This is a genomic window from Micrococcus sp. KRD096 (assembly GCF_017168495.1).
In the GTDB taxonomy this organism is placed as follows: Bacteria; Actinomycetota; Actinomycetes; order Actinomycetales; family Micrococcaceae; genus Micrococcus; species Micrococcus luteus.
Map to the genome: position 1 here is coordinate 4,212 of NZ_JABFAY010000022.1, position 48,957 is coordinate 53,168.

General features: G+C 70.3%; 51 protein-coding genes and 6 pseudogenes. 19 read left to right on the forward strand and 38 right to left on the reverse strand.

What is annotated here, in order from left to right; translation table 11 throughout:
• The coding region (locus tag J1M41_RS10820; protein ID WP_206451744.1) for a GNAT family N-acetyltransferase at nt 1–473 on the forward strand (473 nt) is incomplete at its 5' end.
• Nucleotides 474–525: 52 nt separating this feature from the next.
• On the opposite strand, the gene J1M41_RS12130 is transcribed toward J1M41_RS10820, so the two are convergent.
• The 9 genes and pseudogenes from J1M41_RS12130 to J1M41_RS10865 form a co-directional block, all read right to left on the reverse strand.
• Nucleotides 526–1,077 (reverse strand): hypothetical protein, encoded by a 552-nt coding sequence (locus tag J1M41_RS12130; protein WP_241247952.1) that lies wholly within the window; start codon nt 1,075–1,077, stop codon nt 526–528.
• Nucleotides 1,074–1,646, reverse strand: a complete 573-nt coding sequence (locus J1M41_RS10830; protein ID WP_206451745.1) for a DUF2812 domain-containing protein — start codon at nt 1,644–1,646, stop codon at nt 1,074–1,076. Before J1M41_RS10830 ends, J1M41_RS12130 begins: the two co-directional genes overlap by 4 nt.
• Before the next feature lie 61 nt (nt 1,647–1,707).
• Nucleotides 1,708–1,887 carry a hypothetical protein gene (locus tag J1M41_RS10835; protein WP_206451746.1) on the reverse strand — a complete coding sequence of 60 codons (180 nt, stop codon included), beginning with the start codon at nt 1,885–1,887 and terminating at the stop codon, nt 1,708–1,710.
• A gap of 121 nt (nt 1,888–2,008) precedes the next feature.
• Nucleotides 2,009–2,170 (reverse strand): hypothetical protein, encoded by a 162-nt coding sequence (locus tag J1M41_RS10840; protein ID WP_153239435.1) that lies wholly within the window; start codon nt 2,168–2,170, stop codon nt 2,009–2,011.
• A gap of 286 nt (nt 2,171–2,456) precedes the next feature.
• A pseudogene (locus tag J1M41_RS12270) lies at nt 2,457–2,591 on the reverse strand (GNAT family N-acetyltransferase); the annotation flags it as partial.
• A gap of 80 nt (nt 2,592–2,671) precedes the next feature.
• The gene (locus tag J1M41_RS10850; RefSeq protein WP_036314920.1) at nt 2,672–3,085 is read right to left on the reverse strand and encodes a VOC family protein; all 414 of its coding nucleotides are present in this window, start codon (nt 3,083–3,085) and stop codon (nt 2,672–2,674) included.
• Nucleotides 3,086–3,130: 45 nt separating this feature from the next.
• Nucleotides 3,131–3,313, reverse strand: coding sequence for a hypothetical protein (locus J1M41_RS10855; protein WP_020626556.1), 183 nt, complete (start codon nt 3,311–3,313; stop codon nt 3,131–3,133).
• Nucleotides 3,314–3,621: 308 nt separating this feature from the next.
• Nucleotides 3,622–5,121: an aldehyde dehydrogenase family protein gene (locus J1M41_RS10860; RefSeq protein WP_036314923.1), complete on the reverse strand. Its 1,500-nt coding sequence runs from the start codon at nt 5,119–5,121 to the stop codon at nt 3,622–3,624.
• Nucleotides 5,122–5,158: 37 nt separating this feature from the next.
• Complete coding sequence (locus tag J1M41_RS10865) at nt 5,159–6,253, reverse strand: alcohol dehydrogenase catalytic domain-containing protein (protein ID WP_020626558.1); 1,095 nt, start codon at nt 6,251–6,253, stop codon at nt 5,159–5,161.
• A gap of 559 nt (nt 6,254–6,812) precedes the next feature.
• Here J1M41_RS10865 and J1M41_RS10870 point away from each other — a divergent pair.
• The 4 genes from J1M41_RS10870 to J1M41_RS10885 all read left to right on the forward strand — a co-directional run bounded on the left by J1M41_RS10870 (nt 6,813) and on the right by J1M41_RS10885 (nt 10,015).
• On the forward strand, nt 6,813–7,859 hold the full coding sequence (locus J1M41_RS10870) for a putative oxygenase MesX (RefSeq protein ID WP_044659267.1): 1,047 nt from the start codon (nt 6,813–6,815) through the stop codon (nt 7,857–7,859).
• Nucleotides 7,856–8,887 carry a methionine synthase gene (locus tag J1M41_RS10875; RefSeq protein ID WP_036314939.1) on the forward strand — a complete coding sequence of 344 codons (1,032 nt, stop codon included), beginning with the start codon at nt 7,856–7,858 and terminating at the stop codon, nt 8,885–8,887. Before J1M41_RS10870 ends, J1M41_RS10875 begins: the two co-directional genes overlap by 4 nt.
• A gap of 198 nt (nt 8,888–9,085) precedes the next feature.
• Nucleotides 9,086–9,427, forward strand: coding sequence for a luciferase family protein (locus J1M41_RS10880; protein ID WP_036314941.1), 342 nt, complete (start codon nt 9,086–9,088; stop codon nt 9,425–9,427).
• A gap of 75 nt (nt 9,428–9,502) precedes the next feature.
• Nucleotides 9,503–10,015: a helix-turn-helix domain-containing protein gene (locus J1M41_RS10885; protein ID WP_044659266.1), complete on the forward strand. Its 513-nt coding sequence runs from the start codon at nt 9,503–9,505 to the stop codon at nt 10,013–10,015.
• A gap of 37 nt (nt 10,016–10,052) precedes the next feature.
• On the opposite strand, the gene lysE is transcribed toward J1M41_RS10885, so the two are convergent.
• Nucleotides 10,053–10,667: an L-lysine exporter gene (gene lysE, locus J1M41_RS10890; protein ID WP_036314948.1), complete on the reverse strand. Its 615-nt coding sequence runs from the start codon at nt 10,665–10,667 to the stop codon at nt 10,053–10,055.
• Nucleotides 10,668–10,738: 71 nt separating this feature from the next.
• Between lysE and J1M41_RS10895 the strand changes: the two genes are divergently transcribed.
• Nucleotides 10,739–11,359: a LysR family transcriptional regulator gene (locus tag J1M41_RS10895; protein WP_041103377.1), complete on the forward strand. Its 621-nt coding sequence runs from the start codon at nt 10,739–10,741 to the stop codon at nt 11,357–11,359.
• 24 nt (nt 11,360–11,383) lie between these two features.
• Here J1M41_RS10895 and J1M41_RS10900 read toward each other — a convergent pair whose 3' ends face one another.
• The 3 genes from J1M41_RS10900 to J1M41_RS10910 form a co-directional block, all read right to left on the reverse strand.
• Nucleotides 11,384–12,454 carry a GNAT family N-acetyltransferase gene (locus tag J1M41_RS10900; protein WP_206451747.1) on the reverse strand — a complete coding sequence of 357 codons (1,071 nt, stop codon included), beginning with the start codon at nt 12,452–12,454 and terminating at the stop codon, nt 11,384–11,386.
• A gap of 415 nt (nt 12,455–12,869) precedes the next feature.
• On the reverse strand, nt 12,870–13,367 hold the full coding sequence (locus J1M41_RS12330; protein ID WP_141844178.1) for a GNAT family N-acetyltransferase: 498 nt from the start codon (nt 13,365–13,367) through the stop codon (nt 12,870–12,872).
• Between the two features lie 213 nt (nt 13,368–13,580).
• A complete protein-coding gene (locus J1M41_RS10910; protein ID WP_141844180.1) occupies nt 13,581–14,003 on the reverse strand; it encodes an HIT family protein in 423 nt (140 codons plus the stop codon).
• A 765-nt stretch (nt 14,004–14,768) separates the two neighbouring features.
• On the opposite strand from J1M41_RS10910, the gene J1M41_RS10915 reads away from it, so the two are divergent.
• Both J1M41_RS10915 and J1M41_RS10920 read left to right on the forward strand, forming a co-directional pair.
• Entirely contained in the window at nt 14,769–15,611 is an 843-nt protein-coding gene (locus J1M41_RS10915) for a manganese catalase family protein (protein WP_206451748.1), read from the forward strand.
• 818 nt (nt 15,612–16,429) lie between these two features.
• The gene (locus tag J1M41_RS10920) at nt 16,430–16,897 is read left to right on the forward strand and encodes a helix-turn-helix domain-containing protein (RefSeq protein ID WP_170721099.1); all 468 of its coding nucleotides are present in this window, start codon (nt 16,430–16,432) and stop codon (nt 16,895–16,897) included.
• A gap of 121 nt (nt 16,898–17,018) precedes the next feature.
• On the opposite strand, the gene J1M41_RS10925 is transcribed toward J1M41_RS10920, so the two are convergent.
• Together J1M41_RS10925 and J1M41_RS10930 are read right to left on the reverse strand one after the other, a co-directional pair.
• A complete protein-coding gene (locus J1M41_RS10925; RefSeq protein WP_260855986.1) occupies nt 17,019–18,341 on the reverse strand; it encodes an MFS transporter in 1,323 nt (440 codons plus the stop codon).
• Entirely contained in the window at nt 18,338–19,066 is a 729-nt protein-coding gene (locus tag J1M41_RS10930; protein WP_044659273.1) for a class I SAM-dependent methyltransferase, read from the reverse strand. Before J1M41_RS10930 ends, J1M41_RS10925 begins: the two co-directional genes overlap by 4 nt.
• Before the next feature lie 295 nt (nt 19,067–19,361).
• On the opposite strand from J1M41_RS10930, the gene J1M41_RS10935 reads away from it, so the two are divergent.
• Both J1M41_RS10935 and J1M41_RS10940 read left to right on the forward strand, forming a co-directional pair.
• Nucleotides 19,362–20,711 carry an O-acetylhomoserine aminocarboxypropyltransferase/cysteine synthase family protein gene (locus J1M41_RS10935; protein ID WP_129867059.1) on the forward strand — a complete coding sequence of 450 codons (1,350 nt, stop codon included), beginning with the start codon at nt 19,362–19,364 and terminating at the stop codon, nt 20,709–20,711.
• Nucleotide 20,712: 1 nt separating this feature from the next.
• Nucleotides 20,713–21,972, forward strand: a pseudogene (locus J1M41_RS10940) (cystathionine gamma-synthase); the annotation flags it as partial.
• Here J1M41_RS10940 and J1M41_RS10945 read toward each other — a convergent pair.
• Both J1M41_RS10945 and J1M41_RS10950 read right to left on the reverse strand, forming a co-directional pair.
• A pseudogene (locus tag J1M41_RS10945) lies at nt 21,972–22,043 on the reverse strand (cadmium transporter); the annotation flags it as partial. The pseudogenes J1M41_RS10940 and J1M41_RS10945 sit on opposite strands and share 1 nt — an antisense overlap.
• A complete protein-coding gene (locus J1M41_RS10950; protein WP_017488126.1) occupies nt 22,040–22,399 on the reverse strand; it encodes a helix-turn-helix transcriptional regulator in 360 nt (119 codons plus the stop codon). The pseudogene J1M41_RS10945 and the gene J1M41_RS10950, both read right to left, overlap by 4 nt.
• Before the next feature lie 269 nt (nt 22,400–22,668).
• Between J1M41_RS10950 and J1M41_RS10955 the strand changes: the two are divergent.
• Together J1M41_RS10955 and J1M41_RS10960 are read left to right on the forward strand one after the other, a co-directional pair.
• Nucleotides 22,669–24,315, forward strand: a pseudogene (locus tag J1M41_RS10955) (DDE-type integrase/transposase/recombinase).
• Nucleotides 24,309–25,151 carry a TniB family NTP-binding protein gene (locus J1M41_RS10960; protein ID WP_342214107.1) on the forward strand — a complete coding sequence of 281 codons (843 nt, stop codon included), beginning with the start codon at nt 24,309–24,311 and terminating at the stop codon, nt 25,149–25,151. Before J1M41_RS10955 ends, J1M41_RS10960 begins: the two are co-directional and overlap by 7 nt.
• A 42-nt stretch (nt 25,152–25,193) precedes the next feature.
• Here the strand turns inward: J1M41_RS10960 and J1M41_RS10965 are convergent, their stop codons facing one another.
• The 7 genes from J1M41_RS10965 to J1M41_RS10995 all read right to left on the reverse strand — a co-directional run bounded on the left by J1M41_RS10965 (nt 25,194) and on the right by J1M41_RS10995 (nt 32,200).
• The gene (locus J1M41_RS10965; RefSeq protein WP_010078767.1) at nt 25,194–25,457 is read right to left on the reverse strand and encodes a phosphoribosyl-ATP diphosphatase; all 264 of its coding nucleotides are present in this window, start codon (nt 25,455–25,457) and stop codon (nt 25,194–25,196) included.
• Nucleotides 25,458–26,580: 1,123 nt separating this feature from the next.
• Complete coding sequence (locus tag J1M41_RS10970) at nt 26,581–27,387, reverse strand: AAA family ATPase (RefSeq protein ID WP_036313271.1); 807 nt, start codon at nt 27,385–27,387, stop codon at nt 26,581–26,583.
• On the reverse strand, nt 27,388–28,782 hold the full coding sequence (locus tag J1M41_RS10975; RefSeq protein ID WP_119217308.1) for a Mu transposase C-terminal domain-containing protein: 1,395 nt from the start codon (nt 28,780–28,782) through the stop codon (nt 27,388–27,390).
• A 1-nt stretch (nt 28,783) separates the two neighbouring features.
• Nucleotides 28,784–29,383 carry a recombinase family protein gene (locus J1M41_RS10980; protein WP_101963414.1) on the reverse strand — a complete coding sequence of 200 codons (600 nt, stop codon included), beginning with the start codon at nt 29,381–29,383 and terminating at the stop codon, nt 28,784–28,786.
• A 216-nt stretch (nt 29,384–29,599) separates the two neighbouring features.
• Complete coding sequence (locus tag J1M41_RS10985; RefSeq protein WP_080695846.1) at nt 29,600–30,448, reverse strand: SDR family NAD(P)-dependent oxidoreductase; 849 nt, start codon at nt 30,446–30,448, stop codon at nt 29,600–29,602.
• Between the two features lie 53 nt (nt 30,449–30,501).
• Nucleotides 30,502–31,095 (reverse strand): NADPH-dependent F420 reductase, encoded by a 594-nt coding sequence (locus J1M41_RS10990; protein WP_101963415.1) that lies wholly within the window; start codon nt 31,093–31,095, stop codon nt 30,502–30,504.
• 64 nt (nt 31,096–31,159) lie between these two features.
• Nucleotides 31,160–32,200 (reverse strand): hypothetical protein, encoded by a 1,041-nt coding sequence (locus J1M41_RS10995; RefSeq protein ID WP_119217310.1) that lies wholly within the window; start codon nt 32,198–32,200, stop codon nt 31,160–31,162.
• Between the two features lie 97 nt (nt 32,201–32,297).
• Here J1M41_RS10995 and J1M41_RS12275 point away from each other — a divergent pair, with 97 nt between their 5' ends.
• From J1M41_RS12275 to J1M41_RS11015, 4 genes are all read left to right on the forward strand, one after another.
• On the forward strand, nt 32,298–32,927 hold the full coding sequence (locus J1M41_RS12275; RefSeq protein WP_276319606.1) for a TetR family transcriptional regulator: 630 nt from the start codon (nt 32,298–32,300) through the stop codon (nt 32,925–32,927).
• A gap of 9 nt (nt 32,928–32,936) precedes the next feature.
• A complete protein-coding gene (locus tag J1M41_RS11005) occupies nt 32,937–33,317 on the forward strand; it encodes a hypothetical protein (protein WP_036313258.1) in 381 nt (126 codons plus the stop codon).
• 385 nt (nt 33,318–33,702) lie between these two features.
• Nucleotides 33,703–35,124, forward strand: a complete 1,422-nt coding sequence (locus tag J1M41_RS11010; protein ID WP_036337238.1) for a hemolysin family protein — start codon at nt 33,703–33,705, stop codon at nt 35,122–35,124.
• Complete coding sequence (locus tag J1M41_RS11015; RefSeq protein ID WP_036337237.1) at nt 35,124–36,140, forward strand: CNNM domain-containing protein; 1,017 nt, start codon at nt 35,124–35,126, stop codon at nt 36,138–36,140. Before J1M41_RS11010 ends, J1M41_RS11015 begins: the two co-directional genes overlap by 1 nt.
• Before the next feature lie 452 nt (nt 36,141–36,592).
• Here the strand turns inward: J1M41_RS11015 and J1M41_RS11020 are convergent, their stop codons facing one another.
• Nucleotides 36,593–36,982 (reverse strand): heavy metal-responsive transcriptional regulator, encoded by a 390-nt coding sequence (locus J1M41_RS11020; RefSeq protein ID WP_101966230.1) that lies wholly within the window; start codon nt 36,980–36,982, stop codon nt 36,593–36,595.
• 56 nt (nt 36,983–37,038) lie between these two features.
• Between J1M41_RS11020 and merA the strand changes: the two genes are divergently transcribed.
• On the forward strand, nt 37,039–38,502 hold the full coding sequence (merA, locus tag J1M41_RS11025; RefSeq protein ID WP_206451749.1) for a mercury(II) reductase: 1,464 nt from the start codon (nt 37,039–37,041) through the stop codon (nt 38,500–38,502).
• Between the two features lie 271 nt (nt 38,503–38,773).
• Here merA and J1M41_RS11030 read toward each other — a convergent pair whose 3' ends face one another.
• From J1M41_RS11030 to J1M41_RS11040, 3 genes are all read right to left on the reverse strand, one after another.
• On the reverse strand, nt 38,774–38,914 hold the full coding sequence (locus J1M41_RS11030; protein ID WP_002854087.1) for a hypothetical protein: 141 nt from the start codon (nt 38,912–38,914) through the stop codon (nt 38,774–38,776).
• A gap of 64 nt (nt 38,915–38,978) precedes the next feature.
• The gene (locus J1M41_RS11035; protein ID WP_095695675.1) at nt 38,979–39,890 is read right to left on the reverse strand and encodes a cation diffusion facilitator family transporter; all 912 of its coding nucleotides are present in this window, start codon (nt 39,888–39,890) and stop codon (nt 38,979–38,981) included.
• Complete coding sequence (locus tag J1M41_RS11040) at nt 39,890–40,264, reverse strand: helix-turn-helix transcriptional regulator (RefSeq protein ID WP_036341507.1); 375 nt, start codon at nt 40,262–40,264, stop codon at nt 39,890–39,892. Before J1M41_RS11040 ends, J1M41_RS11035 begins: the two co-directional genes overlap by 1 nt.
• A gap of 78 nt (nt 40,265–40,342) precedes the next feature.
• On the opposite strand from J1M41_RS11040, the pseudogene J1M41_RS11045 reads away from it, so the two are divergent.
• Nucleotides 40,343–40,477, forward strand: a pseudogene (locus tag J1M41_RS11045) (ArsR family transcriptional regulator); the annotation flags it as partial.
• 44 nt (nt 40,478–40,521) lie between these two features.
• Nucleotides 40,522–41,416 (forward strand): IS5 family transposase gene (locus tag J1M41_RS11050; RefSeq protein ID WP_206451750.1). Its coding sequence is split into 2 segments (ribosomal slippage): nt 40,522–40,878 and nt 40,880–41,416, totalling 894 coding nucleotides; the frame shifts between segments, so codons are not numbered across the junction.
• A 36-nt stretch (nt 41,417–41,452) separates the two neighbouring features.
• Here J1M41_RS11050 and J1M41_RS11055 read toward each other — a convergent pair.
• From J1M41_RS11055 to J1M41_RS11100, 10 genes and pseudogenes are all read right to left on the reverse strand, one after another.
• The gene (locus tag J1M41_RS11055) at nt 41,453–41,725 is read right to left on the reverse strand and encodes a hypothetical protein (protein WP_069941611.1); all 273 of its coding nucleotides are present in this window, start codon (nt 41,723–41,725) and stop codon (nt 41,453–41,455) included.
• Nucleotides 41,722–42,435 (reverse strand): DUF4145 domain-containing protein, encoded by a 714-nt coding sequence (locus J1M41_RS11060; RefSeq protein WP_069941612.1) that lies wholly within the window; start codon nt 42,433–42,435, stop codon nt 41,722–41,724. Before J1M41_RS11060 ends, J1M41_RS11055 begins: the two co-directional genes overlap by 4 nt.
• A 9-nt stretch (nt 42,436–42,444) precedes the next feature.
• Nucleotides 42,445–42,906 carry a hypothetical protein gene (locus J1M41_RS11065; RefSeq protein ID WP_069941613.1) on the reverse strand — a complete coding sequence of 154 codons (462 nt, stop codon included), beginning with the start codon at nt 42,904–42,906 and terminating at the stop codon, nt 42,445–42,447.
• Nucleotides 42,897–43,676, reverse strand: a complete 780-nt coding sequence (locus J1M41_RS12280; protein ID WP_031943847.1) for a hypothetical protein — start codon at nt 43,674–43,676, stop codon at nt 42,897–42,899. The genes J1M41_RS11065 and J1M41_RS12280 overlap by 10 nt, the downstream gene beginning before the upstream one ends.
• Nucleotides 43,669–45,438 (reverse strand): hypothetical protein, encoded by a 1,770-nt coding sequence (locus tag J1M41_RS11075; RefSeq protein ID WP_069941614.1) that lies wholly within the window; start codon nt 45,436–45,438, stop codon nt 43,669–43,671. The genes J1M41_RS12280 and J1M41_RS11075 overlap by 8 nt, the downstream gene beginning before the upstream one ends.
• Nucleotides 45,439–45,483: 45 nt before the next feature.
• On the reverse strand, nt 45,484–45,687 hold the full coding sequence (locus tag J1M41_RS11080) for a hypothetical protein (protein WP_206451751.1): 204 nt from the start codon (nt 45,685–45,687) through the stop codon (nt 45,484–45,486).
• Nucleotides 45,677–46,525: a glutaredoxin family protein gene (locus tag J1M41_RS11085; protein ID WP_069941615.1), complete on the reverse strand. Its 849-nt coding sequence runs from the start codon at nt 46,523–46,525 to the stop codon at nt 45,677–45,679. The genes J1M41_RS11080 and J1M41_RS11085 overlap by 11 nt, the downstream gene beginning before the upstream one ends.
• Nucleotides 46,526–46,619: 94 nt before the next feature.
• A complete protein-coding gene (locus tag J1M41_RS11090) occupies nt 46,620–47,174 on the reverse strand; it encodes a hypothetical protein (RefSeq protein ID WP_069941616.1) in 555 nt (184 codons plus the stop codon).
• A gap of 4 nt (nt 47,175–47,178) precedes the next feature.
• Nucleotides 47,179–47,814: an A24 family peptidase gene (locus J1M41_RS11095; RefSeq protein WP_141724186.1), complete on the reverse strand. Its 636-nt coding sequence runs from the start codon at nt 47,812–47,814 to the stop codon at nt 47,179–47,181.
• Nucleotides 47,795–48,957, reverse strand: a pseudogene (locus J1M41_RS11100) (hypothetical protein); the annotation flags it as partial. The gene J1M41_RS11095 and the pseudogene J1M41_RS11100, both read right to left, overlap by 20 nt.

The window sequence follows — 48,957 nt, forward strand, 5'->3', positions numbered from 1 at the left end:
GCCCCGCCCCTGCCGTCCATGCCGCGGGCTTCGACGAGCTCGACCGGACGACGGCCTACCGCCTCTGGCAGCTGCGGTCGCTGGTGTTCGTCGTCGAGCAGGACTGCCCCTACCTGGACCTGGACGGCCGCGACCTCGAGCCGGCCACCGTCCACCTGTGGGTCGAGGACGAGGCGGGCACGCCCGTCGCCACGCTGCGGCTGCTGGACGACGGCGACGTCGCCCGCATCGGTCGCGTCGTCACCCACCCCGACGCGCGGGGCCGGGCCCTGGCCGGGGCGCTGCTGGACGAGGCGGTCGCCCGGATCGGCGGGCGGCCGAGCGTGCTGGACGCCCAGGCCCACCTGGCGCACTGGTACGCCCGCTGGGGCTACGCGCCGGACGGGCCGGAGTTCCTCGAGGACGGCATCCCGCACGTGCCGATGCGGCGGGCGGGGGCGGGTGCGACGGACGGGCGTCGCGCGCACACCTGAGAATCGACTGCGGAAGTGACCCTTCTGGGGGTGTCAGCGGGCGTCAGAGGGGTCACTTCTGCAGTCGATTCCGGACGTCGCCGCCCGACGTCGCCTGGGTCACCGTCGCCTGCAGCTCCGCGGCGGTCTCTGGATCCGGGGTCACCACAGTGAACCGCTGTCCGTCGTGGGTGGTGAGGACCAGCCCGGCGGGGCCGCCGAGGTCCAGCCGCACGCCGCGGCGGGAGCGGGCCCGCCCCGTCACTGGCCAGTTGATGTAGGCGCCGCCCGGCCCGACGTCGTCCTGGACCTCCACCGTGGCCAGTGAGTCCAGGGGCAGCTCGCGGGAGTACAGCGGGGCCCGGAGGCGGAGTACGCCGGCGGCGGGGTCCGCCGCGAGCTCGATGCGGGCGCGTAGGAACGCCACCTGGCTCAGCCACACGACCAGCCCGAGGCTCACCGCGGCGATCACGAGGATGCCCGCCGACCGTAGGGCCGGATCCAGCACGAGCAAGAGGACCAAGGGGAGCGCCGTGACGAACACCAACGCCCACCCCAGCACCGCGTAGCCGGGCGGCGGCTCGACGACGGCGGTGCGCGTCGCCTCGGCCGGCGCGGTGGTCATCGGCGCCGGTCCGGGTCCGACGGGGGCTTCAGCCCGAACCGGACGATGTGGAACGCCAGACCCAGCAGCAAGAGCCCCCAGCCGATGAGTCCTCGCCATTCGAGGTCCGTGAAGGAGAGGACGTAGAGGCCCGCGACGGTGGCGAGCACCGCCGCAAGAGGCCAGTCGGCGGCCGCCATCGCCAGCACCACCAGGAGCGCGGCGGCGATCGTCACTGCGGTGTACCGCAGGAACAGGGCGCGATTGCCGAGCGCCTCCTCGAGTCGTGACTCCGTGCCGGTGTGGACGGGGGTGGTACCGGGGGCGGCATTGAAGAGGCGGATGTGGCCGTAGGTGAGCGCGGGCGTCCAGCCGGCGGCCCGGAAGAGGTCGAAGTGGTGGTCGTCGGGGTCGGTCTCGTAGGACATGTCGAAGACGACGTCCTCGGGCTCGGCATCCTCGAAGCGCCAGCCGTGGGCGGCCAGGGAGAACCCGGTCAGCCGCTGGCCGCGGCGGGCCGTGTCTTCGAACCTCGCGAGGTCCTTCTCCGGGGTGAAGGCCGGCCCACTGCTCATGCGTGTGGTGCTCATGTCTTCTCCATGATCTGGTCGGCCATCGCCAGGATTCCGCGCCGGCGCTCGATGTCGCTCATCAGGACGCCGCGTCCCCGGGGGTGAGGCGATGGACGCGTCGGGCGTCGTCGCCGTCGAACTCCTCGATGAACCCGGCATCCCTGAGCTTCTTCAACGTGGTGTGGAGATGCGGATCATCGGGGTCCCGCCACTCCCCGAGAATCATTGAGGGATATACCTCTGAGTGACACTCAGTCATCGACTGCCGGCGGGTGCAAGGGGATGGGGCATCGGATGCCGACCTTGACGCCCCCCCGGGCGCGACGACGCCCCGGATGCGCGCGGCACCCGGGGCGTCGTCGGTGGGACGAGGTGGTCGGTCAGTGGCCGTAGCCGCCCTCGTCGTTCTCCTCGGTCTCCTTCTCGGACTGCTCGGCCTTGGCCGCGAGGCCGTCGACCTCGGCGGGCGCCTGCTGCGCGGCCTGGTCCTGGTCGCCGGGGGCGTCGGAGTTCTTCGTCTCGGGGATCTGCTGATCAGCCATGGGTGCCCTCCTCAGGCGTGGTGGGAGGGGCGCCGGGTGAGCGCCCCCTGTCCGACGGCGCCCGGGGTGGGGTGGGCCGACGTCGTCGCAAGTCAACCAAGGGTCAGGCCGACACGGCCACCCCTGGTCCTCCTGCCGGAGGCCCCCGGGTCAGTCCTTGCCGGGCAGCAGGTCGCGGGCGGTCTCGGCGGCGCGCTGGAGCAGGGAGTCGTCCCCGCCGCCGGCCCAGGAGGGGTCGTGGGGCATCGGGCCCATCGGATCGGCCGCGTCCGGGTCGGGTCCACCGCTGCACCTCGTTGCGCGACTTGGCCCGCGGGTAGTAGCGCATGACCTCCGCGTCTCCGCGGAGCCTGCACATGTCGTCGAGGTCAGCGTCGGTCATGCACCGGAACGTGAGTCGATCGGTGGGTTGCGGGATCACCCGACGACCTTACCGACGGCACTGAACCGGCTTCTTTGTCTTCGACATGTGCGTGAAACCACCCCCGCGGTCTGCCGCGCTCACCCCACGAAGACGCAGAAGGGGTGGCCGGCCGGGTCCGCGAACACGTACAGGGGCTCGTCCTCGTCGTCGGAGCGGTCCTGGACGAGGCGCCCGCCCAGGCGCAGGGCGTGGTCGTGGGCCGCGTCGAGGGAATCGCGGTCCGGCACGGTGAAATCCAGGTGCAGCTGCATCGGCACCTCGGGTGACGGCCACGTGCTGGGCTTCAGTTCGTCGGTGCGCTGGAATGTCAGGACGCGGCGGCCGTCGTCGTCCAGCAGCACGAGCCAGTCCGCGCTGTCCGGCTCGCGACCGTCCGCGAGCTCGTCGCCCGCGCGGTAGTGGAGGCCGAGGAGCTCGCGGTAGAACTCCGCGACGGAACGGATGTCGACGGCGTCGATCACCGGCTGCTGGAGCACGGGGCGAGTGACCATGGCCACACACTAAGCGACCTCGGTGTCCGCGTCAGCGTCTCGGCCTCAGTCGACGTCGTCGCGCCCCGCATCCACCCACCGCGCGGCCGGCACGACGGCGGCCAGCGAGACCACCGCCAGGACCTGCCACCCCGCGAGCGCCCAGCCGACCCCGAGCGCACCGCCTCGATCAGTGGCTGATCCCTCGCCGCCCATCCGGTGGCGGGGGATCAGCCGTGCGGTGGGCACGAGGCCACGGATGGGACCGAGACTTGCGGCGCTCCCGCTTGCGGTGGCCGTACCGGTGGCTGAGAGGCGAATGCGAAAAGCGTGACCGGCCCGATCTTCGGATCAGACACAGGAAGATCCAGGCGCGGTTGAAGTCAGCGTCGTGGAGCCGGCGTCGTAGCGCCGGATTGCGTCGCTGAAATGCAGGGCCTTGCCCTCAGCCCTGCCGCGACGGGCGGATGCGGCAGGCGCCCCTGTGAATGACCACCGATGTCGGTCAGCCGCCGCAGGATCCCACCCGCGGCGGCTGACCGACTGGCGTTCGTCTGTCAGAGTGCGATGGTCACGGACTTCACCTGGGTGTACAGCTCCAAGCTCTCCGCGCCCAGCTCCCGGCCCCAGCCGGACTGCCGAAAGCCACCGAACGGCAGCTGCGAGTCCAGGGCATGGAAGGTATTGACCCACACCGTGCCGGCCTTGAGCCGTGCGGCCACGCGGTGGGCACGGGAGACGTCCCGGGTCCACAGGGCGGCGGCGAGGCCGTATACCGAATCGTTCGCGGCGCGGATCACTTCGTCCTCGTCGGTGAACTTCACGGAGACGGCCACCGGGCCGAAGATCTCCTCGCGGACAATGGACATCTCCGGGGTGGTCTCCGTGAAGAGGGTGGGCTCCACGTAGAAGCCGGCGTCGCCGTGCCGCTGCCCGCCCGTCAGAGCGACGGCACCGTCCCGCTTGCCCTCCTCAACGAAGCCCATCACCCGGTCCAGCTGCTCCTGGGAGACCAGCGGGGTGATGGCGGCGTCCTCGGTGCCCGGACCGATGCTCATCTGGCGCATCTTCGCGGCGAGGGCCTCGTTGAACCGGTCGTAGACGTCGGCGTGCACGAACACGCGCGTGCCGGACTCGCAGGCCTGACCCGAGTTCAGGGTGAATCCCATGAGCGCCCCGTCCACGGCGGCGTCGATGTTGGCATCCGCGAACACGATGTTGGGGGACTTGCCTCCCAGCTCGAGCGACACCTTCTTCAAGTTTTCGGCCGCCGCCCCCACGATCTTCTTGCCCACCTCGGTGGAGCCGGTGAACGCGACCTTGTCCACGTCAGGGTGGGCGGTGAGCGCAGCACCGGCGTCGCCGTGGCCGGTGACGATGTTGACGACGCCAGCCGGCACGCCTGCCTCCGTCAACAGTTCGCCCAGCATCAGTGCTGTCAGCGGCGTCTGCTCCGCGGGCTTGAGGACCACGGTGTTGCCCGTGGCCAGTGCGGGGGCGATCTTCCAGGCCGCCATCAACAGCGGGAAGTTCCATGGGATGATCTGACCGCACACGCCCACGGGCTCGCGCCGTGTGTAGGAGTGAAACTCGGCCTCGGGCGGGGCCAGCAGCATGGATGGAGCATTGACGGCCCCCTGCAGCTTCGAGGGCCAGCCCGCGTAGTAACGGAAGCAGTCCGCAGCGGCGCGGACGTCAAAGGCGCTGGCGATGCCCACGCCTTTGCCCTGGTCGAGGGACTCCAGGAGCGCGAAGTCCTCGAGGCGTTCGGTGATCAGGTTGGAGATCCGCCACAGCAGGTCCTCGCGTACATTCGGCCGCATCCGCACCCATGAGCCCTCGTCGAAGGCGGCACGGGCCGCGGCGACGGCGGCGTCGATGTCGGCCTGCTCGGCGTGCGCCACCGTGGCGAGCACCTCGCCGGTGGCAGGATCCCGGGTCTCGAAGGTCTTCCCGGACGCCGCGTCGACCCATTCACCGCCGATCAGGAGGCGGTGGGGGCGGTCCAGGAAGGCGCGTACTCGCGCGGTCATAGGGGAGTTCGATGTCTCAGTCATGGTGCGTCCTAGGAGTCGTGAGATGGGGAGTGGGGCATCAGAACGAGGTGATGACGGAACGGATCACCTCGCCGTTGAGGAGCCGCTCGTACCCGGTATTGATCTCATCGAGGGAGATCTCCTGGGAGACCATGTGGTCCAGATCCATACGTCCCTGGACGTACAGGTCGGCGTACAGCGGGATGTCGCGCTGGATGTTGGAGGAGCCCATGGCCACCGCCTGCAGGCGTCGCTGTGCGAACAGCGAATCGAGCGAGGCGCCGAACTGGGCCGTGGTCCCGGGCGGGGCAATGCCGATCAGGTACGCGGTTCCGCCAGGTCCGAGAACGTCCTGGGCGAGTTGCTGGGTCACTGGCAACCCGATGGCCTCGAACGCGTGGTCCACTCCGGTGCCCGTGATCCCGAGGACCGCCTCGACGGCGTCCCCGGAGCCCGAGTTGACCACGTCGGTGGCGCCGAACCGGCGGGCCGCCTCAAGCTTGGAGTCGTCCAGGTCGATCGCGATCACGCGCTTGGCGCCGCATAGACGGGCACCGCTCACGGCATTGAGGCCGATGCCACCGACGCCCACGACGGCCACCGTGTCACCGGGCCGTACGTGGGCCGTGTTGATGGCCGCGCCAGCACCGGTGACGACCGAGCAACCGATGAGCGCGGCCTGCGGGAAGGGGATGTCCTCGTTGACAACGGCTAGCTGGTTCTCATGGACGAGTACCTGCTCGGCGAATCCGCCCACGTTGACGGACTGGGCGACGGGCGTGCCGTCCTGAAGTGTGAGGCGTGGCTTCTCCTCCGGCCCCCGCACCACAGCCTCCTGATTCAGGCACAGGGTGGTCTGGCCCGCGAGACACCGCGCGCAGGCCCCGCAGTAGGCGATCAGACAGGCGACGACGCGGTCGCCCGGCTTCAGGCTTGTCACGCTGGGGCCGACCGCGGCGACGACACCGGAGATCTCATGCCCTCCGGCGGCGGGCAGGGGCAGGCCGAAGTCGTGGTCGATGAGGTGCAGGTCCGAGTGGCACAGGCCGGAGGCCTTCACGTCCACCAAGACCTCCCGCCCCACCGGGTCGTCGATCACCACATCATGGATCTCGAACTTGCCCCCGACCTTCATTGCGAGCGCTGCGCGCATAATCGTTCTCCATTCACTAGGGTCGATTCCTGTCGCCTGAATATGACCTAGATCACATGTGGCAGAGTCAGGCTATGACCGGTGCCGTAGGGGCGGGGTGTGCAGTTCTGCGACACCCGCGGCGGCGGTGGCCCATCCTGACGGCGGGGGTCCTGGTGATGTGCGGACGGGCGGCCTAGGCTTCTCGACCGTGATGTGCATCTCAGAGTGGCCGCACGGGCGGGCATAACCGTCATGGTGTCGAATCGCCTCGAGACGGAATCCGGCTGGCGGCGGTCCCGGTTGCACGGGGTGCGCGCAGACGACACGCTGACCACTGCCACTCTCGACGTGCGGGCACGCGCGGCGGCACTCGACCATGCGGTCGCCACCACCCTGGCCGACGTGGCGCGTGATTTCGCCGGCCTTGACCTCTTCCTCTTTGCCTCCGACCGCAGCGGACGACTGATCCGCCTCGTGGGGCCATGGAAATCGGCGTTGGGGGAGCAGATTCGGCGGCGGGGGCTGGATGTGGGGCCCACCACCGCACCACCCGCGCCCGCACTCCGGAGAGGACCCGATGAGCCACGCCACCCTTGTCCCGAGCACCGTGCCCACCCGCGTGGACGACCTGACGTTCAGCATCCACACCACGCCGTTCGACGAGGACTACACGCCCGCCGCCAGCACGCGCGCCACCACGAACTTCGCGAACCTCGCCCGCGGCGCGGACCGGCGGGAGAACCTGCGCGCCGCCCTGGCCATGATCGACGGGCGCCTCAACGACCTCGCCCCCTGGGACAACCCGGAGCGGGACCGCTACACGGCACGGATCGAGATCGTCTCGATCGACGTGCACTTCACCGCCGACGACGGCGCAGACGTCGACTTCCCGCTCATGGAGATGCTCGACGTGCGGGTGGTCGAGCGCGCGACGGGCGCCGTGCTCGGCCGCAGTGTGGGGAACAACTTCTCCTCCTACGTCCGCGACCACGACTTCTCCGTGGTGCTGCCCGCGCACGCGGCGACGTCGCCGGGGACCGAGGAGCCCGACGGCTTCGGCGACCTGCACGGGCGGCTGTTCCGGCACCTGCTCGACTCGCAGGCGTACCGGGATCGGTTCCCGCAGCCGCCCGTGATCTGCATCAGCGTGTCCACGAGCCGCACCTACCGGCGGCTGACGAACGAGCACCCGGTGCTCGGGGTCGAATACCGCCAGGACGAAGCCTCCCGCACGGACCGCTACTTCGGCCGGATGGGCCTGGGGATCCGGTGCTTCCTGCCGCGCGGGGCCGTGGCGCCGCTGGCGTTCTACTCGCGGGGCGACCTGCTCAACGACCACGCGAACCTCTCCCTGGCCGGGCTGATCGCCACCATGGAGACCTTCCAGCGGATCTACCGGCCGGAGATCTACAACGCGAACGCCGGGGCCGGCGAGGTGTACCGGCCGCGCCTGGACCACGGCGACTTCTCGCAGACCCGGATCGCCTACGACCGCGAGGAGCGGGCCCGCCTCGGCCGGGAGCAGGGGGAGTACACGCAGGAGCACTTCGTGGGCCCGCACCGCGACCTGCTGGAGCGCTGGGCCGCCGCCCACGCCGCACGAGACAACGAGGAGACCCGATGACCACCCTGATCCCCACCGCCCTCGTCGGCAGCCTGCCGAAGCCCGGCTGGCTCGCCGAGGAGGAGACGCTCTGGTCGCCCTGGAAGCTCGAGGGGGAGCAGCTGCGCGAGGGCAAGCTCGACGCGCTCGCCCTCGCCGTGGCCGATCAGGAGCGTGCGGGCATCGACATCGTCTGCGACGGCGAGCAGACCCGCCAGCACTTCGTCACCACGTTCATCGAGCACCTCGGCGGCGTGGACTTCGACCGGCGTGAGACGGTGCGGATCCGCGACCGGTACGACGCGAGCGTGCCGACCGTCGTCGGGGAGGTGGGCCGACCGGCGCCGGTGTTCGTGGACGACGCGAAGGCCCTGCGCGCGCGGACGGACCGGCCCATCAAGTGGACCCTGCCCGGGCCGATGACCATGATCGACACCCTCGCCGACCGCCACTACGGCAGCCGCGAGAAGCTCGCGTGGGAGTTCGCGCGCATCCTCAACGAGGAGGCGCGGGAGCTGGCGGCGGTGGGCGTCGACGTCGTGCAGTTCGACGAGCCCGCGTTCAACGTGTTCTTCGACGACGTCCGCGACTGGGGCGTGGCGACGCTCGAGCGTGCGGCCGAGGGCCTGACGTGTGAGACGGCCGTGCACATCTGCTACGGCTACGGGATCAAGGCGAACAACGACTGGAAGGCCACGCTCGGGGAGGAGTGGCGCCAGTACGAGACGTCGTTCCCCCTGCTGCGCGAGTCCACGATCGACACGATCGCCCTGGAGCGGCACCACTCCCGGGTGCCGGCGGAGCTCATCGGCCTGCTGCGCGGCAAGAAGGTGATGGTCGGCGCGATCGACGTGGCGAGCGACGAGATCGAGACGCCCGAGGAGGTCGCGGCGACCCTCCGGGAGACCCTCGAGTTCGTGGACGCGGACAAGCTGATCGCGAGCACCAACTGCGGCATGGCGCCGCTGGCTCGCTCGGTGGCGCGGGACAAGACGGCGGCGCTCGTGGCCGGCGCGCGGATCCTCCGGGAGGAGCTGGGCGGGGAGTGAGGGGGGCCTGATGGCCTTGCCTGGCCGGCGGGGCCCCGCGTCAGGATCGTCTGCATGGATCCTGATGCGAGCCCCCGTGTCCGGCTCACCGCTGACGATCCCCGGCCGGGCAGTCGTCCCGCGACGTCGACCGAGGGGCCCCACCGACAGCTTGATCAGCGATCATCGCCGGAGCTGTGGGGCCGTCTGGTCGCTGCGGTGTTCGCCCTCGACGGCGTCGAGGAGGGCCACAGCACCGTCTCGCCAGCAACGTCGCGCGCCCTCCACCTGACAGGCCGGCCGGAGGAGCGCACCCCGGAGGTCAACCTCTCACCAGGCCGGCGCTGGGAGCCGGTGCACCTGCATGGGGTGGACGACACGTCAGTGCACCTCGTCCTGGCGCCCGAGCGCGGCGTCCGTCTGGCCGAGCTCGGATGGCTCGAACCGCATGGCTACGCGGACTTCGGCACGGAGTGGATGCTCTACGGTCCGCGGGACGAGGCAGAGCTGGCCGTCGTCGTCGGGATCATCGAGGAGTCGCTCGCCTACGCGCGCGGCTGACACAGTGTCCCGGGGCGGGGAAGCGGAGGCGGGAGGGGTCTGCGAATTTTTCGTTTTCGCGGGTAGTCTTGTTCCATGACTGCGACGGTGAATGACAAGCACACGGTGCTGCCGCCGACGGACCTCGAGGAGATGCTCGACGTCGGCAGGTTCCTCGACGGCCTGACGCAGCCGGCCGCCCTGGTCGGCCCTGATGGGCAGAAGGTCCCCCTGCCGCCAGAGGCTTTCAACGTCCTGCGGGACGTCGTCGAGGCGATGCGGGTGGGCAAGGCGATCACGGTGGCGCCCGTCGACCAGCTGCTCACGACGCAGGAGGCGGCGAACTTCCTCGGCATCAGTCGTCCCACGCTGGTGAGGCTGCTCGAGGAGGGCGCGTTGCCGTACGAGAGGACGACCGGTGGTCGGCACCGACGCATCCGGCTCCAAGACGTCGTGTCCTATCAGCGGCGAAAGCGTGGGGAGCGGCGCGCCTCGCTGAGCGACCTCGTCGGGGAGGCCTCGTCTGCGGGGCTCTACGACCAGAAGGCGGAGTCCTACCGCGAGGCGTTGCGTCAGGCTCGCGCCGACCTCCGGGGTGAGCGCGGGTAGTGGCTCGTGCCGGAGGCGCGCTCCGGCGTCTACCGACTCATCCCCACACGCCGGAACCGGCGATGAGCCGGACCGCGAGCACCGCCATGACCACCGCGATCACCACGTCCACCACGCGCCACGCCTTCGGGTCGGCGAGCACCCGGGCCAGCAGGCGCGCGCCGTAGCCGAGCGCGGTGAACCACAGGACCGAGGCGGCGACGGCGCCGGCGGCGAAGACCCACCGCGCGTCGGGACCGTGCTGGTTGGCGAGGCTGCCCAGCAGCACCACGGTGTCCAGGTAGACGTGCGGGTTGAGCCAGGTCAGCGCGAGCGTGGTGGCGATGACCGAACCCGCGGTGCGCGGCGCCTGCTCGGCCACGAGCCCCTGCGGGCGCAGCGCGGCACGCAGGGAGGAGACCGCGAACCAGAGCAGGTACAGGGCACCGCCCCAGCGCAGCACCTCGAGCAGCCACGGCACGGCCTGCACGAGCGCACCCACCCCGGCGGTCCCGGCCAGGATCAGCACGGCGTCCGAGGCCATGCACACCAGCACGACGGCGCCCACATGCTCCCGGCGCACGCCCTGGCGGAGCACGAAGGCGTTCTGGGCGCCGATGGCGACGATGAGGGCGAGTCCGGTGAGCAGGCCGGTGCCGGCGAGGGTCCACATGGGTGAGGACGCTAGGGCCCGGCCGGGCCTGAGCCAAACGAAGAGAACTGCAGGTGCCTAAGCTCTGCTTCATGAACCTTGATCAGCTGCAGGCGCTGCGTGCGATCGCGGACGAGGGCTCGTTCGAGGCGGCCGCGTACGAGCTCGGCGTCAGCGCCTCGGCGGTCAGCCAGCGCATCCGCGCCCTGGAGCGGGAGGTGGGCCAGGTGCTGCTCCGGCGCGGCGAGGTGCTGGCCGCCGTCACCACGGAGCCGCAGCCGGTGCAGGGGTGCGCGGCGGAGCCGCTGGGGAGCATGCGCTACGTCCCGCTCGCCTCGCCCGCCCTGCTCGCCCGGCACGCGGCGGGCGACGTCGTCGACCTCGGCGCGATGCCCATGATGCGCTACAACGCGAAGGACGACCTGCAGCGCCTCGCGCTGAGCGGCGCCGGGCTGGACGTCGCCCCGCCCACGCACCTGGCGCCGTCGTTCGACGGGTTCCACCGGTCCGTCCGGGCCGGCCTGGGGTGGGGGATGCTCGTGGACGCCCAGGCCGTCGAGGACGTGCGCGCCGGCCGGCTGGTCCGCGTGCCCGGGCTCGACGACGTCCTCGTGCCCCTGTACTGGCAGGCGGCCACACTGCCCGTGACGCGCCTGGTGCGGCTCACGCGGGCGGTGCGGGAGGCGGCCCAGCGGACGCTCGAGCGGGGGTGAGGCGGCGCCGCGGGTCGCGGGCCGTCAGCGACGTCGCAGCGGTGCCGGCGCTTCCATGGACGCCTCGGCCAGCACGGGCCGGAAGCCCAGCGCCTCGTTGACGTCGAGCATGTGCCGGTTCTCCTCGGCGTTCCACGTGATGATCGCGCGGGCCCCGGGCAGCGCGTCGCGCACGGCGATGAGGTTCGCCGCCTTCACGCGCATGCCGAGGCGGTGGCCGCGGTGCTCGGGCAGCACGATGGTGTCCCACTGGTCGATGAGCCCGTCCGGGCGCGAGCGGGGCGCCACCAGCTCGCTCAGGGCGACGATCCGGCCGGTGGCACGGTGCCGCGCCACCGCGCGGAAGAGCCGCCCGGTCGTCAGGATCTGCTCGTCCATGCGACGCACGCGGGCTGCATCCCAGACCTGCTCCACCACGGTGCGTTCCCCGGAGGGCACGTCCGTGGCCATGCGGGCCTTGAGGACGGCGAGGTCGTCCTGCAGGGACGCGTCGGCCGCGCCCTCCCAGGCGTGGAGCTCGTAGTCCGACGAGACGCGTTCGGCCTCGGCCAGGGCGACGGCGGGGTCGATCCCCGGATCGGCGAAGTCATACCGGCTCACCCGCTCGATCTGGGCGAGCGCGAAGCCGTAGGACTGGGCGAGACGCACACCCGGATGCTCGGCGGGCACCGCGCCGGCGCCGTTGGGCGGGGTGAGCGCCCGTTGCCCGGCCACCGGCGGCGGCGTCAGCGGCCAGGTCTCGAAACGGGTGAGGCCGGCGGTGTCCAGGACGAGCCGCTCGGCCAGTGCCCGGCCGTGGCCGCGTCCGCGGTGCCGCGGGTGGACGTAGACGTTGAGGGCGGCCGCGTCAGGGTCGTCGACGTGGTTGATCAGGACACGGGCGTAGCCGACCGCCTCGCCGTCGACGTACGCCAGGTAGCGGCGCAGCGTGTGGTCGGTCTCGGCGGCGGCCTGGATGAGCGCGTCCGTGGGGGTCTCGTCCCACTCGGTCGTGCCGATCAGCTCGTGGTTGTACTCGTCTCCGAGGCGGCAGTAGGCCCGCCAGTGGGGGTCGTCCGACGAGGCGGGCAGGGGAAATTCGATGATGTCAGGCATGCGGTGACTGCTTTCTGCAGAAAGGGGTGGGCGCAGAGGCACCCGTCGAGCCGTGCTCGAGACGGGCGCGCGGGGAGGGCCGGTGGTGGGTCGTCGGACCCACGGGGTCACTTCTGCTGCATCATGGGGTGAACTATGTCACGACGCGGATCGGTGGGCAAGGGCCTTTGCTGTCGAGATGCAGGCAAAGTTCCCCACGACGCGCGGGGAACTCTTCGCATATCGGGCGGGATCCGGCCGGGGTGACACTGGGTGTCCAGGTGGGCGCCCCCGCGGGTCCCGGGGATCGCCCGAAACGTACGGGCGGCTGCCGCTCTGGCGGGTTGGTTGTGGCGGGCCGTGCGGCGGGGGGCAGGGCCGGAGGTGGCGCACACGGCGCATGGCAGGGCCCCTCGTCACTAACGACCGAATCTGCCTAATCGACGGGCTGGAATCCAAGTTTCTGGTAGATCCCCATGGCCGCCTCGGAGGTGCCCTCGCCGAAGCGCAGACTCAGGGCGGGGTCGCCGGCGGCGGAGCAGACGTCGACGGCGTGCTGCACCAGGGCGCGCCCGACCCCCTTCCCGCGCGCGGCGGGATCGGTGAAGAGGTCAATGATGAACGGCCCCGCGAGGTCCGCGTCCCAGATCGAGTGGGTGACCACCATGATCGCCCCGGCCAGGCGGCCGTCCACCCACGCCGAGGCGCTCGCGTCGGCGCGCAGCTCCCCGTAGTCGCCGCGGAAGGTCGCCTCCATCTCCTCCCGCGCTTCGGCCAGGTCGGAGGCGGCGACGCCCGGTGGGTAGGCGGCGAGGTAGCACCGGGCCAGGTCATCGGCCGTCCCCGCGTCCAGTCCTCGGAGCTCGAGGCTTCCAGGGGCGTGGTCAGCGGAGTGGGTCGGCGGCAGGTGAAGGGTCAGCAGGTCAGTAGACACAGGGGTTCCTCTCGTGATGGCTGGCTACTCACAGTGATCGCCGTCACAGAGTGAACATGGTCAGAACGATAACAGCGCACACCTGCTCTCGGAATGAGTCGAGCCGGTCGGAACATGAGTGACCTATGCATGTCCAAGCAATGCACGCGCTGGCAGTTCGTTTCGGTGGCGGGGATTGGGCCAGCCACAAACAACCGATATTGCCGGATCGTCCTAGATGCTCCGCGTGCGCATCTCGGTGCGTAACGCTGTCGCCGTGGATTCCAGGTCCTTTGGATTTGGCGACGGAGGCAGGTGGATCGCCACATCGTCGTCGCGGTGGCGGGGGATCACGTGCAGGTGGACATGGGGGATGTCTTGCTCGGCTTCCGAGCCGTCAGATAGATGCAGGTTTACCGCCGGTGCGAGGGTTTGTCGAACGACTCTGGACACGCGGGTGGCGAGGGCGAACATCTCTGCGCCTTCCTCGGCGCGAAGACTGGCCAGAGTGGCCACGTGGCGGCGGGGGATGACGAGGCAATGACCGTCCGCGACCGGATGAAGGTCCAGTATGGCGAGGGCGAGAGGGCTCTCGGCGACGACGTTGGCGGGCGGCTGCATCGCGGCGACTTCGCAGAAGGGACAGAGAATCTCCATCCCTCGACGCTAATAGCGCATATGCGCCCGGGCGAGAGGGATGGGGATGAACGGATGGTCAACTGACGCGAACCCCCTCGCGCGAAAAATGACAGATTGCGCGCTCCGCCGGTTGGTGAATGTCCCTCCGTCCAGTTCCCGCACGGTCAACCACCCCGGGCCGTAGTCCTCCTGCGCGGGGTCTTTCTGTCCGTCTGGCCAAACGACGACAAACCAGGGCCACGGCTGGCCGGGATCTCGCAGACCGATCCGGCCGACGACGCAGACGAGGTAGGCCCGTAGCTCACCATTGACGCGAAGTTCGGCAACGCCGTGGTCCCACGACGCCAGCGTGGGGTCGCGGGGCGTGTACTCGTCACAGGGCATGGGATCAGTATGGGGGGCCGCTCAGCCGCAGACGCCGGCCCTTTCGGGCGCAGTCTGGGCGTCCTCGGCCCCACAGCTGGTAGGCCGCAAAGCGCTGGGGAAGGGCGCAGCACTCTCGTGAGGTGTCGAGAGTTGTGGCAAACATTCGGTGGGCCACAAACGACCGTTTGAGCCGCGTGCCTCTGAGAGTCACCTACCCGCCGCATCCGCAGGTGAAGGATGGCGAAAGCGCTCATCCCCCAGAGTGGGGCTGGCGTCCATGGCGCTGATGGGGACCGATGCACTTCTGGCGTGGGTCAGCTCTACGCGGGTCGGTCAGGCCCGCGTAGCGTCGATGCTGTTCGGCGCGGCGGCCCCTCGGGCCTTCACGCATCCGACTTGATCGAGGGGAGTCCTCTCTTGTACATCCACAAGCAGAAGCTTCAGCACGTCTCCAGTCCTGAGAAGCCTGACGCGGTCTACGCCCGCAAGCTGCAGGAGGTGATCGGCGGGCAGTACGGCGAGATCACTGTGGCCATGCAGTACAGCTTCCAGGCCTGGAACGCCCACATTCCGGGCAAGTACCGGGACTTGCTCTTCAGCACGGCGGCCGAGGAGTTCGGTCACGTCGAGATGCTGGCCACCATGGTGGCCCAGCTGCTGGAGAAGGCCCCGGTGGGGATCACCACCGACGCCATCCAGGATGACCCGGCCGTGGCCGCCGTCATCGGGGGCACCGACCTGCAGCAGGCCATCGTCGCCGGCGCCGGCGCCCGGCCCGTGGACAGCATGGGGAATCCGTGGACCGCAGCGTATGTCACGGCCAGCGGCAACCTGTTGGCCGACATGACCGCCAACCTCAACGCGGAGATGCAGGGGCGGACCCAGGTGGCCCGGCTCTATCACATGACCGATGACCCGGGCATCCGGGAGCTGCTCTCCTTCTTGCTGGCCCGGGACACGATGCACCAGAACCAGTGGGCGGCGGCTGTGAAGGAGCTGCAGGAGGACGGCCTGGAGGAGATGCCGGTGCCGAGCAACTTCCCGCAGAAGAAGGAGGCCACGGAGCACTCGTACACGCACTACGAGTTCTCTGACGGTCAGGCCACTGCGGAGGGTTCGTGGGCTGCAGGCCCCACCCCGGACGGCAAGGGCGAGTTCTCCTACTCGTCCGAGCCGCCGGCGGGGGTCCCCATGCCCCCGCCCTATAAGAGACAGGGCCGAGGAGGCGGCGGGGTTCAACGGGATCGGCGCCGCCCTTGAGCTGGGCCGAGGCGTCGCCGTCGACGGGGAGGAGCACTATCTCGACGCGTTCCGGGCCTTCTCCTGCTTCGGGGTGCCCCTCGCGCATCCGGGCGTCGGGCGCGTCCATGGGGCGCTCAGCGTGGTGACGTTCGCCGGGGCGACGCCGACGCTCGTGGAGGGCCTGGCCCGGCACCTCGGACGACAGATTGAGCAGGCGCTAGGCGCGGCCACGTACGCAGACGAGTTGCGGCTTCTGACGGAGTTCCGCCGCCTCACCCGGGGCCGGGGTAGTGCCGTGGTGGGCGTGGGTGAGGAGTCGATCCTCCTGAATGCCGCGGCGGAGCGGTTGGTGCGGTGTCTCGACGGATCGGAGCTGCGCCCTGGCGGTGCGAGCGCGGCGGGGGGAGCTCGACGGTGGCGATGTGGGCGTGGCGGGGGGCTTCAGCGTCGCGGACGTGTCCGAGGCGTCTGGCATGACCCTGATGCGGTTGGAGAGGGCCGCGACGGAAACCACGCCGCGTCCCACGCCGGGGGCGGGGCGCGGGACCTGGGCTCCGGCCGTCGAAGCGGCCCGCGAGGCACGGGGCTCGGTGAGCGTGATCGGGGAGCCCGGCTCCGGCCGCACGGCGGCCGCCCGGAGGATCGCTGGCCCCGACGCCGTCATACTCGAGGTCGGCCGCGCCCAGACCCCCGAGGACACGACCTGGCTACGGGGGCTCGAGGCCCTCGTGCGGCGGCCCGGCCCGCCGGTGGTGGTTGACGACGTCGACGCGCTGGAACCTCGGCTCTTGCCAGGACTGAGACGAGCCCTCCGACAGGGGCGGTGCCGGATTGTCATGACCGCCCAGGTGCAGCCGACGACCGATGTCTCGGCCGTGCTCGCGTTGACGGAGCATCGCGTCCAGCTCTCGCCGCTGCGCCGTCGGCTCGCCGAGTTCCCGGCGTTGCTGGCGGCTATGGCGGCCCAGGTGCACGGCGCCTCGGCGCCGATGTTCTCCCCGGAGGCCGTGCGCGTCCTGGCGCAGCAGCACTGGCCGGGCAACCTGGTCGAGCTGGAGTACGTCGTGGGCCGTGTTGGGCGGAGGGCTGGGGGCGGCCGTGTGACGGTGGCTGAGCTGCCCGCATCACACCGTGGGGAAGGGACTGTCCCCCTCCTGGGCCTCGAACGGGCCGAGCGGGAGGCGATCATCGACGCATTGGAGTCGGCCGGCGGCAATAAGGTGCGGGCCGCCGCCGCGCTCGGGGTGAGCCGGGCGACGCTCTACCGCCGCCTGCGCACCCTGCGCATCACGCAGGAAGGCTGAGCGGGGCCAGCCGGGTGCCGGGCTGGACGCGCGGCGGGGTGGTCCCGCGCCGGGCCGACGTTCTCTACGCGGGTCGTCCTTATTCCGGACGGCCCGCGCAAGGAGCATCGGTCGCGCGGATTCAGCGCTCAGCCGTCCTCGGCCCGAGATGTCGCGCGGCCGGCACGACGGCGGCCAGCGAGACCACCGCCAGGACCTGCCACCCCGCGAGCGCCCAGCCGACCCCGAGCGTCGCCCCGAGCGCACCTCCCGCGAGGGTCGCCAGCGGCACGGAGCCCCGGGTGAGGGTGCGGCGCATCGCGGTGACCCGCCCGAGCGTGCCCTCGGGGCAGGCGCGGGCGGTCACGGCGGCCTGGGTGATGTTCCCGAGCAGGACCATGAACCCCCAGAGGGCCGCGCCGGCCAGCAGCCACGGCCCGGCATGAGCGCGGTCGACGTAGGCCAGCAGGTGCAGCCCCACGGCCACGGCGCAGCCGACCGAGCCGAGGAGGATGCACCGGCGCTCGCCCAGGCGGTCGATGGCCCGGCCCGCCAGGGACGAGGCCGCCAGTGCCCCGACCGCGCCCGCGGTGATCTGGACGCCCAGGAACTCCGGCCCGAGCCGCAGGTCGGTCAGGATCCAGACCGCCTCGACCGGGGCGAAGAGGGCCATGCCCACGTTGGCGGCCACCGACCCCATCGTCAGCAGCCACAGGACCGGGGTGCGCCGCAGGACCGTCCACCCCTCCGCGGCGTCCTTCCCGAACCGGGCCCAGCGGGACAGGACGTCCGCGACGCCGGGGTCCCCGTCGTCGTCCGGAACGTCCGCCGCGGCGGAGGGCCGCAACCGCACCCGGAGCGCGACGATCGCCGCCGCGAAGAGGAACGCCGTCGCGGTGCCGAGCACGGGTCCCGCGCCCAGCGACCCGACGAGGACGCCCGCCGCGGCGGGCACGATCAACACAAGGGCGGCGTCGGCGGACTCGAGCCGCGCCGTCAGGCGGGCGACGGCGGTGGCCGGCACGACGCGCGGCACGAGCGCGGTCTGGGTGGTCTCGGCCAGCACCGTGAGCACGCCCAGCAGGGCCATGACGGCGGCGAGGTGACCGAACGTGAGCGCGTCGAGCGCCCACGCCACGACGAGCGAGCCGAGCACCGCCGCCTTGGCGAGGCCGGTGGCCGCGAGCAGCCGCGGGCTGAGGTGTCGGTCCACCACGATGCCGATGGGCACGCCGAGCAGGAGGAATCCCAACCCGGAGAGCGTCATCAGCACGCCCATGCCGTCGGCGCCCACGCCGAGCAGGAGCACCGCCAGGACATCCAGGGCGACGTCCGTGGCAGACCGGCCACCCGCGTCGAGGGCGTTGGAGGCGACCAGCCACCGCGCCCGTCCTTCCGGCGGCGGGGGCGTCCCAGTGTCAGGGGTGCGGGGGGCAGGCGTCTGGCGACGCGGGTCCGTGCTCACCGCCACACGTGGAGCAGGTAGCCGTAGCTCAGTGACGTTGCTGCGGGGTGCTCGGCGAGCCACGCGTCGGCGACCCCTCGCTCGAACTCCAGCCGCAGGACGGCCTCAAGGTCGGCGCGGGAGTCGAAGGTCCACGAGCTCATGACCTCGCGGGTCTGGGCCCCGACGCCGGCCCACCACTCGCGGGCGTACGTGTCCTGGCCCTGCGCCGGGGCGTTCGTGCTCGCCCGCAGCAGCTCGGCGAACTGGCCGCGCTCGGTGTCGTTGTCGATCACCACGAGCGCGCCGCCGGGCCGCAGCACCCGGGCGACCTCGTCCAGGCCGGGTCGGACGTCCCAGCGCGGGTGCGGGAAGAAGTACGCGAACCGGGCATGCACGACGTCGACGCTCGCCTCCGGCAGCGGGATCTGCTCGGCCGAGCCGTACAGCACGCGCGCCCCGCCGGGGCGGGCGCGGGCGGCCCCCAGCAGGCGCACGTCCGGCTCGACGGCGATCGTCTCGGCCGCGTCGGCGTAGCGGGGCAGCCAGAAGCCGGTGCCCGCACCGAGGTCGAGCAGCGTCCGCCCGGCCCAAGGCGCCGCCTCCTGCAGCGCCGCCCAGAGGGCGCCCTCACGGTCCATGGCCGCGTTCTCTATCTCGTACAGCGCCGGGTCCACGCCCTGGTTGCCCGAGGGACGGAAGTCGGGCAGGCCCGTGGCCGGTCCGCCCGGTGTGCTCTGCGTCATGCCCGGGAGTCTGACACACCCCCCCTCCACGCCGGTCCGTCACACGGGTCTGCCACGGCCCGCCGCGCCCCGGAGAGGCTCCGGCCGGTCCTGGATGGCGCGGTGGCGGCTCATGTGACGCGCGAGCCGGCCGCCCGCTGGACTCGCGGCGGCCCACCGCGTGGGATGGGCTCACCACCCATCCAGAGCGGCCGAGAGATCTGGCTCGACGACGCCGCAGCAACCCGCCCGCCGGACCCGGACCCCCGGGAACGGCAGGCCCGGTGCTACCGCCAGGACCGATGGAGGAGAGCAGATGCCCCGTCACGCCACACAGCAAGTCCACGCCGGCTACGAGCCCGCCGCACCCCACCGGCCGGTCGTCCCGCCCATCCACCAGACCACGGCGTTCCGTTTCCCGGACCACGCCACGGCGGCATCGATGTTCCGGCTCGAGACCCCCGGCTTCACCTACAGCCGCACGGGCAACCCGACCGTCGCGGTGTTCGAGAACCGCCTCGCCGCACTGGAGGGCGGCATCGGCGCGATCGCCACGGCCACCGGCCAGGCCGCCGTCGCGCTGTCCCTGCTGGCGCTGCTGCAGGGCGACAAGCACCTGGTCGCCTCCAGCCAGCTCTACGGGGGCACCGTCGACCTGCTGACGGACACGTTCGCGGACTTCGGCATCGAGGTCACCTTCGCGGACCCGGCGGACCCGCCCGCGTGGGCCGCCGCGGTCCGGCCCGACACGCGCGCGTTCTTCCTCGAGGCCATCACCAACCCGCTTGCCACCCTCCCGGACCTGCCGGCGCTCGCGGACCTCGCCCACGCGGCCGGTGTGCCCGTGGTGGTGGACAGCACCCTCGCGACGCCGGCCCTCTACCGGCCGCTGGAGCACGGCGCCGACGTCGTCGTGCACTCGGCCACCAAGTTCCTCGGCGGGCACGGCGCGGTGCTCGGCGGCGCGATCGTGGACGGCGGCACGTTCGACTACGGCGCGGCGCCGGACCGGTGGCCGCAGCTGGCCCGGCCCAAGGCCCGCTACGGCGGGCAGACGCTGGTCGAGCGGCACGGCCGTGGCGCCTACCTGACGCTGGCCCGCAGCAAGTTCCTGCACGACCTCGGCCCCACCCTCGCCCCCGCGAGCGCGGCGCAGTTCATCCAGGGGCTCGAGACGCTCGACCTGCGCGTGGCCCGCCACACCGCCACCGCCCTGGCCGTGGCCGAACACCTGGCCGGGCACCCCGCGGTCGCGCGGGTGCACCACCCCGGCGTGGCCGGACATCCCAGCGCGGCGCTGGCCGCCCGCGACTTCCCGGACGGCGTCGGCTCGGTGTTCTCCTTCGACCTGGCCTGCGGCCCCGAGGCCGTGGCCCCGTTCCTCGACGCGCTCGAGCTGTTCCAGCTGGTGGTCAACGTCGGCGACGCCCGGTCCCTCGTCTCCCACCCGGCGACCATGACGCACTGCCGCCTGACGCGGCAGCAGCGCGAGGCCGCCGGGATCGCCGAGACCACCGTCCGGCTCTCCATCGGGCTGGAGTGTCCCGACGACCTGATCGCGGATCTGGACCATGCCCTGGCCGCGGTGTCCGCCGCCGGGCCGGCCGTCCCTGCCGCCACACCCGCCGTCCCCGAGACCGCCGCCGTCACCCAGGAGGTGCGCTGAGATGACCGCCGTCCACCAGACCACCCGCTCCGTCTCCCGTCCCGCCGTCCGCGGCTTCACCACCACCGCCGTGCACGCCGGCCAGGAGCCCGACCCGCTGACCGGCGCCGTGGTGCCGCCGATCTACCAGACCAGCACCTTCGTGCAGGACGGCATCAACGTGCTGCGCGCCGGGCACGAGTACAGCCGCGGCTCCAACCCGACCCGGAACGGCTTCGAGACCCAGCTCGCCGCCCTCGAGCACGGCGACCGGGCGTTCGCGTTCGCCTCCGGGCTCGCCGCCGAGGACGCCCTTCTGCGGGCCGTGCTGCGCCCCGGCGACCACATCGTGCTGGGCGGCGACGGCTACGGCGGCACCCACCGCCTCATCACCACCGTCCTCGAGCCGTGGGGCGTGTCCAACACCCCCGTGGACATCACCGACCCGACGGCGGTCGCCGCGGCCGTCCGTCCCGGCCGCACCGCGCTGCTGTGGGTGGAGACGCCCTCCAACCCGCTGCTCGGCATCGCGGACCTGGCCGCCTGGGCGCAGATCGCCCACGACGCCGGCGCGCTGCTGGTCGTGGACAACACGTTCGCTTCGCCCTACCTCCAGCGGCCCCTCGACCTCGGCGCGGACGTGGTGGTGCACTCCACCACCAAGTACATCGGCGGGCACTCGGACGTGCTCGGCGGCGCCGTGGTGGTGGCCGACCGCGAGTTCCGCGGCCGGGCGCTGGCCGAGGCGGTGGCCTACCAGCAGTTCGCCGCCGGTGCGGTCGCCGGCCCGCAGGACTCCTACCTCGCCGCCCGCGGCCTCAAGACGCTCGGCCTGCGCATGGACCGGCACGGCGCCAACGCCGCCGCGCTCGCGGACTGGCTGCAGGGCCGCCCCGAGGTCGCCCAGGTCTTCTACCCCGGGCTGCCCGACCACCCGGGCCATGCACTCGCCGCGCGGCAGATGGACGGCTTCGGCGGGATCGTCTCCATCCGGTTGGCCGGGGGAGAGGCCGCGGCCCGCGCCTTCGCCGAGGCCACCGAGCTGTTCGCGCTCTCGGTCAGCCTCGGCGGGGTCGAATCGCTGCTCTGCTACTCCTCCGAGATGACCCACGCCTCCGTGCGGGGCACGCCCCTGGCCGTCCCCACGGACCTGGTCCGGCTCTCCGTCGGCATCGAGGACGTGGCCGACCTGCAGGCGGACCTCGAGGCGGGCCTCGAGTGCGCCGCACGCGTCGCCGCCGGCCGCGGGGCGCCGTCGTCGTCCACGGTGCCCCGTCCCGCCAGCACGATGATGTCGTCGATGTTGGTCGCTGCGAACAGGCCCATCGCCTGCAAGACCGAGGTGAGGCTCATGCGCCCTCCCCAGCTGCGTCGCATCCGGGAAGCGAGCAGGCGGGATCGATGCACGGGGCGTCTTCGTCCACTGCCAGGGTGGCATCGACCAGTGCCGTCAGCGCCTGCGCCAGGTGCGAATCGGCGATCTCATATCGTGTCCGACGACCCTCGGGCTCGGAGACGACGATCCCGCAATCGCGCAGGCATGCCAGGTGGTTGGACACGTTCGGGCGTGTTAGGTCCAGATCTCGGGCCAGTTCCGCCGGGTAAGCGGGATGGTCGAGCAGGGTCAAGATGATCCGGGATCGAGTGGGGTCGGCCAGTGCACGACCCAGGCGGTTCATCACGTCGAGACGCGAAGCAATAGTCATCATGGACTGAACTATACAGTGCGAACTGAACACTCGGTCACAGGCGTCAGCCCAGATCGCATGCCCGTAAGGGGATCCTTCACCGTACGTCGAGCGAGCTCAGTCCTCGAGTCATTTTCAGAAGTCGACTGCGCTCTCGGGCCCGTCCTCTCGGGGGTGGTGTCGTCGACTCCCGAGCCCTGGTCGTTCAGTAGTCCTGTGCACTAGCGTCGCATCTGCTCAGTAGTCCTGTTCTCTATGAGGAGGCGGGCGTGGACGGCGACCAGGATGAGATGGCTGGACCGGGCGTGCTTGCGGTGCCCGAGCGTGAGTGGGAGCAGGCCCGGTTGCGGGCCGGGGTGATCGGTCGCCTGGCCGAGCACGATCCAGTGGGACTGGCTGCCGTCGACGAAGCCGCGATGGAGCTGGGGATCTCCCGGCGCCGGGTGTACGTGCTGCTGGAGCGGTACCGGCGGGGCTCGGGCCTGGTCACTGATCTTGTCCCCCGGCGATCGGATGGTGGCAAGGGTGGGGGCCGGCTGACGGAGCCAGTGGAGCAGATCATCCGTGAGCTGGTGCGCCAGCGGTACTTGACCCGGCAGAAGCGCAGCATTGCCTCCCTGCATCGGGAGATCACGCGGGCCTGCGCCGTGTAGGGGCTGCCGGCTCCGGCACGGAACACGGTGGCCGCGCGGATCGCTCGGATGAATCCGGTCGAGGTGGGCCGGCGGCGCGAGGGGGCCGAGAGCGTCCGGCCGTTGCAATCGGCCGGGGACGAGGTTCCGGTAGTCGAGTCGATCCTGGACCAGGTGCAGATCGATCACACGGTCATGGATCTGATCGTGGTCGATGACCGTGACCGTCAGCCGATCGGACGGCCGTATCTGACGGTGGCCATCGACGTGTGCAGTCGGTGTCTGGTTGGAATGGTGGTGACCTTGGAGCCGCCCTCGGCGGTGTCGGTGGGGTTGTGCCTGGCCCATGCGGCCGGTGACAAGCGGCCCTGGCTGGAGCGGCTCGGAATCGACGCGGCCTGGCCGATGAGTGGCAAGCCGAAGGTCCTGTATGTGGACAATGCTCGGGAGTTCAAGAGCGAAGCGCTCACCCGCGGGTGCGACCAGCACGGTATCAGCCTCGACTACCGCCCGCTGGGCCGGCCGCATTACGGCGGGATCGTCGAGCGGGTCATCGGCACGGCCATGCGACAGATCCACGAGCTGCCGGGGACCACGTTTTCGAACCCAGTCGAGCGTGGAGCGTACGACGCCGAGAAGATGGCCGCACTGACGATTGCCGAGTTGGAGCGGTGGCTGGTGTTGGCTGTGGCGACCTACCACGGCACGGTGCACTCCACGCTGGGCCAGACCCCGGCCGGACGGTGGGTCGAGTCGGTCGCAGCGACCAGTACCCCGATGACGACGGCCAACCCAACGGCGTTCTTAGTGGACTTTCTGCCCGTGTTCCGCCGCAAGCTCACGCGCACCGGGTTTGTTCTAGACCATGTCCACTATTTCGCCAATGCGCGCAAGCCGTGGATCGCACGCCGCGAGGCCCTGGAGCGGTTCCTCATCCGGCGGGATCCGCGCGATATCAGCCGCATCTGGGTGCTGGACCCCGAGGGCACCGCGTACATCGAGGTCCCGTATCGGGCGTTGTCGAACCCGGCGGTCAGCGTGTGGGAGCACCGGCAGGCTCTGGCCCGGCTGCGCGAGCGTGGGGCCACCGAAGTCGACGAGTCGGGCCTGTTCCGGATGATCGAGCAGATGCGCACCATCTCCGAGACCGCCCAGAAGACCACCAAGCGCACCCGCCGCGAGAGGCAACGCCGCACCCAGACCGGGACGACCACTACGAGGCCGACGCCCCCGGTGCCGGAACCACCGGTCGTACCAACGGACTTGGATGTGGTGGCCCGGTTCGGGGAGATCGAGCAATGGTGAATGCCAACGAGTACGAGCCGCTGGAGCTGTCCCACTTGCACCCGGCCGCGCAGCCGGTGGCGCGATTGCCGGCGGCCGAGCGGGTCCAGCGGATCCGCGCGGACCGCTGGATCGGCTACCCGAAGGCGGTCGAGGCCGTCGAGCGTCTGGAGACCATGCTCGGCTGGCCGGCGAAGCAGCGCATGCCCAACCTGCTACTGGTGGGCCCGACAAACAACGGCAAGTCGATGATCATCGAGCGCTTCCGCCGGCAGCACCCGCCCAGCTCCGAACCGGACCGGGAGCAGGTCCCGGTGGTGTGCGTGCAGATGCCCTCGGAACCATCACCCTTGCGGTTCTACACCGCGATCCTGTCCGTCCTGGGCGCACCCCTGCGGCCCCGGCCTCGTCTGGTGGAGCTCGAACGCCTCGCCTTGTCCCTGCTGCGCGAGGTCGGGGCGCGGATGCTGGTCGTTGATGAGCTGCACAACGTGCTGGCCGGTCGCGGGGACACCCGTCGGGAGTTCCTGAACCTACTGCGGTTTCTGGGCAACGAACTGCGCATCCCGCTGGTCGGGGTCGGCACCCGCGAGGCCTACCTGGCGGTGCGCTCCGATGACCAGTTGGAGAACCGCTTCGAACCCTTCGTGCTCCCGCTCTGGGAGGCCGACGACCAGGCGAGATCCCTGCTGGCCAGCTTCGCCGCCTCCTTCCCCCTCCGGAAACCATCGGTGATCGACACCGAGGACATGGCCCGGTCAAGTCCCTGGAAGTGGTGTAACCGTCTTCGAGGCATGAGAATCAGGCCAGGGCCGGCATCACCTCCGTGCCCATCACGGTGCCCGGTTCTTGCGTGAGGGGCTCGCGGCAGCGGGCCAGCAGGAACGGGGCCGGCGGCCTCAGAGGTGGCGGTAGACGTCCTCGAGGCTGATGCCGCGGGCGATCATCATGGTCTGCACGTGGTACAGCAGCTGCGAGATCTCCTCGGCGGCGGCCTCATCCGACTCGTACTCGGCGGCCATCCAGACCTCGGCCGCCTCCTCGACGACCTTCTTGCCGATCGCATGGACGCCGGCGTCGATCTGGGCCACGGTGCCGGAGCCCTCGGGGCGCTCCTGCACCTTGCGCGTCAGTTCCGCGTACAGCTCGTCGAAGGTCTTCACGGCACCACCCTAGCGACCCGGCCCCTCCAGCCTGGACCGCAGTCGGTCATTGTGACGGACGGGACGGCGAGGCCCTCGCCACGCGCTGCACATGTGAGCCCACGTGGGACGTGCCGGCCGCTCAGCGTCCTCTCCCTCCCATGTCTGCACGTTCCTTCACTCCCATCGGGGCACGCGCGCGAGGCGGCCGTGGACGTGGGGATGACGGGCTGAACGTGCCCGTCCGGTCCGCACGCATGGCCCGGGCGACCTCCGACAGGTGGGCACGACACGCTCGTTTCTGACCCCAGCGACGACACCGCTCCTTGCACACCTGAGACACCACCAGGTCGATCACTGCCCCGAACCCCGCCCGGGCCCACCGCACCAGATCTCTTCCGCGACGCACACATCCATCTCGTCGACTGTCCACGCGTCCGGGCCTCGGGTCCAGGCCCTGGAGGTCACCGGCGGGCGGCGCGGCCGCGCCCACGTCGCCGACGGGGAACAGGAATGATGCGGCGAGAGGATCTGGGGGTAGCCGTCGTGGCCCTCCTCCCCCTCCCGGACGAGGAGCAGAGCCCCGCGCTCGGACCCGCGAACTGGAGCATGACCCACCACGATGAAGGCGACCCATCCCGTCCCGCACACCGAGTGAGCGCCCGGTTGCAGCGAGCGCAGAAGATCCTCTCCCGCTGGCGGGTGGCCACGGGCAATGCGGTGGAAGGCATGGAATGGGAGCGGGATCCCGGTGATGCGCAGCTCGTGGAGATGGCTCGGCTGCCCAGCAGTGCCGAGCTGCCCAGCGCTGGAGCCTGGCTTCCGGGGCTGGAGATCCTCATGGGCCTTCGTCGCAGACCTGGTGCCGGGCCCCCTCAACCACCGGCTCGCCACGTGCTCGTTCTATCGGGAGAAGGCTTCGGCGCCCGTCCCCTCGGCGCGTCGCCATGCTCGCCCTGACGTGAGCCGACGTTCGTGGGTGCGGGGCGTCGGCCGACTCCCACGGGGGTGGCCTCACACGCACCCGACGGTCTGTCCCACCACGTCTCAGACCCTCCGACACTTCTGTCCAACAGCTCGGTTTGGGACCGTTTCTGTGGACTTGATCAGTAAGTGGCGTGCTTCTGTGAGTCAGTAGGTGGCGCTAGCCGGTGACCAAGGTGCTGGCGGCAGCTTCGATGACGTCGTCGGTGATGGTGTCGAGTTGGTTGATCTTCAGGACGCGGCCGATCTGAGGGAATAGCCGTTCGAGGAGGCGGAAGTTGCCGCGGGTGATGCGTTCGATCGCGGCGATGGCCTGCGCGTCGGTGAAGTCTTCGGGGTCGAGGGTGCGGCCGAGGCGTTTCCAGTGACGAGTCAGAACGAACAGCAGCTCCTCTTGTGCGAGGGCGCGGTAGCGGTGGGAGAAGCCGAGGCGGCTGTAGAGCTGGGGGTAGTGGCGGAAACGCTGGTCGATGCCGGGCATGCCGATGAACATCAGGGCGACGTGGTGGCGATCGTGGAGGTCCCGTAGGAGCTCGAGTGCTGTCGGGGTGAGTCGCTCGGCTTCATCGATGATGATCAGTTCGGTGAAGTCGATGGTGCGGGGCACCACCGTGGTCGTGATCTTGCCGATCTCGCAGAGGTGTTCGTAGATCAGGATTCCCACTTTTGCACGGTAGAACTCGATATCGCGCATGAGGTCACGGTGCTTGGGGAGGACCTCGGGGGTGTAGAAGACGGTGCGGGAACGGTGGGCGGCCGCGTAGTGCTTCAGGTCGGCATCGCTGCGCGGCCCCCAGTCCTGGATGAAGGGCTCGAGCATGTCCCAGTGGGCGTATCTGCGGGCCGACTGGGTCTTGCCGACGCCTGCCTCCCCATGGCAGATGCCGATGGTGACGTCCTTGCGGATGGCGCCTGCGAACTCGGTGAAGCGGCGGTGCTCCTTGGTGACGATGAAATCGCGACTCATCTACTCGTCCTCTTCGTAGGTCCGTAGCTGCTTCCGCTTCCGCTGTGCGGGAGGTGGTGGCGCGGGTGGTTCTGGCTGGGATCGATTGGCGGCGGGGATGCGGTCGTTGATGCCCCGGCGGAGTTCTCGTCGGCGGGCCCGGCGCGCGGTCTCTATGTCATGGAGGCTGTACCGCTGGTTGGGGTGGGCTTCATCGATCGCCGTGCACACGAAGGTGTCGTGGTCATAGACACGGATCTCGGAGAGGTCGCGAGGGTCATAACGGATGGTGATGGTGCGCCCGACGAAGGGGGCGAGCGTGGGTGAGAGGTAGCGCTGTCCTTGGAAGTGGATGCCGTCCCGCTGGATCGTGCGGTGCTTGGAGACTCGCAAGAGGAGGCCGTCGAGCTCCTCGAGGCTCTCGGGCATCCTCGGCATCCACCCCTCACCGATCCAGGCCGCTTTCGGGCTCGTACGAATTGCAGCATGCGTGCGCTCGTTGTACTGGCCGACAAACTCCCCGATCGCTCGGTCCAATCCGGCCAGCTCCAGGGCGGGCACAGCCTGAGGGTGGCCCGGGGTGAGATGTCCAGGCAAGGTCGCGAGCACTTCGGTGTTGACGGTCTGGAAGAACCGCTCGATCTTGCCTCTGCCTTGGGGCCGGCCGACGGTGGAGTGGATGATGCGGATCTTCAAGGCGATCGCCGTGTATTCGAGATGGTGACTGGTGAAGTCACTGCCGTGGTCGACGTAGAGAGCGTCGGGGATGCCGCACATCGACCAGGCCGGATCGTTCTTGGGCCAGATCGCCTGGCGTAGCGCCAGTGCGGTGTTCATCGCTGAAGGGGCTCCCTCGAAGACCATGTACCCGCAGATCGCCCGCGAGTAGTCGTCCATGATCGTGGTCAGCCAGGGCCGTGAGGGTCTCCCGCTGGGGTCCTTGATGAGGATGTCGAGCTCGGTGTGGTCGGCCTGCCACAAGGCATTGGGGTGTTCGGCACGGTGGAGGTACACGAGTTCGTGGCGGTCCCGGTAGGAGGCTGGGCCCTCGAGTGCGAGGGTCACCATGCCGGGATCCAGTGCCTGCACGATCGAACGCACCGTCGCGTAGCTCGGGGGCTTCTTGCCTGTTCTCGAGGCCTCGGCCGCTGCCAGGCGATGCAGTGTGGCGATGCTCGGGCGTGGTCTGGTCAGTGCCAGGTGCTCCACGAACACCACCAGCTCAGGCGCAGTACGCCGTGCGCCGGCGTCGGCGCGCGGTGTCCGTTCGAGAGCGGCGACGCCACCGGCTCGATAGGCGGAGTGCCAGCGTGAGAGCGTGCGTGTGCCGATCCCGGTCTCGCGCGCAAGGCTCGCTAAGGGGATGCCGTCTTCGATGTGGAGCCGCAGAATGTTCCACTTCTGCGGCCCGTCCATGTCAAGCCTGCTTGACACTCTCGCGAGCGGCCGTGTTCCGCTGGTGGCGGTAGAGCGTCGCCCGTGACCACCCCACGAGACGCGCAGCCTCCTCGGCCGTGCGCCCCTTCGCCCGTTCTTCGGCGGCGATTGCGAGCTTGCGATCTACGACCTCGGGGTTCACGGGCGGTCGACCGAACTTCGTTCCCTGGGCCCGGGCCGCGGCGATGCCGGCGTTGACGCGCTCGGTGATCAGCTCCCGCTCATACTCCGCCAGCGTTGCCAGCATCCCGAGCATCAGCCGTCCCGACGAGGTCTCGGGGTCGATCCCATCGGAGACGGATTGGATCTTCACGCCGCGGTCTCGCAGCAGGTTCACGGTATTGAGCACGTCGATCAGAGATCGCCCCAGCCGATCGATCCTCCACACCACGACCGTGTCCTCAGGCTCTGCGTAGGACAGGAGCTTCTTCATGCCCGGACGCTCTGCCGCGCTCTTCGCGCCGGACGTTACATCCGAGAACACATCCCGCCGCTGCACCCCAGCCGCGAGGAGAGCGTCGAGCTGCAGCGCGGGATCCTGCCCCGCCGTCGACACCCGTGTGTACCCCAGAAGCCTCATGACGTGATCATGCCTCATAAATCATCTTCACCGGAAGGTCTGAGACAGAACGCGGCGCGACGACTTCGCGAGACACTCCCGGCCTCCCGTCGACCCAGCTCGCGCCGGCCCCGTGGTCGCCAAACACGGCGTCTCGTAAAACTGTTGGTTTTGGAGACGCTGGTCGCTGCTGCTTGCGCACGCGCGCCGGGTTCGTCCAGCTGTCGTGGAGACGGTTTAGGAGCCGGGATGGAAGAGGTGCTCGATTTTTTCTTTCTTGGCGAGGAGGCCGAGCATGTTGTGTTCGCGTTCGTTACCGAGGTAGGCGGCGGAGGAGCTCCAGCCGCCGTCGACCACGATGTCGGTGCCGGTGATGTAGGAGGAGTCGTCGCTGGCGAGGAACAGCGCGGTCGTGGCAATCTCTTCAGCCTTGCCTGCCCGGCGAAGGAGGATGGTGTTCTCCATCGTCTTCTTGAACTGGTGGTGCATCAGCGGGTTCGCGGTCATCGGTTTGGTCATGTCGGTTTCGATGAAGCCGGGCTGGATGACGTTCACTCGGATGCCCCAGTCGGAGAGCGTGTACGCGGCCGAGCGGGACAGCCCTTCGAGGGCCCATTTTGAGGCGCTGTAGGCGGCGGAGAAGGTGCCTGTGATGCCAGCGACGGAGCCGATGTTGATGATCGATCCGCCCCCGGAGTCCTTCATTAGAGGGGCGCAGGCCTGCATGCCGATCAGGGTGCCGTTGACGTTGACCTCGAAGATGCGGTTCCACTCGGCGACGTCGACGTGGGGGATGACGGTGAGGTCGTTGCTGCCGACGATGTTCAGCAGCACGTGCAACGCTCCTGTTTCGGCCTTGATGGCGGACACAGCAGCATCCCATTGGTCCTGCTTGGTGGTGTCGAGTTCGACGAAGTGGGCGCGGCCTCCGGCGTCGGTGATCTCTTTCACGAGGTTGTTGCCGGGCTCGGGGCGCCGGGCGGCGACGAACACGGTGCCGCCTTCCTTCGCGAAGAGGCGGGCGCTGGCGCGACCCATTCCGCCCGTGCCGCCAGCGATCAATGCGGTCTTGTTCTGCAGTCGCATAAGAGTTGACCTTCCTTTCGTGTTGCCAGTCCGGTCCACCGGAGCTGGTGGGTCTATCGGGCTACGGACAGAGTGAATTGCGGAGACTGCAGCGCCGTCAGGACTCCAAAGAACAGGTGGAAGGCGTGCTCGGTGCCGACCGCTGTTTCCACTCCTCCCAGGTCGAGGATGTCCTGGTCCGACCACCCCAGATCATGCAGGAGCTCACGCACCGTCGCCTTGGCGTCGGGGTCGTCGCCAGAGACGAAGACCATCGGGTTCGCCACCGTGTCGGCAGGGTCGGTCATCATGCTCGTGTTCATCGTGTTCAGGGTCTTCACGACCCGCAGGGCAGGGAAGCGCTCCTGGACGCGGCGGGCGAGGCTGTCGCCCGGGAACAGCAGTTGCCCGTCTGCGCCGACCGGCACCGACGGGTCGAGCAGAATCTTCCCGGTCAGGGCGTCATCGCCGAGAGCATCGAGCGTGTCGAGCACCGCGGCGCCGGGGATCGCGGTGATCACGATGTCCGAGGCTGACACTGCGTCTTGCTGAGTGGCGCTGCCGCTGGCAGGTTCTCGGGAGCCGTAGACGAGGGTGTGTCCGCGGGAGATGAGGCGCTCACCGAGCGTGGTTGCGACACGTCCGGTGCCCAGGATTCCGATCTTCATGGGTTTGTCTCCTTCAGGTCGTGCGGTCGTCTGAGGGTTGCGCGGCGTGCGCCGAGAGGGTGGGCTATTCGATGGTGGATTCGGGCACGTGCATGCTGGGGCGGCTCCGGAAGTGACCGACCAGGGCGAGGATCACGCCGAGCGCAACCCAACCGGTGAGCGTCCACCACTGCTGTGCGCTGCTGGCGTCCGGGAAGTAGCTGAGGGTACGGATCAGGGTGCTCGAGGCGCCCGGCACGAGGAACTGGCCGATCGCCCCCCACGGGGCGGCGAGGAACTGCCACGGGACCGCGGCCGCGGAGAGCGGGATGCCGATGAAGATCGTGACCACTGCGCCGATACCCATGCCGACCCGGCCGAACAGGGAGGTGCAGCCGACGATGAACGCCGAGGTCGCGAGCATCGTCAATCCCATTGCGAGGGCGTTCAGCCAGAAGTCGCCCTGCAGGTAATGGAACCAGGTCTGCATGATGAACGCCAGGATCAACCCCGCAGCCACGGCGAAAGCACCGACCGCGGCAAGGCGGCGCACCGCCCCGACGACGAGCAGGGAGATGAGTACGCCGCCGAGCATGCCGCCGATCGCCAGCGGGAACGACGCGGCCGCGAGCCCGGCGCCGGTGGGATCGGAGCCAGACAGGGGCACAACCGGGGTGACGGCCACCTTGACGGTGGAGGCGTCTCCGCCGGCGGCGGCGACCTGCTCCGCCATCTGCGCCTGCAACTGCGTCGCCACGCCGGTGAGCAGCTGTGCGGCGACCGCGCTGCCGGCCGGTGCGGTCAGCACCTCCGGCGCATCCGCGGGGTTGTCGCCGAGGACGATCGCCCCGTAGGTCTCGCGCGACTCGATCTGCGCCACGGCCTCGTCACGGTCGGCGGCCTCGACGAAGTCGAACGTCCCCGTCTCCCCCAGTGCCGTCTCGAGCGCGGTGACGGATGCGGCGGGACCGGCGACGCTGACCGGCAGGTCGTGGGTGCCGGAGGTCTTGCTCGGCCACAGGAACGCCAGCACCACCACGGCGAGAAGCACCGACGCGACGACGCCGATCAGTACGGCAGCGGGCCATTTCGTGTGCGGTGGGGGCGAGGGGATGGCACTGTCCATGAGGCTGTCTCCAGAGAGTGGGAACGAGGTTGATGCGGCTACCCTAGACCTAATTCCACGCCTGAGGAAATCCTCAGACGTGGAGTACACTGACGCAGTGACCCCGGTGAACGACGACACGACCAGGAAGCGGCCAAGCGGGCGCCGCTCGGGCGACAGCGGCACCCGAGACGCGATCCTCGACGCCGCGAAGGAACTGTTCGCCGAACTCGGCTATGAGGGCGCATCCGTGCGGGCCATCGCCGGTGCCGCCGGGGTCGACCCCGCGCTGATCCGCCACTTCTTCGGCGACAAAGTAGCTCTCTTCGCCAGCACCGTCGCCGATCGGACGACGATCCCGCAGCGGATGGCCGCCGCCCTCGAGGGCGACCCTGCCCAACTCGGCGCCCGCATCACCGACAGCTACCTGCGGATGTGGGAAGAGCCCGACACTCGCGCGATCCTGCTCTCGCTGGTCCGCTCCGCGACGACCTCCGAGCACGCCGCGACCATGCTCCTCGACATCCTCGGAGCACGCCTCCGTGACCAGACGTCAGCGGCCGACGACGAGCGGACGCAGCGCATCGCGATCTCCGCATCGCACCTGCTCGGTGTCGCGATGGCTCGCTACATCGTGAAAGTTCCCCCGATCACGGCGATGTCGCACGACGAGCTCGTGGCACACATCGCCCCGACGATCCAGACCTACCTCACCGGCACCACCACCGCAGTAGACCAGCACAACTAGGAGAACACCATGTCGAAGAAGCAGACCGTTCTACGCACCGGCCTCGGGACCCTGTTCATCGGAGCCGGCATCATCCAAGCCACTCACCGCGAATTCTTCACCGCCCTCATCCCGGAACAGATCGCCGAACATGGCGACCAAGTGCAGGGCGCCGCGACCGTCACCCTCACCGGGATCGGGGCAAGCTTCCTCATCCCGCCCCTCAACCCCATCGCTCGTTGGGCCGCGACCATCATGCTCGCCGGAACTCTTCCCCCTGCGATCGATCAGCTCCGCAACCCCGAAGCGACGGAGAAGCTCGGCATCCCGACCGCCGTCGTCGCACTCCGCATCCCAGCGCAGGTCCTGGTGATCATCGGCGCCTGGTACGCCACCCGCAAATCGAGGTAGCAACCTCCACGCGCGTCTGGGCGACCAGTCATGACGGCGTCAAGCGCCAGACAGCGACCACAAGATGCCGCCACACAAAGATCAACTCCACAGGACCGTTTCTGACGTGATGCTCTCGTGGGCGGACGGGGCGTGTAAAGGGGTATACCCGGCTGGACATCCTGGCGGGCAGATGCCCGATGTCGGCGGCGAGGCCACACCCCACCTTGCCCTGCGACCGGTTACCGGTGGTAATGTGCCGCCATTATTCATTCGACCCCTTATGGAGCCCCTGAATACATGAGCGACGGCCCAGCCGCCTGCCCTGGTGACAGTCCGAGCGTCACCCCCACCCCACCCCGCAGCTGGCGGGGTCGCCTGCACCTCGTGGGGAGGTGACTCAGGCATGGATCCAGTCCTGACACTGATCCTCGGATCCCTCATCATCCTGGCGATCATCGCCGCCAACGGCTTCTTCGTGGCCCAGGAATTCGCGTACATGTCTGTAGACCGCGTCCGCCTGCAGACCGCCGCCAAGGCCGGCGACCGCGCCGCCGCCCGCGCACTGCAGGTCACTCGCCGCACCTCCTTCATGCTCTCCGGCGCGCAGCTGGGGATCACGGTCACAGGCCTCATGGTGGGCTACGTGGCAGAGCCGATGGTGGGTGCGGCCCTGACCGAGTTGCTCGGCGGCACCGCACTGCCTTCTGAAGTGGTCATCGCCATCTCCACGCTGGGCGTACTGGTGGTGGCCACCCTGGTGCAGATGATCATCGGCGAGCTGTACCCCAAGAATTTGGCCATCGCCAACCCCGAGCCCCTGGCCCGCGCTCTGGCCCGGCCCACACAGATCTACCTCGGCCTGTTCGGCTGGCTCATCTGGGTCTTCGACAAGGCGGCCGAGGTGCTGCTCAAGCTCCTGCGCATCGAGCCAGTGCACGACGTCGACAGCACCGCCTCCGCCGAGGACCTGGACCGCATTGCCCTGGACTCCAGAGCTTCCGGATCCTTGCCCGCGGAGGTCTCCGTCCTGATCGACCGGGTGCTGGACTTCCCAGACCAGGACGTGCAGCACGCGATGGTGCCCCGCTCGCGTGTGGACGAGGTTCAGCCCCAGACCTCCCTGGCTCAGGTGCGCGACCTGATGGCCACCGGCCACACCCGCTACCCGGTGATCTCGAACGAACACGAACCGCTCGGGGTAGTCCACCTCACCGACCTGCTCGGTGAGACCCGGATGGCCCCGGACACCCCCGTGTCCGCCCTGATGCGCCCTGCACTGGTGCTGCCCACGATGATGTCCCTGCCCGACGCAGCCCGGGAGCTCGACGGCTCAGGGCAGCAGATGGCGTGCATCGTGGACGAGTTCGGCGGCTTCGTCGGCGTGCTCACAGTGGAAGACCTCGCGGAGGAGCTCGTGGGCGAGCTCACGGACGAGCACGACCTGCACCCCCAGGAGGAGATCACCGCCACAGGCCTGCACTCCTGGGTCCTGAGCGCAGAGGCCCACCTGGACGAGCTCGAGCGCCTCGTCGGGCACCCCCTGCCCGTGACCGAGGCCGAGTCCGCCGCCGGTCTGACCATCGACGCTCTGGGCCGTCTGCCCCGGGAAGGCGAGGTCATCACGATCGACCTGCCCGAGGACCCACGAGACTTCGGGGCTGAGGAGGTCTACGACCGCCACCTGCAGGTCGAGGTCCTCTCCATCCAACGCAGGGTCCCGGCTCGACTGCGGATCCACCTCATCGAGGTGCCCCGCTCTGACACCGCCGGCAGCCATGCCGCCCACGAGGCCCAGCCCGACGCCACCACGGACGAGGAGCGATGATGCACGGTCCACTGATCGTCATGCTCGTGACCACAGCGCTGATCGTGCTCAGCGCGATCTTCGTCATCATGGAGTTCTCCCTGCTGGGCGCCCGCCGGCACCGGCTAGAGGCCGAGGCAGGACGCAGCCGCGCCGCGCGGGCCGCTCTCAAGGGAGTCGACGAGCTGACCCTCATGCTCGCCGCAGCCCAGTTGGGCATCACCTTGTGCACCTTCGCCCTGGGGGCGATCACCAAGCCGGCCGTCGACGCATGGCTCGGCCCCGTCCTGGAGGACTGGGGCATCCCCGCAGCGGCAGCCGGAACCGCCTCCTTCGTCCTGTCCTTGCTGGCCGTGACCTTCCTTCACCTGGTCATCGGGGAGATGGCCCCCAAGTCCTGGGCCATTGCCCACCCCGAGACCGCAGCCAAAGCCGTGGCCGTGCCCGCACGCGCCTTCGTCTGGACCGTTCGCCCCCTGCTGCTGCTGGCCAACCGGCTGGCCAACCGCCTGGTGACCCTCAGCGGCGTCACCCCCGTGGACCAAGCCGCCGTGGGCGGCTACGACGCAGCGGCCATTCGTCAGCTGGTTGAGCACTCCGCCGCCGCCGGCACCCTGGACCGGCAGAACCATGAAGCCTTGGCCGGTGCCCTGGACCTTCAGACCCTCACTCTCGGGGACCTCCTCCCCCAGGGTCAGCACCCGGTCAAGGTCGCCCCCGACGCCGACGTCGAGGCGGTCCAGAATGCCGCTGCGTGCTCAGGGCACTTGCGTATCCTGGTCCAGCCGGACCATACCCCTGAGAGCGTTCCGGGCGTCGTCCACGTGCGGGACACCCTCACGATGGAGCCTTCTGCGCCAATCCAGCCGCTTATCCAGCAGGCTCTGACGCTGCCCTCCACCACACCGTTGCACGAAGCACTTGCCTCCATGCGCCGCAACAGCCGCCAGCTGGCCGCAGTGACCCAGGACAACCGGTTCACTGGGGTCGTCACCCTCACCGACGTCTTGCGCGGAGTGTTGCCCCGCGCGGCTTGAGTCCACACCTCGGCAACACCACCGCGGGGGCCGCTGAAACGGCCCCCGCGGTGGTGTGGACAAAGAATCAGAATCGGCACAGTGGCCTCGCCCCCCATTCCGGCCTCAATGGGCTCAGTCATGCTCCGACTCACGGGCGTGTAACGGCTAAATCGGTCGTTTGTGGCGGCTGCTCGGTGTGCCGCCCGGTGTCATGTGTGGCTTGCGCCGCTATATGGCGGGGTTCTGTCGGAGCTCAGTGGCGGCCTCCAAGCACGCGGGCAAGAGGGCGCTGCGAGTGAGGCTCACGTTCCGCAAGCCGATCCTTCACCGGGACAGCGGCCGACGGCAGGCCGGAGGAATAGGCGTCGCGATAGGGTGCACCCCGCGCAACAGAACCGTTGCGAAAGGTCTAACACCCCAACGCAACAGAGTGGGCCGCCATGCGCTGCCACGGGCCCGTGACTTCGGTGTCACAGGTAGCGGCAGACATCCTCGGGGGAGCACATGGCCGGGTCGCCGGCGGCGGCGTCCTCGCGCAGGTCGGCGATCGTGGTGCGTAGCTGCGCGAGCTCGGCGAGTTGCCGGTCGATCACATCAAGGCGGGTGTCGAGCAGGTCGGTGACGTGCCGGCAGGGGGCCTGCCCCCGGTCGCGGATGTCCAGCACCTGACCGATCTGGGCCAGGGTCAGCCCGGCCGCTTGCCCCCGGCGGATGAAGTCCAGCCGGTCGAGCACCTCGGCGCCGTAGTCCCGGTAGCCCGCCGGGGTGCGGTCCGCGGCGGGTAGCAGCCCGACCTCCTCGTAGTACCGCAGGGTCTTGCTCGTCGTGCCCGACGCCCGAGCCACCTCACCGATCCGCATGCCACTCATTCTCCCCCTTGACCTTCCAGTGCACTGGAAGGTCGATCCTGAGGGCGATGAAGGAGGAGTTCATGACGGCAACGGCTAACAGCAGGTCGTATGACCTGGCAATGATCGGGTCCGGTGGGGCGGCGTTCGCGGCCGCGATCCGCGCCACCAACCTCGGCAGACGGGTGGTGATGATCGAGCGTGGCACCGTCGGCGGTACCTGCGTGAACACCGGGTGCGTGCCCTCCAAGGCCTTGCTCGCGACCGCCGAGGCCCGCCACGTCACACTCGACGCCTCCCGGTTCCCCGGCCTGCCGCTCCCCGAAGTCCGGCCGGTCGACATGCCCGCCTTGATCGCCGGCAAGGATCGGCTCGTCGGGTCACTGCGTGGCGAGAAGTACCTGGACCTGGCCACCGAGTACGGATGGGATCTCCACCCCGGGGACGCCACGTTCGTCGGCACACCCAGCGAGCCGGCACTGCGCGTCACCGGCCCTGACGGCACGGTGGAGACGGTCCGGGCCGCGCACTACCTCATCGCCACCGGCTCCAGGCCCTGGGCGCCGCCGGTCCCCGGCCTGCAGGAGGCCGGTTACCTGACCTCGACCACCGCGATGGAACTGGACCACGTCCCGGAGTCGCTGCTGGTCATCGGCGGCGGCTACGTCGCGATGGAGCAGGCCCAGCTCTTCGCTCGGCTCGGCGTCCGGGTCACCATGCTGGTCCGCTCACGGCTGGCGTCCCAGGAAGAACCCGAGGCGTCCACCGCCCTGGATGAGATCTTCACGGACGAAGGCATCCAGATCATCCGCGGCGCGGTGCCCAGCGCGGTCCGCCGCGACCCGGCCACCGGCGAGGTCACGGTCACTGCCACCACCACTGACGGCTCACAGGAACTCCGGGCGGCCGAGGTACTCGTCGCCACCGGGCGCCGCCCGGTCACCGCCACGCTCGGTCTCGACACCGTCGACGTGCGCACCGGCGACCACGGCGAGGTGGTTGTCGACAGCCATCTGCGCAGCACCAACCCGCGCGTCTGGGCTGCCGGTGACGTCACCGCCCACCGTCAGTTCGTGTACGTCGCCGCGGCCCACGGCGCCCTCGTCGCCGACAACGCCCTCACCGGCGCCGGCCTCGAGGTCGACTACCGCCACCTGCCCCGGGTCGTGTTCACCAGCCCCGCCCTGGCCGCCGTCGGGATGACCGAACGGCAGGCCTCCGCTGCCGGGATCCGCTACGACAGCCGTGTCCTGTCACTCGCGCACGTCCCACGCGCGATCGTCAACCGCGACACCCGCGGGTTCATCAAGATGGTCACCGACGCCGACACCGGCCGCATCATCGGCATTACCGCCCTGGCCCAGGACGCCGGCGGCCTCGCCGCCGCCGGGGTCTACATGCTCGAGGCCGGCATGACCACCAGCCAGGTCGCCAACCTCTGGAGCCCCTACCTGACCATGGCCGAAGGCCTCAAGCTCACCGCGCAGGCCTTCACCACCGACATCGCCAAGCTCTCCTGCTGCGCGGCGTGAACCTGCCCCGCACACAGGGACACCGATAGGGGACCGCCTCGCCCCGGGGCGCGAGACAAGAAAATGGGCGCCGATCAGCCCTACTTACTGGCACCCCTGCGTATCGGACCTGCAACCACCGGGGAGTTCAGTCGATGCAAGAACTCCCGTCCCAGGCCTATATCTGGACGTCTTCACGACCTCTACGTGCTCGACCCGACGAGGACAGCACTGGACGACGCGATGACCGCCTTGCGGCGCCGCCATGAGGCCGCGGTCCGTTTGGGCCGCGTCACCGCACCACCATGACCACGATCGTCACCACGTAAGCCGCGGCGACCAGACCGATCCCCAGCAGGGTGAGCACCACCCCGCGCCGGGCCGGCCGCTGGCCCTCGTCCGGCCCGGGGCCCTTGCCGTGCTTCGCGGTCATCGCGCGCTCCTAAGACGTTGCTCAAGCATGTGCGGCTCTCGCGAGCGGGCTTCCGTGCCGAGTGCTACCAGCTCAGGTCGTGACAGCCGTCGCTGCCGGCGCCCTCCACCTGCAAGGTGGCATGGGCGATACCGTAACGGTCGCGCAGCACCCGGCGCGCGCCGGCAAGCACGGCGCCGTGGTCCGCGCCCTGGTCAGCGACCAGGTGGGCCGTGGCCACGTTCATCCCCGACGTCAGGGTCCACAGGTGCAGGTCGTGGACCTCCTCCACCCCCTCGACCGCGTCCAGGTCACCGGCGACGTCCTCCGGGTCCACCCCTTCCGGGGCGTGCTGGCCCAGCACCGCGATCACCTGCCTGCCCAGAACCACCGCCCGGATGATGACGAAGACCGCGATGAGCGCCGCGACCACGACGTCCCAGATCGGCTGGCCGGTGAGGATGATCAGCACGCCGGCGACCATGACACCCACCGACCCGGCGGCGTCGGCGATCACCTCGTAGTAGGCGCCCTTGACGTTCAGGCTGTCCTTGGTCCCGCTGCGCAGCAGCAGCATGGAGATGATGTTGATCACCAGGCCGGCGAAGCCGACCGCGAGCATGGCGCCGGAGGCCACCTCCGGCGCGTCGCCCAGCCGGCTGATGGCCTCGACCACCACGTACACCCCGACCGCGAGCATCGCCAGCACCGCCAACGCCGAGGCGAACACCTCGGCCCGGTAGGAGCCATAGGTGCGTCGCCCCGTGGAGTCCGGCCGGCTCGCGATGCGCGTCGCCAGCAGCGCCGCACCCAGCACCACCACATCGGCAGCCATGTGCCCGGCATCCGACAGCAGCGCCAACGACCCCGACACCAGCCCCGCGACCAGCTCGATCAGGAAGAAGCCCGCCGTCAGGGCGAACGCCCCCGCCAGCCGCCGACGGTAGCGGCCACCGGCATGCCCGGTCGCCGGGGCATGGCTGTGTCCCGCCCCCATCAGCCCTGCCCCTCGTGGCGGGCGTGCTCACGGGAGACGTCCAGCAGCATCCGCACATGCCCGTCAGCGAGGCGGTAGTACACCATCCGCCCCTCCCGGCGGTTCTCGACCACCCCAGCGGAACGCAGCACCCGCAGCACCTGGGACACCGACGCCTCCGCGACATCGACCGACGCCGCCAGGTCACACACGCACAGCTCGCCGGCCTCCAGCAACGCATACAGCGCCCGGGCACGGCGCGGGTCCCCCAGGAGCTTGAACAGCCCGGCCAACCTGCCGGCCTCGCGCTCGTCGGGGATCCTCTCCCGGGTCAGCGCCACCTTCTCCGGATGGACGGCGGTGACCTGACACGAATCCAACGGCGTCACACTCATGCCACGACCATACACCTATGCAGATATCAGCAGCGGGAGCCACACACGAGAGGTCAGCAGGTTCTGTATGGTCAGCGCATGCTGACTATTGCTTCGCGGCTGGACGTGATGAACCGGCTGGGCCGGGCGATGGCCGACCCGACCCGCTCCCGCATCCTCATGACACTCCTCGAGGGCCCGAGCTACCCGGCGGTACTCGCCCGCGACCTAGGGCGTGTCTGAGAATAGATGCACGAGTCAGCTGAGACCCTGGGGACATGTCCCGGTTCCAGATGCTCTCCGACGCCCAATGGGAGTTGATCGCCCCGATGCTCCCGACCCGGACCGGCCGCGCCGGCAGGCCGTTCGCCGACGCCCGCACCATGGTGGAGGCGATCATCTACCGATACAGGTGCGGAATCGCTTGGAGGGATCTGCCCGAGGTCTACGGGCCCTGGCAGACCGTGTGGACCTGGCATCGGCGCTTGGCCGAAGAAGGCACCTGGGACACGGTGCTGGCCACGCTGACCGCCGCCGCTGACGCCGAAGGCCTGATCGATTGGTCGGTCTCGGTGGACTCCACGATCGCCCGCGCGCATCAGCACGCGACGAACATCACCCGCCTCACAGGGGGATGGGTCGAACTACAAGAATCCGCGTGAGGAACCGGCCGATCACGGCATCGGGCGCTCCCGTGGCGGGCTGAGCACGAAGATCCATCAGCTCGTGGACGGGACCGGGCTGCCGCTGGTCAGCCTGATCACCCCCGGCCAGGCAGGGGACTCCCCGATGCTGCTTCCTCTTCTGGAGCAGCTGCGCGTGACCCGGCCGGTAGGGCGGCCCCGGACCCGCCCCGAGGCGGTGCTGGGCGATAAGGCGTACTCCTCCCGGGCGATCCGCACCCACCTACGCGCCCGTGGGATCAAAGCGGTCATCCCCGAACCGGCCGACCAGCAGGGCCACCGCAGACGGCGCGGTGCCCGCGGCGGGCGCCCCGTCAGCCTCGACGCGGACGCCTACAAGGGCCGCAACGTCATCGAGCGTCAGTACGCTCACCTGAAGCAGTGGCGGGGTCTGGCGACCCGGTATGACAAGTACGCGATCGTCTACCGGTCCGCTGTGGTGCTGAATGCTGTGATCGCATGGTCCAAACGATTGTCAGACATGCCCTAGTGGGTATACCCGACTGGACGGTTTCTCAGACACACCCTAGCCGTGCGTGCGCCCGTAGGGGGCGCGCCAGGCCGATTCTTCTGCCCGAATGCGGGTGACCCACCCAGCGGGCACCCATGCCTGCAACCGTTCGGTGCTGGGCGCCTCCTCCCAGGCGATCAGCACATGGGTGCTCGACCAGCGGGCAGCCATCGCATCGACCCGTCCCCGGTCGGGGAGCATGACCCGCACGTAGGGGGCGTCCTGGTAGAGCGCGGAGTGGACCTCCTCGGGGCTGCGGAAGGCCGGCGGCTCGTAGACCGGGATCACGACGCCGCGCGCGGGCCGCGGGCGGCGTCGTGGCGGGCCTTGCGTGCCGCGCGCATGCTGGCCTTCTGGGCCGGCTGCTCGTAGAGGACGAAGGCGGCCTCCCAGAGCAGCTCGGCGACGTCGGCGATCTCCTCGGCGGCGTACTGCACGCCGACATGGATGCTGTCGTTGCCCACGAGGCGGGACTCGTGCAGGTCCTCCAGCAGCTCCGCGTCCAGCCGCGGGGTCAGGCTGTTGATCTTGGCCTTGAGGTCCCGGCCGGTGCCGCCCTGGTCCTCGACCATCTCCTCGGTGGCCGCGCGGTAGAGCACGCCAGCGGCGCGCAGAGCTCCCGCGCTCTCACACAGGCTGGCCTCCCGGTAGAGCGAGCGCATCTTCTCCGGCGCCTCCTCGGGCAGGTGGCGGACCGCGGCGAGCGGGTAGACCAGCGTGCGGGAGAGCCGGCGTGGCTCCGTGCCTTCATCCCACTGGTGCTCGGACCATGTGTCCATGACGGTGACAGGCTGCTCGCAGCGGTGGCACTGCATCACCACGATCTCTCGCGCCCCCGAGGTCGGCGGCGGAGAGTCGTTCGTCGGCGAGGGCCGGTACGGCTCCTCGTCGAGATGCGCGTACCTCGGGTAGATCTCAATGCGGGACTCAGGGTCCATGGCCGCGTAGGCCTGGCAGTGCGGGCAGACGCCGGCCATGTTCTCGAAGAGGTACTCCATGGCCGCAGTTTAGGAGCGGATCTGCGTGCCCTTCTCGCGCTGGGCCACACGGGCGCTGCGCAGGGCCCGGGGTCGCGGGGAGGTCTCGTGCTTGAAGGCCAAGTAGTCGACGACGTCGGCCTCGCACCAGAGCCGTCCGCGGGTGACCGGCTCGGGGAACTGGTGGTCGCGCTGGCGCAGGGAGCGGGCCGAGCGCTCGGCCACGCCCAGCAGCTCGTTGACCCGCGGCTCGGCGATCAGGCCGATCACGCGCGGGTCCAGGCCCGCCTCGTGCAGCTCGGTGGCCGCACTGGCCGCGCGGTTGCGCACGGCGGTGGTGGCCGTCTCGTAGGAATTGGCCCCAGCCGCGCGGGCGAGGATGTCCAGCAGTGCTGCGGGGGGCCGGTAGGGGCCCTGGTGGGCGTGGGGGTCCAGGGCCTCGCCCCACCGGCGTGCCGGCGGGGCCGGCTTCTCGTGCTGATTCATCCCCATCGGGTGCGTCCTCCTCGTCGTCCCCACCGGCGGGCGCCGGCCTCGTCCTGGGCCACGCGCTCCTCCTTGGAGCGCACGGCGTTGAAGCTGGTCACGGACAGCCCCACCAGCTGGCCCTGCGTGACGGCGTCGCGGGCGTAGCGGTCGCCCATCTGGGAGGCGATCCAGCCGCCCATGTCCCCGCCGTTGCGGTCGCGCACGTCGGAGACGACGTCGGCGGCCAGGTAGCCGCCCTTGGAGCCGACGTCGAAGGTGCGGGTGCGGCCGCCGCCGATGTCCACGGTGGCGCGGATGTGCACGCGCTTGTCCTGGTGGCGGGCGCCGCGGGCGACGTTGACGATGGACATGCGGGCCGCGTGCAGGCCGGCCCCGCGCTCGGGCGATCCGACGGTCTTGGGCAGCTGGATCCGCACGATGCGGTTGCCGTCGGGCAGGTGGGTGGTCGTGGTGGAGTGGCGGGTCAGGGAGGGCCCGCGCCGGGTGTCCTTGGGGACCACGGTGGGCTTCTTGGCACCTCGCTTGGCTCGCACGGGCACGATCTTGCCGGCGGCGTTGCGCCGACGTCGGGGTGCCTTGGAGACGGCGCCGGTCTCGTGTAGCTCGGTCAGCGCGTCCCGGTAGGACTCGCCCGAGGTCTCCCCGCGGGCGATCTTCTGCATCATGCGCGGGGAGCGGTTCATGGCCGCGCCGAGTTCGGCCCAGGTGAGTCCGTAGGCCGAGCGCACCCGGGTGACGAGCTCGGCGGGGCTCAGCTGTGCCGGGTCACTCACCGTCGGCCTCCTGCTCGTCGTCGCCGGGCAGGTAGTCCGTCCCGTCGACGGGGGCGGCCTGCATCTCGTATTCGGAGTAGGCGGCGTCCACGCCCAGGCGCGCGGCCTTGGCACGCAGCCTGTTGCGGGCGGTCTCGTCGGCGGGAATCTTCAGCGGTCCGGGGACGTAGCCCTGGAGGCGCATGCGTCCCACCCGGCCGTCATCGCCGCCGCCACGCTCCTCGGTCAGGGACCAAGCGGGGACCTCGGTGGTGTAGATCGCGTCGCCGCGCACGCCCAGCAGGGTGTGGGCCGGCACGTGCAGGGCCCCGCCCTGGAGGCCACCGGCCATGGGTCCGGAGAGCATGCGCGCCCGGGCCCGGCCCCAGACCTGCACGGCGAACTCGGGGTGGTAGTAGCGCTGAGCCTGGCCGTCGAAGCGCGGCTTGGTGGTCCAGATGAAGGCCTTGCCGTGCTGCTTGACGTCGGGGGCGTTGGCCGGGACCTCCTTGGGGTCGAAGGTGATGTGGGTCTGCACGCGCCCGCGGGCCGCGAAGTTGCCGATCGTGTTGATCAGGATCGAACGCAGTGCCGCGGAGACGGCGGTCTTGATGATCTCGTCCATCAGCGGGTCGCCGGCGACGGCGGCGCGAGCCTTGACCAGGTTGTCCTTCCAGGTGTCCAGCGGGCGTGCACGCACGCGCCGGTCGCGGTCGCGGGCGCCGGGGACATCGGTGGTGAACGCGACGGACTCGATGGGGTCCAGCTGCCAGCCGTGGCGGGCGGCGACGAAGAACTCGGCGGCGTCGATCCAGGCGCTCCCGGTGGCGCCGGGGCGGTTGGGCCAGTACCAGCCCTCGGAAGCCTTCTCGTGCTGGACGCCGATCAGGCCGATGTGGTCCCAGGTGTCGGGGACCTTGAACTGCACGTGCACGCGAGCGCGGGCGTAGGGGTTCTCCCGGAGCATGTCCGCGGTGTCGTCGCGGCGCAGCCGGTACCCGGGGCCGATGCCCAGCTCACTGCACATGGCTCCGTACATGAAGCGGCCGTCGACGTAGGCGAAGCCGTCGATCTTGGGGGTCTTCGCCGGGTCGTGCAGGGGGATGCAGTCCGGGTGAGTGTCCGAGGAGGATCCGGCCACGAGGTGCTCGACGTGGTGCTGGCCGGAGGTGCGGTGCAGCTCCTCGGCGATGTCCTCGGTCAGCGGGTACGGCTCGAGGTTCTTCGGCAGGGTCAGGGCCCAGAGGTTGGCGCCGGTGGCGGTGGGGCTGTCCATGAGCTTGGCTCCGCGGAAGTGCGCACCGATGATGCCTTCGGTGGCCTGCCAGGCCAGGCGGGCCTGATCCGGGCTCAGCGGGGCGTCGCCGAACCACCCGGAGACGAACTGCACCAGCATGCGCTTGCCGGTCTGGCGGTGCTCGAAACGGCCGGTGGCCGGGGAGCCGAGGTTGTGTCCTCCGTCGATCCAGCCGGGAGTCTGCACCAGCAGCCAGTGGCGCTTGCCCGGCGTGGCCACCGGGGTCTTGCCCGTGAAGAAGATCCGGTCCACACCGACGGCGGCCGCAGTGTCGAGCATGTCGGTGAGGTTCGGGTTCTTCCGACGGGGGCCGATCTTCGGCGGCACCGCCTGCCCGTTGTCCAACACGCCCCGGCCCGTGGTGTAGTCCGCCCACAGGTTCTTGCGGGCGGCGAGGTTGCGGTAGGCCACGGGGCGGAACGTGGTGGGGGTGTTGTCGCGCAGGCCAGCGCGCCCTCCGGGACGCTCGCGGTTGGAGTAGGCCATGGGGACCTCCGGTCGATCTGACAGTTAGGGCAACCCTACATTGCGCTAAGCCTCCTCGGTAGGGAGCAGGTCCAGCGCGTCGAGCTGGCCGGGCAGCACCGCAGGCGGGGACGTGTCGTGGAGATCGTCGGTGTCGCCGTCCGGGGTCGGTTGGCCGACGTGGGCCAGCAGGGCGAGCTCGGCGGCCAGGGTGTGGGCGCCGCAGTGGCGGCTGCGGTGGCGGGCCAGGCGGCGACGGTCACCTGGCATGGGCCATCTCCGTCTCCAGGGAGCTGCGCCAGAGCGAGGTGTGCACCACGGTGGAGCCGGCGGCCATGATCTGGCCCAGGTGGTGGGCGATGCCGCGGCAGGAGACGGACAGGTGGATGCCGACGGAGCGGCCCAGGCGGTGGATGCCCAGCAGGAGGTTCTCGGCGACGTCAGCCTCGTGTTCCCCGGCCGGGGCGAGGTCGGCCCAGCGCTGGCGCAGATGGGCGTAGTCGTCCAGGACGAGCACGATGGGCTGGAAGGGCTCGGGGTGCTCCTTGGCGAGGGAGGCGACCTCCACCAGGTGGTAGCGCTCGCGCATCAGCTCGCTGGCGGCACGGATTCGCTCGAGCTGGTCGCTGACGTCGGCGGTGACCACCTGCGCATACCGATGGTCCTCGACCTTGTCCAGCTCCCCGGGCAGGCCCAGGCCCCAGGCCTGCCAGCCCACGGAGACCGCGGTCTCCATGATCCCGCGCTGGATCACGCTCTTGCCGCTGTCGCGGTCGCCGATGATCAGCAGGTGACCCTGGCGGGGGTCCCAGAGCACGTGCTCGCCGGCCTCGACGGGGCCCACGTCGATCGTGGCCTGCACGTCGGCGGCCGGCGCGGCCTCCGGGGCCGGGGAGGCGTAGCGGTCGGGGAGGTATCCGTGCCAGTGCTCCCCGGTTGCCTCGTCCACGGTGACCGGCGCGCTGGAGTAGCCCATCTTGCGCAGCTTCTCGACGGCCGCGGGGTCCTGGGAGACGTCGACGAGGGTGTGCGGGATCTTGTGGGCGCGCAGGTGGGCCTTCACGGTCATGCAGGGGCCGCAGCCGGGGCTGGTGTAGATCGTGTACATGGGTGCTCCTCGGTCGGAGATGGCCGGGGCCGTGGCCGGCCCTCACTTCCCATAAGGCCGGCATCCGGCGCTGATGTCCCTCCCCGTTCCGGGGTCAGCTTTCATGCGCCGGGTGCAGCAGCAACGCGTCGGCGGGGATCGTCGAGGTGTGCTCGAGGTGCCCGACCTCGAGGCCGGCGGCCAGCAGGGCCTGGACCGCGGGGTGGTCCTCGGCTAGGTCCTGGAGGAGGACCAGGGGGACGTGTCGCGGAGATGCGGGCGGCGCCGCTTCCTCGGCCGGCGCGGCCGGCAGCGGCGACTCCGTCGCACCATCCGCGGCGAGGGTGCCTTCTGGCTCGGCTTCTGGCGTGGGTTGTGGCGTGGAGTCCAGGCCGGCCTTCCGTTGCAGGCGGGCGAGGTCGGCGTGGCGGGCCGGGGGCAGCTTGGCGGTCTCGAGCAGCTCGAGGGCGCTGGTGAGTCCGGTGTGGTCGCCGCTGGCGAGCCAGGTGGCCACGATCAGGCCCACGCGACCGGCCTTGCCGGAGTCGTGGCCGGGGTCGCCGGGAACAGGGTGGGCCGCGGTGAGGTCGTCGAGCTGGGCGTGCTTGAGCCCGGCGGTGAGCAGGCCGGTCAGCGCACGGCGGTCGCGGGCGGAGAAGGTGCGGGGCACCTGGTCAGGATGCCAGGTAGCCCAGGACGGCGAGCAAGGCGAGCACGTGCCCGGCGACGAGGTACGGGGCCATGGGCACGCGGGTCTTGCGCTGGCCGCGCAGCAGGGCCGGGACCGCGCCGAACAGGGCGGCGAGCACGTAGCTGGCCAGGATGGCCAGCACCCAGGCACCGGGGCCGTGGACACCGATGGCCAGGGCGGCCACGGTGACGAGCTTGACGTCGCCCATGCCGGTGCCGCCGATCAGGTGCATCACCATCAGCACGACGGCGGCGATCACGGTGACCACCAGCCCCTGGAGGGCCCAGGCGCCGTATCCGGTGACCAGCAGCCCCACCGCGGCGCCGAGGTTGATGGCGCCCAGGGCGGCCACGGCCCAGTTCGGGATGAGCCGGTGGGCCCGGTCCACGCGCGCCATGTAGATGCCCAGGCAGGCCAGGGCGATCAGGGCGAGCGCGGCGTGGACCATGAGCACGGGCAGCCCGGCGACCGCGGCGCCGGCGATGCCCAGCAGGGCAGCCAGGGCCCCGCCGGGACCGATCAGGGTGCGCACCGTCCGCGGCGGCACCGTGTAGGGCGCCGGCGCGGGGTCGGTGGCCGCGGGGGACGTGTCGTGGAGATCAGGCGACACGGTAGCCATGGGCCCGCAGCTCCTCGATCAGGGCGGTGGTCTCCACCTCGGGCTCGAGGTCCTCCTCGAAGGACTCCAGGTAGGAGTAGAGCTTCTCGATCAGGCGGGTGACCTCGGTGTGGTTGCCGGCGGCGGCCTCGGTGACCAGAGCGTCGCGCCAGGCGGCCTCGTTGGCGGGGTCGATCGCGCGGCCGACGCGGGCGGCCAGCTGGGCGTGCTCGCGGTGGCCGGCGGCCAGGGAGCGGGCCACGAGCTCGTGGGCGGCGTCGCAGATGGTCTGGACCATCTCCTGGACCAGGGTCTCGGTCCAGGCGACGTTGGAGGCCTTGGCGTGCTCGAAGGGCACTCCCCTCACCAGACGCATGGCGGCGACCAGGGCGGGGGTGGAGGCCTTCACGGGGTCATCGCCGATCAGGGACTGCACGACCTGCCAGTCGGTGAGCACGTCCTCGTGGACGCGGTAGCCCTCGCTGCCCACGGCGGGCAGGTAGGGGGTGCCGTCCGCGGCCTGGCCGAGCAGGCGGCGGGTCTGGCCGGTGAGCTTGTTGCGGTTGCTGGAGGCGGACTTGCCGTCGGAGCGCTGGGTGGGCCAGAACGCGGCGTGGACGGCCTCGGCGCTCGCGCCGGGGTGCAGGGCCAGGTAGGCGGCCAGGGCGACGCAGCGGGCGGTCTGGGTCGTCGAGACCTCGCCGGTGGCCGCGGTGACGGGGGCCTGGCCCTGGGCGCCGACGAGCTTGAGCTCGCCGAGCATCAGGATCATCGGGGCCTGGGTGGTGGCCTGCTCCAGCAGGTGTGCGGCGTCCAGGTCGATCTGCTTCTGCGGGTCGGTCGAGGCCAGCTGCTCGGGGGCGGCGTCCTTCTCGTCCTCGTCCTCCGCGGGGGACGTGTCGTGGAGATCGGTGGCCGCCTCCTGCTGCGCCGGCTCGGCGGTCGCGGCCGGCTCGGGCTCGGGCTCGGGCTCGGGCTCGGGCTCGGGCTCGGGCTCGGGCTCGGGCTCGGGGGCAGTCTCGGCGGGTCCTGCGGTCTCGGTGACTGCGACGACGGCCGGGGTCTGGTCCTGGGCCTCGGGGGTGATGTCCTCGGGCTCGGTCGGCACGGCGGCCGCCGCGGCCTGGTCCTGGCTCTCCTCGTCCTCGTCCTCGTCCATGGTGT

Coding starts and splice junctions, on each gene's coding strand:
- J1M41_RS10930 (WP_044659273.1), bottom strand. CDS start 19,066: ATGACGCAGAGCACACCGGGCGGACCGGCCACGGGCCTGCCCGACTTC.
- J1M41_RS10920 (WP_170721099.1), top strand. CDS start 16,430: ATGACCGCCCAGGTGCAGCCGACGACCGATGTCTCGGCCGTGCTCGCG.
- J1M41_RS10970 (WP_036313271.1), bottom strand. CDS start 27,387: ATGAGTCGCGATTTCATCGTCACCAAGGAGCACCGCCGCTTCACCGAG.
- J1M41_RS11085 (WP_069941615.1), bottom strand. CDS start 46,525: ATGTACACGATCTACACCAGCCCCGGCTGCGGCCCCTGCATGACCGTG.
- J1M41_RS10870 (WP_044659267.1), top strand. CDS start 6,813: ATGAGCCACGCCACCCTTGTCCCGAGCACCGTGCCCACCCGCGTGGAC.
- J1M41_RS11095 (WP_141724186.1), bottom strand. CDS start 47,814: ATGGCTACCGTGTCGCCTGATCTCCACGACACGTCCCCCGCGGCCACC.
- lysE (WP_036314948.1), bottom strand. CDS start 10,667: ATGTGGACCCTCGCCGGCACCGGCCTGCTCACCGGACTCGCCCTCATC.
- J1M41_RS10985 (WP_080695846.1), bottom strand. CDS start 30,448: ATGCGACTGCAGAACAAGACCGCATTGATCGCTGGCGGCACGGGCGGA.
- J1M41_RS10910 (WP_141844180.1), bottom strand. CDS start 14,003: ATGGAGATTCTCTGTCCCTTCTGCGAAGTCGCCGCGATGCAGCCGCCC.
- J1M41_RS10885 (WP_044659266.1), top strand. CDS start 9,503: ATGACTGCGACGGTGAATGACAAGCACACGGTGCTGCCGCCGACGGAC.
- J1M41_RS11035 (WP_095695675.1), bottom strand. CDS start 39,890: ATGGGGGCGGGACACAGCCATGCCCCGGCGACCGGGCATGCCGGTGGC.
- J1M41_RS11065 (WP_069941613.1), bottom strand. CDS start 42,906: ATGGGGATGAATCAGCACGAGAAGCCGGCCCCGCCGGCACGCCGGTGG.
- J1M41_RS10895 (WP_041103377.1), top strand. CDS start 10,739: ATGAACCTTGATCAGCTGCAGGCGCTGCGTGCGATCGCGGACGAGGGC.
- J1M41_RS11020 (WP_101966230.1), bottom strand. CDS start 36,982: ATGCGGATCGGTGAGGTGGCTCGGGCGTCGGGCACGACGAGCAAGACC.
- J1M41_RS11030 (WP_002854087.1), bottom strand. CDS start 38,914: ATGACCGCGAAGCACGGCAAGGGCCCCGGGCCGGACGAGGGCCAGCGG.
- J1M41_RS10960 (WP_342214107.1), top strand. CDS start 24,309: ATGGTGAATGCCAACGAGTACGAGCCGCTGGAGCTGTCCCACTTGCAC.
- J1M41_RS10865 (WP_020626558.1), bottom strand. CDS start 6,253: ATGCGCGCAGCGCTCGCAATGAAGGTCGGGGGCAAGTTCGAGATCCAT.
- J1M41_RS10975 (WP_119217308.1), bottom strand. CDS start 28,782: ATGGACGGGCCGCAGAAGTGGAACATTCTGCGGCTCCACATCGAAGAC.
- J1M41_RS10850 (WP_036314920.1), bottom strand. CDS start 3,085: ATGGTCACTCGCCCCGTGCTCCAGCAGCCGGTGATCGACGCCGTCGAC.
- J1M41_RS10830 (WP_206451745.1), bottom strand. CDS start 1,646: ATGAGCACCACACGCATGAGCAGTGGGCCGGCCTTCACCCCGGAGAAG.
- J1M41_RS10835 (WP_206451746.1), bottom strand. CDS start 1,887: ATGACTGAGTGTCACTCAGAGGTATATCCCTCAATGATTCTCGGGGAG.
- J1M41_RS11005 (WP_036313258.1), top strand. CDS start 32,937: ATGTCGAAGAAGCAGACCGTTCTACGCACCGGCCTCGGGACCCTGTTC.
- J1M41_RS11080 (WP_206451751.1), bottom strand. CDS start 45,687: ATGCCAGGTGACCGTCGCCGCCTGGCCCGCCACCGCAGCCGCCACTGC.
- J1M41_RS10935 (WP_129867059.1), top strand. CDS start 19,362: ATGCCCCGTCACGCCACACAGCAAGTCCACGCCGGCTACGAGCCCGCC.
- J1M41_RS10900 (WP_206451747.1), bottom strand. CDS start 12,454: ATGCCTGACATCATCGAATTTCCCCTGCCCGCCTCGTCGGACGACCCC.
- J1M41_RS11060 (WP_069941612.1), bottom strand. CDS start 42,435: ATGGAGTACCTCTTCGAGAACATGGCCGGCGTCTGCCCGCACTGCCAG.
- J1M41_RS10995 (WP_119217310.1), bottom strand. CDS start 32,200: ATGGACAGTGCCATCCCCTCGCCCCCACCGCACACGAAATGGCCCGCT.
- J1M41_RS11015 (WP_036337237.1), top strand. CDS start 35,124: ATGCACGGTCCACTGATCGTCATGCTCGTGACCACAGCGCTGATCGTG.
- J1M41_RS12130 (WP_241247952.1), bottom strand. CDS start 1,077: ATGACCACCGCGCCGGCCGAGGCGACGCGCACCGCCGTCGTCGAGCCG.
- J1M41_RS10875 (WP_036314939.1), top strand. CDS start 7,856: ATGACCACCCTGATCCCCACCGCCCTCGTCGGCAGCCTGCCGAAGCCC.
- J1M41_RS10860 (WP_036314923.1), bottom strand. CDS start 5,121: ATGACTGAGACATCGAACTCCCCTATGACCGCGCGAGTACGCGCCTTC.
- J1M41_RS11040 (WP_036341507.1), bottom strand. CDS start 40,264: ATGAGTGTGACGCCGTTGGATTCGTGTCAGGTCACCGCCGTCCATCCG.
- J1M41_RS10980 (WP_101963414.1), bottom strand. CDS start 29,383: ATGAGGCTTCTGGGGTACACACGGGTGTCGACGGCGGGGCAGGATCCC.
- J1M41_RS10950 (WP_017488126.1), bottom strand. CDS start 22,399: ATGATGACTATTGCTTCGCGTCTCGACGTGATGAACCGCCTGGGTCGT.
- J1M41_RS10840 (WP_153239435.1), bottom strand. CDS start 2,170: ATGGCTGATCAGCAGATCCCCGAGACGAAGAACTCCGACGCCCCCGGC.
- J1M41_RS11075 (WP_069941614.1), bottom strand. CDS start 45,438: ATGGCCTACTCCAACCGCGAGCGTCCCGGAGGGCGCGCTGGCCTGCGC.
- J1M41_RS11010 (WP_036337238.1), top strand. CDS start 33,703: ATGGATCCAGTCCTGACACTGATCCTCGGATCCCTCATCATCCTGGCG.
- J1M41_RS10990 (WP_101963415.1), bottom strand. CDS start 31,095: ATGAAGATCGGAATCCTGGGCACCGGACGTGTCGCAACCACGCTCGGT.
- merA (WP_206451749.1), top strand. CDS start 37,039: ATGAAGGAGGAGTTCATGACGGCAACGGCTAACAGCAGGTCGTATGAC.